This window comes from Roseixanthobacter pseudopolyaromaticivorans (genome assembly GCF_043195145.2).
GTDB lineage: Bacteria > Pseudomonadota > Alphaproteobacteria > Rhizobiales > Xanthobacteraceae > NCEH01.
The window spans coordinates 3,744,577-3,799,577 of the sequence record NZ_CM195539.1 but is presented as its reverse complement, the minus strand read 5'-3'; the positions used below and the strand labels follow the sequence as shown (position 1 = coordinate 3,799,577).

The window sequence follows — 55,001 nt, the reverse complement described above, 5'->3', positions numbered from 1 at the left end:
TCGCCTCGCTCCAGGATGTGGTCGCGCTCGCCAGCGCCAAGCGTGATCTGCTGCTGAAGCACGCGGTCGAGACCCAGGTGCGCCTCGTGCACCTCGAAGAGGGGCGCATCGAGTTCGCCTTGGTGCCGGACGGCAACCCGAATCTCGTCCAGGATCTGTCGCGCAAGCTCACGGAATGGACCGGCCGCCGCTGGCTGGTGTCGCTGACGTCCCGCGCGCCCGGCGCGCCGACCCTGGCGGAGACCGCCCATGCGGTGCGCCAGGAGCGCGAGGAGGGCATCCGGGCGGACCCGCTGGTCTCCGCCGTGCTGTCGCGGTTTCCCGGCGCGCAGATCGTTGACGTGCGCACCCGCGAGGAGAGTGCGGAGATCGGCCTCGCGCCGGCGGACGAGGACGCTTATATGGGCCCTGGGTTCGACGACGACGGCGAGCCCTGATCCCGACCCCGGCACGGAGAGACCTGATGCGCGACCTCATGGGCATGATGAAGCAGGCAAAAGAGCTTCAGGAGCGCATGCAGCAGATGCAGCAGGAGATGGAGAACACGGAGGTGGAGGGCGCTTCCGGCGGCGGCCTTGTCACCGTGCGCATGACGGTTAAGGGCGACACCAAGGCGGTGCGGATCGATCCCAGCCTGCTCAAGGCCGATGAAGGCGAGATCCTGGAGGATCTCATGGTCGCCGCGCTCGCCGACGCCCGCCACAAGGCGGAGCGAATCATGCAGGAAAAGATGAAGTCCATGACCGGCGGCCTTGCCCTGCCGCCGGGCCTCAACCTGTTCTGAGCGATCCCCGCGCGGCACGGTGCGCCGCGCGAACCGGTTTCAGGCCGGCACGCCGCTGCTCGGCGCGAGGCGGCCGGCGAGATTGCCGTAGAACAGCGCGGCGATCAGGTCGGTCTGGGTGACGATGCCCACCAGCTGGAGGTGGCCGTCCATCACCGGCAAATGGTGCAGGCCGGCATCGAGCATCATGGGAATGAGATTGGCGATCGGCGTGTCCGGGCGCGCCGATTTGACCGGCGCCGTCATGATGTCGGCAACGCTGGCATCCGGGGCGCGTCCGGCGTTCAGGCCCTGCTTCAGGCGTTGCGCAAGGCCGATGTGCGGGCCGTTGCGGCCCCAGTCCGCCTTGTCGAGCAGATCGGTCTGGGTGACGATTCCCACCACGTGCGCTTTCTCGTCCGTCACCGGCAAAGCCTTGATGTGATGCCCGCGCAACAGGTCCAAGGCCTCGCGCAGAGGGGTTTCCGGCGCCACCGCGAGGACATTGCGGGTCATGATGTCGCCGCAGGTGATCTCCCCCGTGCGGCGCAGATAGCCGCGCGTCTGCGCCTGCCGCAGGATCGCTTCGAGGGCGTTGCGGTCGATGTCCATAACCTCGCCATACTGCTTCAACACGGCATCGAGGTCGGCGGCGGAGAAGCCGACGCGATCCTTGGCGCGTCCGGGGTCGCCGGGCGCCGCCGCGATCGGGGCGAGCTGGGGATAGCGGCGGCCGGTGAGATTGTTGTAGGCGAGCGCGCAGCCGAGCAGCAGCAGCGAATTGATCCCCACCGGCCAGAGCACGAACTGATAGCCGAGCGCATGGATCGCCGGGCCGCCGAGCACGGCGGTGAGCGCCACCGCGCCGCTCGGCGGATGCAGGCAGCGCAGCACCAGCATCAGGCCGATGGCGACGCCGCCCGCCACCCCCGCCGCCACATAGGGATGGGGAATGAGAAGGCCGGCGGTCACGCCCACCAGCGCCGCCACCAGATTGCCGCCGAGGATCGACCAAGGCTGAGCCAGCGGGCTCGACGGCACGGCGAACAGCAGCACCGATGATGCCCCCATGGGCGCGATCAGCAGCGCCAGATTGTCCACCGGCCCGAGCGCGAGTTGGGTGATGAAGCCGGTGAGGAATAGGCCCAGCCCGGCGCCGCAGGCCGCGCGCAGGCGTTCCACATTGCTCACGGGCGTCAGCGCGGGCAGCAGGCGCTTCAGGAAGGCGAGGATTGGAAGCATGGGCGCCATCCTTGGCGGTCCGACAGGTGCGGCGCGGGCGGGGAACGGCCGAGAGGCCGGAATGCCCAAAGTTTTAGCAATTTGAACGCATCCTAGGCAATCTCTGGCATGCAGTATTTTCGCGGGTGAAAGCGGCGTTTCCAGAGGGCAAGATCCGCAACTTTTTGGTTGCCTATTTTCGAGATTTCGAGATGATCAGGCAACCAGGAGGTTGCCTATGTCCAATTCCATCGAAAAGACCATCGATCTGAAGGCACCCGTCGAAAAGGTGTGGCACGCGCTCACCGACCACGAGGCGTTCGGCACCTGGTTCCGCGTGAAGCTGGACGGGCCGTTCATGCCCGGCACCCGCTCCACGGGGCGGATGACGGTGCCCGGCTATGAGCATGTGACATGGAACGCCACGGTGAAACAGATGGAGCCGCCGCGCCTGTTCTCCTTCACCTGGCATCCCTATGCCATCGAGGCCGGGGTGGACTATTCCGGCGAGACGCCGACGCTGGTCGAGTTTCGCCTCTTCCCCATTGCGGCCGGCACCCGCCTGACCGTGACCGAAACCGGCTTCGACGCCCTGCCGCCCCACCGCATGCCCGACGCCCTGCGCATGAACGACCGAGGCTGGGCCGCGCAAATAGGCAATATCCAAGCCTATGTCGAGCGCTAGCCCTTCCGCCGCCGGGGCCGACCCGGTCCCGGTGTTCGCAGCCCTCGGCGATCACACGCGCCTTGCCCTCTTGACCCGGCTCAGCGACGGGCAGGAGGCCTCCATCGCGGGCCTGTCCGCCGGCACGGCTCTGACCCGGCAGGCGGTGACCAAGCATCTGCGCGTGCTGGAGGAGGCGGGCCTCGTGCGCAGCGTGCGGGTGGGGCGGGAAAGCCGGTTCGCCTTCCGCCCCGATGCGGTGGATGCCGCCCGTGCCTATCTCGATGCCGTCTCCCGCCAGTGGGACGACGCGCTGGCGCGGCTCAGCGCGTTCGTCGAGCGGTGAGGCCGGCGCTCAGGCCGCGCGCTTGGTCACGGCCGGGGGATAGCGCAGCGGCGCGCCGAAGCGGTTGTACATATTGATCAACCCCACCGCGGCGGTGAGGTTGACGATCTCGGCCTCCGAGAAGTGTGCGCTCACTTCGGCATAAAGCGCCTCCGAAGCGGGACCGGAGGAGAGGCGGGTGAGGGCCTCGGTCCAGGCCAGCGCCGCGCGCTCGCGGGCGGTGAAGACCGGCGCTTCCTGCCAGACCGCGAGCAATTGCAGGCGGTCTTCGGTTTCGCCCTCCTTGCGGGCGTCGTCCGCATGCATCTGCACGCAATAGGCGCAGCCGTTGATCTGCGAGGCACGCAGCTTCACCAGTTCCAGCAGGGAATTCTCAAGCCCGCTCGCCTTCACCGCGGCGCTGAGGTCGGCGAGCGCGGCGAACACCGGCTTGGCGAGGCCATAGGCCTTGGCGGGCGAGATGTGGGCGGAATGTGCGGTCGTGTCGGACATGGACGTCTCAGGCTCCATCGTGCATATCAGAGGTCTGATAGGGGTCTATATAAGAGGTCTGATATGGAGGGCAAGAGCCTCCCGTCCGCCTTGCCGCGCCCGGGCGAGCGCAAGCGCGGCGTGGATGGATACCTCGGGTATCTTCTGCGTCAGGCGAACGCGGCGTCCAGCCATGCCCTGCAGGAGGCCTTGGCGGATCTTGGCCTGACGGCCCCGCAATTCCTCGTCCTCACTCTGGTGAAGGCCTATCCCGGACAGCCGGCGGCGCAGATCGCCCGGCTGGCCCTGCTGACGCCGCAGACCCTGACCGTGATCGTCCGCAATCTCGAGCGCGACGGCGCGCTGACGCGGACCGCGCCCGCCGCCGGCCGCGCCATCAGCCTCCATGTCACGCCGGCGGGGGAGGCTTTGCTTGCCCAGTGCCGGGGCCGCACCGCGCCCCTTGAAGCGCGCATGGCCGCCGGCCTCTCGCCGGAGGAGGAAAGCGTGGTGCGGCGCTGGCTGGTGCGGGTCGCAACCGATTTCGCGGTCGACGGCGATGGCCCGCCGGAGCCGTCATAGCCCCGCCCGGTGAGGCGCGGGCCTGCGGCCGGTTTGCGGGACCCTTGGCGGAAGGCCGATGGCGGGGCTACATGGCAGGCTGAAGTTCGTGTCGAGAAAGCCCGCCATGCCCCGCGCCGTCGCCGGCCCCGAGATTGAACGCCTGATCCAGCTGCTGGCCCGCCTGCCGGGCCTCGGCCCGCGTTCGGCGCGCCGGGCCGCCCTGCATCTGATCAAGAAGCGCGAGACCTTGCTGGCCCCGCTCACGCTCGCCATGCAGGACGCATTGGGCAAGATCGTCGAATGCCGCGTGTGCGGGAATCTCGATGTGCGTGATCCCTGCACGGTCTGTGCGGACCATGAGCGCGACCCGACCGTGCTGGTGGTGGTGGCGGACGTCTCCGATCTATGGGCGCTGGAGCGGGCCTCGGCCATCCACGCCAAATATCATGTGCTCGGCGGCGTGCTCTCGCCGCTCGACGGGGTGGGGCCGGAGGATCTCTCCATCGCCAAGCTGATCGGCCGGGTGGAGGCCGAGGGCTTCAAGGAAGTGATCCTGGCGCTCGGCGCCACCGTGGATGGTCAGACCACCGCCCATTACATCACCGACCTGTTGCGCGACCTGCCGGTGAAGGTGACGCGCCTCGCCCATGGCGTGCCGGTGGGCGGGGACCTCGCCTATCTCGACGAAGGCACCCTCTCCGCCGCCATGCGGGCGCGGACCAGCGTCGGGTAAGCCCCCTCCGGGCGCTCGGGCTCCTCCCACGTCAGCGTCCTCCCACGCCCTGGCTTAAGCCTTTCATGCAGGCCATGATTGTGTATTCTAGAGCTTGCAATCCGCATTAATGCGCGCGGGTGGTGGGGGATGCCATGAAGGGCTTCGGCATTTTGGTTCTGGGGATAGCTCTGCTCAGTAATCCGGCGGCGGCGTCGCAACTGAAAGAGATCAACGGCGAAACGTTGAGCAACACGATAAAGTGCGAGGCGGGGAGCTTCGCCAAGTCGATACCTCATGTTGCATCTCTTCCCGGCAATAAGATGAAGGTAAAAATCTCATTCTCTGAAAGTTCGACCAATTCCCAGTCTGGCGGGTTTGATTTTAAATTTCCGTGGGTTGTGCCCGTCGGCGGGGGAGGGAATTTGAGTCGCGAACAATTGGACAAAGTTTCAGTCGATGGAATATCCTACAATATAAATCCGTCCAACCTTATCAATTGCAACAAGAAAAATATCATCAGGGAAGGCGTCGGCATCTTTGAATGCCTGAGCAAAAACAAGGCGCTGTTCATGGACGCCGTTGAAGGCGGAGAAGGCAGCGTCTCGTGCTCGTCCCAGATTACGGCTACGAAATCGGGCTCGCTCAACGCCAATCTCGTGATTTGGACCATCAGTGTGGGGCCTTCCGGATCCGCCTCGGATTCGAAGACGTATACCTTCCTTGTGGCCGCGCCTCCGCCGTCCAAGAACTGATCGCCGGGCGACACACGGACGGGGCGGAGCCCGCTCCGCCCCGTCCCGCCCCAGGGAGCATAGGGCCGCTATTCACCCCACCAGATCGAACCAATCATCCTCGGTGATCACCTGGACACCGAGCGCGCGGGCCTTTTCCAGCTTCGATCCTGCGCCGGGGCCCGCCACCACGAGGTCGGTCTTGGCGGAAACCGAGCCCGCCACCTTGGCGCCGAGCCGCTCGGCCATGGCTTTCGCCTCCTCGCGGGTCATCTTCTCCAGGGAGCCGGTGAACACCACGGTCTTGCCGGAGACCGGCGAGCCGGTGGAGACGGCTTCGAGCGGCTGGGGCGTAACCTCGCGCAGCAGCGCTTCGACCACCTCCTGATTGTGGGGCTCGCGGAAGAAGTCGACCACCGCCTCGGCGACCACCGCGCCGATGCCGTCGATATTGATCATTTCCGCCCAGGCCTCGTTGCCCTGGGGCTTGCGCCGCCGTGCCTTTGCGGGCCCCGGCTCGTCCTGTGCGGGTTCCCCCTGCGGCGCCCCGGGGGCGGCGGCCTCCTCCATCTCCTCGGGCATTTCCGCAGCACCGGCGGCGTCCCGCAGCGCCTCCATCGTGCCGTAATGGCGGGCGAGGCGCTTGGCATTGGTTTCGCCCACGTGGCGGATGCCGAGGGCGAAGATGAAGCGGTCCAGCGCGATGGTGCGCCGTTCCTCGATGGCGGCGAACAGCTTTTGCGCGGAGGTCTTGCCCCAGCCCTCGCGATTCTCCAGCCGGGTCAGGGACTGTTCGTTGCGCGTCTTCAGGCGGAAGATGTCGGCCGGCTCGGCGATCATCTTCCATTCGTAGAAGGCATGCGCCTGCTTCTCCCCCAGGCCCTCAATGTCGAACGCGTTGCGGGACACGAAATGGCGCAGCCGCTCCACCGCCTGGGCCGGGCAGATCAGGCCGCCGGTGCAGCGGCGCACGGCATCCTGCTTGCCGGTCTTCGGGTCCACCTCGCGCACGGCAAGGCTGCCGCAGACCGGGCAATGGTGCGGAAATTCATAGGCCTTCGTCCCCTCCGGCCGCTTCTCCAGCACCACGGAGACCACTTGCGGGATCACGTCGCCGGCGCGCTGCACCACCACCGTGTCGCCGATGCGGATATCAACGCCACCGCGGATCGGCTCGCCGTCGCCGCCGATGCCGCGGATATAGTCTTCGTTGTGCAGCGTGGCGTTGGAGACCACGACGCCGCCCACCGTGACCGGGGTGAGCTTCGCCACCGGGGTCAGCGCGCCGGTGCGGCCGACCTGGATCTCGATCTCCTCCAGAACCGTGGTCGCCTGCTCCGCCGGGAATTTGTGCGCCAGCGCCCAGCGCGGCGAGCGCGAGACGAAGCCCAGCCGGCGTTGCAGATCCAGGCGATCCACCTTGTAGACCACGCCGTCGATATCATAGCCGAGCTGCGCGCGCGCCGCGCCGATCTTGCGGAAATGCGCCAGCAGGCCGGCCGCGTCGTCGGCGAGAATGGTCAACGGGTTGGTGGGCAGGCCCCAGCGCGCGAACGCATGCACCACGCCGAGCTGCGTATCGGCGGGCAGGCTCGACGCCTCGCCCCACGCATAGGCGAAGAAGCGCAGCGGGCGGGCGGCGGTGATCGCCGAATCGAGCTGGCGCAGGGAGCCGGCGGCGGCATTGCGCGGATTGGCGAAGAGCGGCTTGCCCGCCTGTTCCTGGCGCGCGTTGAGGGCGAGGAAATCGCCCTTGTCCATATAGACCTCGCCGCGCACGTCGATCAGCTCGGGCACCCCTTCGCCCTTCAGCACATGGGGAATTTCCGCGATGGTGCGCACATTGGCGGTCACATCCTCGCCCTGGCTGCCGTCGCCGCGCGTGGCGGCGGAGACGAGGTGGCCGCGCTCATAGCGCAGCGAGCAGGAGAGGCCGTCGATCTTCGGCTCGGCGGTGAAATTCAGGGTCTCTCCCGCCGGCAGGTTCAGGAACCGCCGCACGCGCGCCACGAATTCCTCCACCTCCTCGTCGGAGAAGGCGTTGCCGAGCGAGAGCATGGGCACGGCGTGGAAGATCTTCGCGAATTTCGCAGCCGGCGCGGCGCCCACCTTTTCCGAGAGGCTTTCAGTGCCGCGCAGGTCCGGAAAGCGGGCCTCGATCGCCTCGTAGCGGCGGCGCAGCGCGTCATATTCCGCATCCGTGACGGTCGGCGCATCCTCCTGGTAATAGCGCGCATCGTGGGCGGCGATCTCGTCCGCGAGTCGCGCATGCTCGGCCGCGGCGTCATCGGGCGTCAGGCTTTCCACGATCTGGTCGCGGAGCGGGCGGTCGGAGGCGGACTTTGAGCGCGACATGCGACGTTTCTTCTCGCTGCGGGCCCTCGCAGGGGCGGGCAAACGGGCGGGGCGAACGGAAACGGCGCGACGCGCCGGGGCCCCGCTCTTTTCGCCCAACCCCGCGCCCGCGGCAACTGAGCGCGAGGGGGCTGTCTTCCCGTCTCTAAAATGTAAGATGTCCAAAGTAGGGATGGGACGATCAAAAAAAGGGGGCGGGTTCATGCGTAGGCTTCGCAAAGCGGCTTTGTGGGCAGCCTGTGCCGCAACGGCAGTATTCTCGGGCGCCGCATCCGCGCAGACCCAGGCCGATGATTCGGCCTTGGTGGAGCGCGGGGCCTATCTCGCCAAGGCCGGCGATTGCATGCCCTGCCATTCCGGCGATCCGAAGAAGCCGTTCGCCGGCAATTTGCCGTTCAACACCCCGTTCGGCACCATGTTCTCGGTGAACATCACGTCCGATCCCGCCTATGGCATCGGCAATTGGACCTATGAGCAGTTCAAGGCCGCGCTGCACGACGGCATTCGCGCCGACGGCGCCTATCTCTATCCCGCCATGCCGTTCGATGCTTATACCGGCATCGAGGAAAGCGACCTGAAGGCCCTTTGGGCATTCGTGAGGCGCATTCCCGCGATCGCCGAGCCGCGCAAGGAAAACCAGCTCAACTTCCCGTTCAATGTCCGCCTCGGCCTGCTGGCGTGGCGCGAACTGTTCTTCGAGCCCGCCTATTTCAAGCCCACCACCGGCAAGAGCGACGCGTGGAATCGCGGCGCCTATCTCGCCCAGACCCTGGCCCATTGCGCCGACTGCCATACCCCGCGCAACCTGATGGGCGCGGTGAAGCAGAAGCAGAATTTCCTCGGCACCGAGGTGGACGGCTATTGGGCGCCGGACATTTCCACCGAAGGCCTGAAGAAGTCCGGCTGGACCGCCGACAAGCTCACCACCTTCCTGAAGAGCGGCTCCTCCACCGGCAAGACCTCTGTGTTCGGGCCGATGGCGGAAGTGGTGCATGACAGCCTCGGCTTCCTCACCCCCACCGACCTCACGGCCCTCGTCACTTATCTGATGGACGCGCCGCCGCCGAGCGACGTGCCCGCGCCGCAGGCCGCCTCGCCGCTTCCGGCCGACGTGTTCCAACGCGCCGCCAAGAGCTATGTGGACAATTGCGCGCCCTGCCACATGTCCAAGGGCGCCGGCTCCACCGACATCATTCCCCCGCTCGCCGGCAATCCGGCGGTGGTGGCGAGCGAGCCCTATAACGTCATCATGGCGATCCTCGGCGGCCTGCCTTCCGGCGGCACCTATGGACCCATGCCCTCGTTCGCCGGCCGGCTCAGCGACCAGCAGGTGGCTGACCTCGTGAACTACGTGCGCACCTCCTGGGGCAACAAGGCCGACCCGAGCGCGACGCCGGCCATGGTCGCGGCCTGGCGCGCGACCGCCAACGTGCCGGATTTCGGCACCCAACAGGCTTCCGCCTTCGATTGCCCGAAGGTGGGTGGCGGGCCGGGCTCGACCGGGCCGGATCCGAAGGCGGTCGCCGCCATCACCCAGATGATGCAGGGCGGCAACCGGCAGATCCATGTGCTGACCGCCGCCTATTCCGCCGCCGATTCGGGCGCCACGCCCGATACGGTGGTGGATGCGCTGACCGCCGCTTATTGCCCGGTGGTGGCCACCAGCAGCCTTCCCGACTGGCAGAAGAGCGCGGAGCTGCGCCGCTTCACGCTCCAGGTCGCGGCGGATGTCTCGCCCGCGGTCGCCGCCGTGCCTATGCCCGACGTTTCGATCGTGTGGGCAACGCCGGTCGGCACGTCGCTGGTGGCGCGCCAGCCCACCGCCATCGCCGCGAAGCTGACCTGCCCGGCCAATGACGGCAAGCTGGTGCCGAAGGATCTGGCCGACAAGGCGGTATCCCTGCTCGGCACGCCGACCCCCCCGGTCGCCGGCGCGGCCGTGGTGCAACTGGCCACGACCCTGTCGCAGCAAAACCCCAAGGCCCGCCTCTCGGATGTGGCCAATGCGCTGATCTCCGCTTATTGCCCGCTGGTGGTGGCGCAGGGCGGCAACAGCGTGGCGGAGCAATACAATCTGCTCACCGGCTTCGGGCAGCAGGTGGTTCAGACCCTGCAGCTCAGCGCACCGACGGTGAAAGCCTCGACCAAATGAGCGGGACGCGCGCTTGTTCTTGCACGTGAACGCATAAACTGCCTCCCCCCACTCGGGGGGAGGCATCCGGCCGCCGCGGGTGGCCGGATGCAAGGCCGTTCAGGCCGCGCGGGACGCCGCGATCCCATAGCGCGGCCCCGGCGTCGCATGCATGAGCTGCTTCGACAGCGCCTGGCGCGACGCCTCATAGGCGGTCCATTCGGCGCCATCCTGGAGCGGCGGGATCGTCACCACCTCGCCCAGGTCGAAGCCGGCAAGCGCGGCATCGACCATATCCTCGGCGTGCATCACCCAGCTTTCCGGCACATTGGAAATGTGCGCGCCCGCGACATCCCAGAATTCCGTAGCGGTGGCGCCGGGCAGGACAGCCTGGACGCGCACGCCCTTGTCCGCCAGCTCGTGCTGGAGCGATTGCGTCAGCGCCAGCACATAAGCCTTCGAGGCACCATAGACGCCGTTCAGCACCTCCGGCGCGATGGCCACGATGGAAGAGATGTTGATGACGGCGCCGCGCCCGCGCACCACGAAGCCCGGCACCGCCGCATAGGTGAGGCGGGTGAGCGCGGTGACATTGATGTCGATCATCGCTTCCATCCGGTCCACGTCGGACTGGAGCAAAGGCGTCACGCCGCCGAAGCCGGCATTGTTGACCAGCAGCGTAATGGCCGGATTCTCCCGCAGCACCTGTTCCACCCGTTGAAGGCCCGGGGCCGTACCGAGGTCGGCGGTGATCACCGACACCGCGCGTCCGGTGTCCTTGGCCAGCTTGGCCGCAACGGCGTTCAACCGCGCCGTGTTGCGCGCCACCAGGATCAGGTCGAACCCGCGCCGCGCCAGCCGGTCCGCATAGATCGCGCCGATGCCCGTGGATGCGCCGGTGATCAGGGCCGTGCCCTTCGTGTCATATCCGCTCATCTTCTGTCTCCGTGCGGCAAGCCCTGCCGCGATGGAGGCAAGTTAGGCTTGATCGGCCGCGTCTCAAATGTCATATAAACGGCAAATCAGGACATCGCGCATGATCAGCATCGGCTTTCTTCTCTATCCCGGCTTCTCGCCGATCGCGCTTGCGGTGGCGACGGCGTTTGAACTGGCCAATATCCAGGCGGGCGAACCGCACTACGACATGCGGATGCTCTCGCGCTCCGGGGGGGCGGTGCGCGCGTCGGCGGGTTTCGCGGTCGAGACCGAGGCGTTCGGGGAGCGTGCGCTCGATCTGCTCATCGTCGCCGGATCGATGCAGGGCGACGCGCCCGCCGAACAGGTGGCGCTGGTGCGCGCCGTGGCCGGGCGCTGCCGGCGCATCGCCTCCATCTGCACCGGGGCGATGGTGCTCGCCGAAGCGGGCCTGCTGGACGGCCGGCGCGCCACCACCCATTGGTTCCAGGCCCGCGAGATGCAGGCCCGCTTTCCCAAGATCAAGGTGGAGGAGGACCGGATCTTCGTCGAGGACGGCCCGATCTGGACCTCCGCCGGCATGACGGCTGGCCTCGACCTCGCGCTCGCCTTCATCGAGGAGGATTGCGGCGCCGTCCTCGCCCGCGCGGTGGCGCGCAAGCTGGTCCTGTATCACCGGCGCGCTGGTGGGCAGTCGCAATTCTCCACCCTGCTGGAGCTGGAGCCGAAATCCGACCGCATCCAGAAGGCGCTCACCTATGCGCGCGCCCATCTCGACAGCCGGCTGAGCGTGGAAGACCTGGCCGGGGTCGCAAATCTCAGCCCGCGCCAGTTCAGCCGGACGTTCCAGGCGGAGACGCGGCAATCGCCCGCGAAGGCGGTGGAGCATCTGCGCCTCGAGGCCGCGCGCCAGCTCATGGAGGACACCGGCCATTCCATCGACGAGGTGGCCCGGCAGACCGGCTTTGCGGATCGCGACCGCATGCGCCGTGCGTTCCTGCGCGCCTTCGGCCAGCCGCCCCAGACCATCCGGCGCGCCGCCCGCGCCGCGCGTGGCGACGTGGAGGCCCAGATCGCCGCCTGAGCGGCGCGGGCCGGTCGCGGTGGGGAGGGTGAATACCAGCCGGCCTGTAAGCCGGGTTCTGTACGGCGGGCTTGCGCCCGCGTGGCGACCATTCATCTGGGACGCCGATTGCTCGGTGCCTCTAGCAGTCAACCCGGACGGCGGCCCGAAGACGAGGCCTGGATGCAGCGAGCCGCGCTCCTGCCGTCCCTATTCGACTTTGCTCCCGGTGGGGTTTGCCGTGCCGCTTCCGTTGCCGGTCGCGCGGTGGGCTCTTACCCCACCGTTTCACCCTGGCCCGCGCACGCGCGGGTGGTTTGATTTCTGTGGCACTTTCCCTAGGGTCGCCCCCGCCGGACGTTATCCGGCACCGTGTCTCCGTGGAGCCCGGACTTTCCTCGGCACCCGAAGGTGACGCGGCCGCCCGGCCGGCTGGTCGCCCTGCAATGGGGGTTCGCGCGCCGCGCGTCAAGGGCGGATGCGGTTCGGCACGCCGCCGGCCGCTCTTCATCCGGGGCGCGCAAATGCCCGTTGTGGACAAAGTCTCCTCAAGCGCTCACGCGTCCGCCTCGCCCGGACGGGTCTGGATCAGGTCGCGCAAGGTCATGATGGTGGAGGCGTCGGCCACGCCGTCCACCTTGGAGCGCCGGAAATGGCGCTGGAAGGCGGTGACGACGGCGCGCGTCTGCTCGTCGAACACGCCCGTCACATCGATTCCGTAGCCATAGAGCGCCAGCATGGCCTGGAGCGCGGCGACCGGCTCGCCGCCATCGCCGATCATGAAGAAGCGCCCGCCCCGTAGGGGCGCCTCGTGCACATAATGGCCGATGCCGGCGTGGTGCAGCACCTCCCACGGGAATTTCTCGCCCGGATCGTCCTTGCGCATCGGCGCCACGTCGGAATGGGCGAGCACCCGGTCGGCGCGGATGGCGTGGCGGGCCACGATGTCGGCGACGAGCGCCCCCACCGCGGTGACCTGGACTTCAGGAAAATCCGGATAGCCGAGGCCGTGGCCCCGATTGACGATCTCGATGCCGATGGAGCGCGAATTGGTGTCCGTGACGCCTTCCCAGGAGGAGACGCCGGCATGCCAGGCCCGCAGCGCTTCCGGCACCATCTGCACGATGGTCCCGTCCTCCAGCACCACATAATGACAAGAGACTTCGGCGGCGGGAGAGCGCAGCAGGGCGATGGCCGCTTCCGCGCTCTCCATGCCGGTATAGTGCAGCAGCACCATGTCGATGGCCGCTTTGCGCGCCCCATAATTGGGCGAGGGCGCGAGCGCGCCGACGAGGCCGCTGTCCGGCGGGAAGGGCAGGGCGGTTTCGCTCATGGGCGGGATGCTCGCCGCGGGGGGGCGGCGCCGGGAGTCTGCGGCCGCATCCCTTTCCCCCTCCCCAACCCTCCCCCACACGCGGGCGAGGGAGGCGCCACGGATTGGGCACCGGCAGAGATGCCACGCGCAGGCTGAGCCCTCTCCCGCTTGCTGGGGAGGGTTGGGAGAGGGTACGCCGCCCCAGGCGCCAGAGGGGCGCTTCTCACTTCAGCCCCCGCATCTTCTCGATCCGATCATAGGCTTCGTTCACCGCTGCGACCCGGTCGTTGGCCAGCTTGATGGCGGCGGGCGGCAGGCCGCGCGCGGAGAGGCGGTCGGGATGATGCTCGCCCACCAAGGCGCGCCACCGGGCCTTCACCTCGGCGTCGCTGGCGTCGGCGGCAAGATCGAGCACCGCATAGGGATCGCCCGGCCGGCGCACATGGCGCGCCTCGATGCGCTCATAGGCGGCACCTTCGAAACCCAGCAGCCGCGCGACCTCGGCGAGGAATATCAGTTCGTCCTCGTGCAAGGCGTGGTCGGCCTTGGCCACATGGAACAGCGCGTCGAGCAGGTCCTCGCGGGTGTCCGGCTCGTCGGCGAACAGGGTGCCGATTTGCCGGGCATAGGATTCGAAGCCGGCGGTGTCCTGCTTGGCGAGGTTGAACACCCGCGCCACGCCTTCAAGTTCCTCATCGGGAATGGCGAACACCTCGCGGAAGGCGGCGACCTCGGCCGGAACGACCACGCCGTCGGCCTTCGCCATCTTGGCGGACAGCGCGATCAGCCCCACCGAGAAGGCCGCGGGACGGGGCGCGGGGGCGAGAAAGCGATCGACCGCATGGCCCGCAAGGGCTCCCACCAAGGCGCCGAGGGGGCCGCCGAGCGCGAGACCCACGCCCGCGCCGCCGATCAGACCCACATGCTCCAGAACCGCCACGCTGCTTTCCTTCTGCCCCAAGCCATCCCACGTCCCGGTGGGAACGCGGCATTCGCGCCACCGGATGCCTGCGGTAGCCCGCGTCCGCGCCCGTTTCAACGTTTCTTAAGGTGTACGGAGCGTAAATGCTCTGTGTCTGTCCCATGTGGATTCGTTGACGGCCCATCTGATCCCATGATACCCCATAAACACCCATATGAATGGTTCGGCGCTTCGGGCGCCTCTTCCGTTCACGCCGGTTCGCCCGGCGGGGCCGTGTCGGGTTTTGGGATCGAGCGCGGAAAGGCTCACGGGCGCCATGGACCGCTTCGTGTCCACCTACACCATGCGCTTGGACGCCAAGGGGCGGGTTTCCATCCCGGCGCCCTATCGCGCGGTGCTGGCCAAGGACGGGGCGGAATTTCTCTATTGCCATCCGAGCCTGGCGGAGCCGGCGCTCGATGCGGGCGGCAACCGCCTGCTGAGCGAAATCGACACGCTGATCGCGCGCTATCCGCCCTATTCGGAAGCGCGCGAGGAACTGGCGGCCGCCCTGTATGGCACCAGCGAGACCTTGAAGATCGATCCGGAAGGCCGGGTCATGCTGACCGAGACCCTGAAGGCACACGCCTCAATCACCGATTCGGTGTCGTTCGTGGGCCTCGGGCACAAGTTTCGAATCTGGGAACCGGAGCGTTTTCGCACCCATCTCGCGGAGGCCACGGAGAAGGTGCGTCAGCTTCGGCGCGCGCTCGGTTCCAGAGCGGAGAACGAAGGGAGCAATCTGGGATGAAAACGGGCCGCGGGGTCGGGCCCACCGACGCCGCAGGCGGACCGGCCCGTCATCTTCCTGTGATGCTGCCTCAAGTTCTCGCGCACCTCGCGCCGAAGGACGCCGGCACTTATGTGGACGGCACCTTCGGCGCGGGAGGCTATACCCGCGCCATACTCTCGGCCGCCGATTGCCGGGTCCTGGCGATCGACCGCGACCGCTCCGCCATCGCGGGCGGCGCCGGGCTGGTGCTCGAATCCGATGGCCGCCTGGTGCTGGCGGAGGATCGCTTCTCCCAGCTCGACGTGCTGGCGCAGACCATGGGCTTTGCCCCGCTGGACGGGGTGGTGCTGGATATCGGCGTGTCCTCCATGCAGCTGGACGAGGCGGACCGGGGCTTCTCCTTCCGCCGCGATGGCCCGCTCGACATGCGCATGGGATCGGATGGGCCCTCGGCCGCCGACCTCGTCGCCTCGCTGCCGGAAGCCGATCTCGCCCACGTCATCTGGACGCTCGGCGAGGAGCGGCTCTCGCGCCAGATCGCCAAGGCGATCGTGAAGGCGCGGGCGGAAGCGCCCATCACCCGCACCTCTCAACTTGCCGACATCGTTTCCAAGGTGGTGTGGGCCAAGCCCGGCGAGATGCATCCCGCGACCCGCACGTTTCAGGCCCTGCGCATCGCCGTGAACGAGGAGCTGGACGAACTCGCCACCGCGCTCGCCGCCGCCGAACGGGCGCTGAAGCCGGGCGGGCGGCTGGTGGTTGTGACGTTTCATTCCCTGGAAGACAGGATCGTTAAGACTTTTCTGTCACACCGGAGCAAGGCACCGTCCGCCTCGCGTCATCTGCCGCAAGCGGAGGGGCCGGCGCCCTCCTTCCGCCTCCAGTCCAGGGGGATGGTGGAGCCCGACCCCGACGAAGTGGCAGAAAATCCGCGTGCCAGGTCCGCGAAGCTTCGCGCGGCCGAACGCACGCAAGCCCCGGCGCATGAGGAGGGCGATCTCGCAGGGGTGCTCCCTGCCGAGCTGTCGCAACGCCGTGGTCGGAGACGGACTTGATGTTTCGCGTCGCCAACCTCGTCATGGTCCTGGCTTTGCTCGCGACCGCCGGGGTGGTCTATCAGGTGAAGTACGCCTCCATGGCGGAGGCGGAACGCCTTGCCCATCTGCGCCAGGCGATTCGCGGCGAGCGCGACGCGATTGCCGTCATGCGCGCGGAATGGGCGCGCCGCACCTCGCCGCTCTATGTGCAGGGGCTGGTGCAGCGCCATCTCGACCTGCAGCCGCTGTCGGTAGACGCGATCTCCATGCTTGATGACCTGCCGGAGAAGCCCGCCACCAATTCGGATTCCATCGGCGGCATGCTCGAAGCCCTGGTGGACGCGCCCTTGACCACCTCTTCCACCGGCAAAGCCGGCGCCGCGAAAGCGGAGGTGGCCGCGCCCGCGAGCGCCGCGTCTTCCGCCAACGCCCTGCCCACCGGGGGCGGCGCGGCCGTCCTGCCATCAAGCTCCGCCTTGCGGCCGGCCAATGCCCCGGTGCGCCCCAAGCCGGTGGCGCCGGTCGCCTCCGCCGCGCCGCGCCAGCAGAGCGCGCCCAACCTGCCGTTCTGGGCGCCGAAGCCGGTCGCGCCCGCGCCGTCCTATGCTGCGCCGACCTATGCGGCGCCCTCCTATGCGCCGCACCCCGCGGCCGCGCCGGCCGAAAACGCCCTTGCCCCCATGCTTCCGCCGGGCTCGCTCCCGGCCAATCGCTGAGGAGGCCGCCCCATGGTCGCGCCCACCGAATTGCTGAACCGCATCGATCTGTCGAAGGTGCCCGCGCCCGTGCGCGGCGCCGGCGCCTTCCTCGGCCGCCTCCTGCGCCGCGTGCTGGGCGGGATCTTCCTGTTCTTTTTCAATCTTCAGTGCCGCCTCAGCCATCGCGTGGCGCGCATCATCTTCGGCGTCGGCATGGGCCTCGTGCGGTTCGCCGTGGGCTCGGTGCGGTTCTGCTTCGCCTTCGCGCGCGGCACCGTGCGCGCCCTGTTCGGGCTCGACCGGGTGGATGCGCAGACCGTGACCCGTGCCCGCCTGCAATTGCTGGTGGCGGCTTTTTCCCTGGTCTTCGTCGTGATCGCCGGCCGGCTGGTGTTCATGGCCATCACCTCCGATCCGCAAGGCACGCGCGGCGGCGGCTCGGAAGCGGTGGCGTCGGCGCGTCCCGACATCATCGACCGCAACGGCGACATCCTCGCCGTGGACGTCAAATCGCCCTCCCTGTTCGCCGAGCCGAAGCGGCTGATCGACCCGGACGAGGCGCTGGAGGGCCTGCTCAAGGTGCTGCCGGACCTCGATGTCGCGGAAGTGCGGTCGCGGCTCAATTCCGGTCGCGGCTTCGCCTGGCTGAAGCGCGAGATCACGCCGGCGCAGCAGCGCGCGATCTATCGCCTGGGCCTGCCGGGCATCGGCTTCGTGCGCGAAAACCGCCGCATCTATCCCGACGGGCCGACCTTCTCCCACGTGATCGGCGCGGTGAACGTGGACAACCAGGGCATCGCGGGCCTGGAGAAATATATCGACGGGCGCGGCCTCGCCGAACTGCATCTCGCGGGCTTCGCCACCGACCGCCAGCAGGAACCGGTGAGACTGTCCATGGACGCCCGGGTCCAGCACGCCATGCGCGACGAACTGATGCGCGCCAAGGAAAAGTTCAAGGCCAAGGCGGCCATGGGGGTCGTCACCGACGTGCGCACCGGCGAGATCCTCTCCATGGTCTCGCTGCCGGACTTCGACCCCAATATCGGCGGCAATCCGAAAGACGACGCCTATCTGAACCGCCTCACCACCGGCGTGTTCGAGATGGGGTCCACCTTCAAGGCGCTGTCGTTCGCCATGGCGCTCGACAGCGGCAAGATCGGCCTGAACAATTCGTTCGATGCGCGCGGCGCATTGCATTTCGGCCGGTTCGCGATCCACGATTATCATGCGGAAAACCGCGTGCTCTCGGTGCCCGAGATCTTCCTCGTGTCGTCGAACGTCGGCACGGCGAAAATGGTGCTGTCGCTCGGAGTGGATGCGCATAAGGCGTTCTTGCGGAAAATGGGTCAGCTCGACCGCTTGCGCACCGAGCTGCCGGAAAGCGCCGAACCCATCGTGCCGAAGCGCTGGGGCGAGTTGAACTCGGCCACCATCGCCTTCGGTCACGGCCTCTCCGTCGCCCCGCTGCAGGCGGTGATGGCGGTGAATTCCATGATGAACGGCGGCTATCTCATTCCGCCCACCTTCCTGAAACGCTCTCAGGAAGAGGCCCAGCAGGTGGCGGTGCGGGTGCTGAAGCCGGAAACCTCCGACAAGATGCGCTACCTGCTGCGCCTCAATGCGGAAAAGGGCACCGCCACCAAGGCCGAAGTGCCGGGCTATTATGTCGGCGGCAAAACCGGCACGGCCGAAAAGGTGGTGGGTGGCCGCTATGCCAAGAACAAGCTGCTGACCTCCTTTACCGCGGTCTTCCCCATGGATAAGCCGCAATATCTGGTTCTTGTCATGATCGACGAGCCGCAGCCTCTGCCGGAAACCCATGGCTATGCCACCGCCGGCTGGAATGCGGCGCCCACCGCGGGCAAGATCGTGGAGCGCATTGCCCCCATGCTGGGCGTGATGCCGCGCCAGAATCTGCCCACGGCGGACCAGATGCTCGGCATGGCGCGCCAGAAGGTGGCAGACCGCCAGTGAACCAGCCGGGTGGGCTGCGGGCGAGGAGAGACGAGACGGCATGAGCGAGCCCGCGCCCGCCCCGGCGGAGCAGACATCTCCCACAGGGGCCTTCGACCTCGCGCAGGTCCTGTCCGGGCACGCGCGGATCGTCGCGGGGCGCATGCAGGTGCCGCTGACCGGCCTCACGGCGGACAGCCGCAAGGTTGAGCCCGGCTTTCTGTTCGTCGCCATTCCCGGCACGAAGGTGGACGGAGGACGGTTCGTCGCCGACGCCTTGGCCAGGGGCGCGGCGGCGGTGCTCATGGAACCGCAGGGCGAGATGCCGCCGGTCGGCGCGGCCAGCCTCGCCTTCTCGCTCGACGTGCGGCGCTCACTGGCGCTGGCGGCCGCCCGCATCCACCCGCGCGCGCCCGGCACGATCGCGGCCGTCACGGGAACGGCGGGCAAGACCTCGGTCGCCTATTTCCTGCGGCAGGTGTGGGAGCATCTCGGCTTCAAGGCCGCCTATCTCGGCACGCTCGGGCTGATCGCGCCGGGCAGCGCCACCTATGGCGGGCTCACCTCGCCGGATCCGGTGGAACTGCACCAGACCCTCGACCGGCTGGCGCGGCAGGGCGTCACCCATATGGCGCTGGAGGCCTCCTCGCACGGGCTGGACCAGCGCCGCCTCGACGGCGTGCAACTGGCCGCCGGCGGGTTCACCAATCTCGGCCGCGACCATCTCGACTATCATCCGAGCGTGGAGGCCTATTACCACGCCAAGCTCCGCCTGTTCACCGAGCTGCTGCCCGACGGGGCACCGGCGGTGGCGGGGCTGGACGCCCCCTACGGGCGCACCACCCTGGCCTGGGCGCGCACGCGCGGCCTGCCGCTGCTCTCCATCGGCCCCGGCGGGGATTTCGACGTCCGCTCCATCGTCGCGGAAGGGGTGTCGCAGCGCATCACCTTCAACGGCGGCGACGAGGTGGTGGTGCCCCTGATGGGGCGGTTCCAGGCCGATAATGCCTTGCTCGCCGCCGGGCTCGCCTGGGCGTGCGGCGTGCCGCCGGAGGAGGCGCTGGACGCGCTCACCGGCCTCACGGGCGTCCCCGGCCGGCTCGAGCGGGTGGGCGAGGATGCCGCGCGGCCCGTGTTCGTGGACTATGCCCACAAGCCCGAGGCGCTCGCGACCGTGCTCGACACCCTGCGCCCGGCCGTGACGGGACGCCTGATCGTGGTGTTCGGCTGCGGCGGCGACCGCGACCGGGGCAAGCGCCCGCTGATGGGCGCCATCGCGGCGGAAAAGGCGGATATCGTCATCGTCACGGACGACAACCCGCGCAGCGAGGTGCCCGCCGCCATCCGCGCGGAAATCCGCGCCGCCGCGCCCGACGCTGTGGACATCGGCGATCGCGCGGAAGCCATTCGCACCGCAGTCATGATGCTTCAACCTGGGGATGCTTTGGTTGTCGCGGGCAAGGGTCACGAAACCGGCCAGATCGTGGGCGATCGAACCTTGCCGTTCTCGGACAAGGCGGCGGTCCTGGCCGCAATGGGGGAGGTGGGTGCATGAGCGTGTCGCAGCTGTACAGCCTGGACGAACTGGGCGCGGCCACCAGCGGCACCGTGCGCGGCGCCGCTGCGGGTGTGACCGGCATCTCCATCGACACGCGCACGCTGGCGCCCGGCGATGCCTTCTTCGCCATCACCGGCGACAATAGCGACGGCCATGCCTATGTGGGCCGGGCCTTGGAGAACGGGGCCGCCCTCGCCGTGGTCGCCCGCGACAAGGCCGACGCCTTCGCCGCCGGCGCGCCGCTGCTGCTGGTGGACGATGTGCTGGAGGCGCTGCGCGCCACCGCCGTTTCGGCCCGTGCCCGCTCCCAGGCCGGCATCGCCGCGGTCACCGGCTCGGTGGGCAAGACCACCACCAAGGAAGCCCTGCGCCTCGCCTTGTCGGCCGAGGCGCAGACCCACGCTTCCGCCGCGTCCTACAACAATCATTGGGGCGTGCCGCTCTCGCTTGCGCGTTTGCCGCGCGAGGCGCGCTATGGCGTGTTCGAGATCGGCATGAACCATCCCGGCGAGATCACGCCGCTGGTCCGCCTGGTGCGCCCGCAGGTGGCGATCATCACCACGGTCGAGCCGGTGCACATCGCCCAGTTCGCCAATATCGAGGAGATCGCCGACGCCAAGGCGGAGATCTTCGACGGGCTGGAGCCGGGCGGCGCGGCGGTGCTGAACATCGACAATCCCCAGTTCGCACGGCTGAAGGCGGCGGCGCAGGCCAAGGGCGTCGGGCGCATCGTCACCTTCGGCGCGGACGGGGCGGCCGATGTGCGCCTGCTCGACGTCAGCCTGCAGGCCGGCTGCTCCACGCTGGTGGCGGACGTGCTTGGCACCCGGCTGACGCTGAAGGTGGGGATGCCCGGCCGCCACATCATCCAGAACGTCCTGGCCGTGCTCGCGGCGGTGAAGCTTCTGGATGGCGACCTGGCCTTGGCCGCGCTCGCCCTCTCCGCCCTGAAGCCGCCGCCGGGACGCGGCGTGCCCATCGAGCTGGCGATCGCCGGCGGCACGGCGACGCTGCTGGACGAAAGCTATAACGCCAATCCCGCCTCCATGCGCGCCGCCATCGATGTGCTGAGCCGCACGCCGGTCGGCCCGCGCGGCCGGCGCATCGCCGTGCTCGGCGACATGCTGGAACTGGGAACCGACGGCCCGCTCCATCACCGCGAGCTGGCCGCGCCCCTGCGCGCGGGCGGCATCGACCTCGTCTTCGCCGCCGGCCCGCTGATGCACGAATTGTGGGCCGCACTCCCCTCGGATATGCGGGGCGGCTATGCACCGAATGCCGAGGCCTTGACCAAGCTCCTGTCTTCCGCCATCCGCTCCGGCGACACGTTGATGGTCAAGGGTTCCAACGGCAGCCGCATGGGGCCGCTGGTGAAAGCCTTGGCCGAACGCTTCCGCACGCCCGACGAGGCGCTGCTCGAAGGATAGTTAAATGCTCCAATGGCTCTCGCAGCTGCACGACTATTTTCCCGGCCTGAACGTCTTCCGCTACATCACCTTCCGCACCGGCGGAGCGATCGTGACGGCGCTGCTGTTCGTCTTCCTGTTCGGACCCTCGATCATCTCCACCTTGCGCCTCAAGCAGGGCAAGGGGCAGCCGATCCGCACGGATGGGCCGCAATCCCACCTGTTGAAGAAGGGCACGCCCACCATGGGCGGGCTGATGATCCTCTCCGGCCTGCTGGTCGCGGTGCTGCTGTGGGCGAACCTTTCCAACCCTTATGTCTGGGCGGTGCTGGCCGTGACGGCGGGCTTCGGGGTGATCGGCTTCTATGACGATTATCTCAAGGTCACCAAGCAGACCCATGCCGGCTTTTCCGGCAAGGCGCGGCTCGCGGCCGAGGCGCTGATCGGCGGGCTGGCGGTAATCGCCATCGTGCATGCCGGAAAATCGGGGCTTTCCACCTCGGTCGCCTTTCCCTTCTTCAAGGACCTGCTGCTCGACCTCGGCTGGTTCTTCGTCCTGTTCGGCGGGTTCGTGATCGTCGCGGCCGGCAATGCGGTGAACCTCACCGACGGGCTCGATGGCCTTGCCATCGTGCCGGTGATGATCGCCGCCGGCTCGTTCGGCGTGATCGCCTATCTCTCCGGCAACGTGCTGTTCGCGGATTATCTGCAGATCCATTATGTCGCCGGCGTCGGCGAGCTGGCGGTGATCTGCGGGGCGATCATCGGGGCGGGGCTGGGCTTCCTGTGGTTCAACGCGCCGCCGGCGCAGATCTTCATGGGCGATACCGGTTCGCTGGCGCTGGGCGGCTTGCTCGGCACGGTGGCGGTCGCGACCAAGCACGAGATCGTCCTTGCGGTGATCGGCGGGCTGTTCGTGCTGGAGGCGATTTCGGTGATCGTGCAGGTGATCTCGTTTCGCCTCACGGGCAAGCGGGTGTTCCGCATGGCGCCCATCCACCACCATTTCGAGCAATTGGGCTGGACCGAATCCCAGGTGGTGATCCGCTTCTGGATCGTCGCCGTGGTGCTCGCCCTGCTCGGCCTCGCCACCCTCAAGCTGCGCTGAGGCGACGCGGTCTCAGCGATTGCAAGGCCCGGCGACCAAGCCGGGCCTTATTTTGTGCGCTAGCGCACCGAGCCGTCTTCCGCGAGCCTTGGGCGGCGGGCGGCGATGCCGTTGGCCAGCAGCATGCCCGCCGCCATCGGCACCAGGAAGGCGAGGATGTGCGGATTGGCCAGCGCCAGAGAGGCGATGGCCGGCCCCGGGCAGATGCCGGCCAGCCCCCAGCCGAGACCGAAGATCGCCGCGCCGCCGATCAGCCGCGAATCGATCGCCGTCGCGGTCGGCCAATGGAAGGCGGGCGCGATCAGCGGTGCTGCGCGGCGCCGCACGAGCCGGAAGCCGAGGAAAGCGACGATCACCGCCGCCCCCATGGTGAAGGCGAGGCTCGGATCGAATGTGCCTGCCACATCCAGGAAGTTCAGCACCTTCGCGGGGTCCATCATGCCGGCCAGGGCGAGCCCGGCGCCAAACAGCATTCCGCAGAACAGAGCCGCAATCCGCGTCATCTCACCCTCCCACATGGCGCATGAGGAAGACGGTGAGCACGGCCACCGCCATGAACACCAGCGTCGCGACAAGGGAGCGTGGCGACAGGCGCGCAAGCCCGCAGACGCCATGGCCGCTGGTGCATCCCTGCCCGAGGGCGGAGCCGAAGCCCACAAGCAGGCCTGCCGCGGCGAGGAGAAGGTCGCTCGTCGGCAGATGCTGGGGAATGCCCCCCGTCACAAGAGCCACCACCAGCGGGCCGAGCACCAGCCCGGCGAGGAACAGCAGGCGCTCGGCGCCGGGATCGCGGCGCGCCAGCACCTGCCCGAGAATGCCGCTGATGCCGGCGATCCGGCCGTTCAGCGCCATGAGCAGCACGGCGGAAAGGCCGATGAGCGCACCGCCCAGGGCGGAGAGCAGGGGGGTGAATTCAGTTGCCGGAAGCATCTTTCACCTTGCAGGTGCGAATGCCAAACAGGGTGTAGGCGGGGCAGAAGCCCATGAAGGCCGAGCCCAAGAGACCGGCGCCGATGGCCGGGATCACATAGACCCAGATCCCTGTAGCGTTCAGCACGAGGGGTGAGAGAATGAGGAGAGCGCCGAGAATGGCCCGCAGGGTGCGGTCGAGGGTGCCGAGATTGGTCATCGCGATGATCCCTTGCTGCTGTCCGCGACGGCGGATGCGCGCGGTTGAATTTTAGTAATTAATGAAATACTAAATCGTCAAGTCCGGAAAGTCCCCATGCCGTCTGCCCCATTGCTCGCCATGGCGCCCCCCGCTGCCGCGCCGTCCGAAGCGCCGCCCCGCGCGGCGGAGGATTTGCTTCGCCGCAACGCCCCGATTGCCGCCGCCTTGCTGGCCGCCATGGCCCATCCCAAGCGCCTGCTGGTGCTCTGCCGCCTGGTAGACGGGGAATGCGCGGCCGGCGACCTCGCCGCGCAAGTGGGCCTCAGCCCGTCGGCGCTCTCGCAGCATCTCGCCAAGATGCGCGCGGCGGGCATCGTCGACAGCCGGCGCGAGGGGCAGGCGATCTATTATTTTCTCGCGGGGCGGGAAGCGCGGGCCGTGCTGGAAACCCTCCACCGCCTCTATTGCGAGCCCGATCCAAGCTGATGAGCCGGCGCGTCATATCGGCGGCTTCCCTCGGGGGCTGCCGGGGTCTAGTGCTGACGGTACGTTTTCGTCAGGTTGCCTGTCCATGATTCCCGTCACCTGTTTCAAGGATCGCAGCGTCGCCGTGTTCGGGCTCGGCGGCTCCGGTCTCGCCACCGCCCTCGCGCTGATGGAGGGCGGGGCCCATGTCGTCGCCTGGGACGATGGCGCGGCGGGGCGTGCCAAGGCCGAGGCGCAGAGCGTGCCGCTGCAGGATCTGCGCACCATCGATTGGTCTGGCATCGCCGCGCTCGTGCTCTCCCCCGGCGTGCCGCTGACCCACCCCGTGCCCCATTGGTCGGTGGATCTGGCCAAGGCGGCGGGCGTCGAGGTGATCGGCGACATCGAATTGTTCTGCCGCGAGCGGCGGGCGACCGCCCGCCATTCCCCGTTCGTCGCCATCACCGGCACCAACGGCAAATCCACCACCACGGCGCTGATTTCCCATCTGCTTGCGGTGGGCGGGCGCGACGTGCAGATGGGCGGCAATATCGGCACCGCAATCCTCTCGCTCGCCCCGCCCAAGGGCGTGGGACGGGTGCATGTGGTGGAGTGCTCCTCCTACCAGATCGACCTTTCCCCCTCGCTCGACCCGTCTGTCGGCGTGCATCTGAACGTGACGCCGGATCATCTGGACCGGCACGGCAGCCTTGAGCATTACGCGGCGGTGAAAGAGCGGCTGATTGCCGGGGTGGAAAGGGGCGGCACCGCTGTGGTCGGCGTGGATGATGATTTCTCCACCGCCATGGCTGAGCGGGCCGAGCAGGCCGGCATCCACGTGGTGCGCATCTCGGTGGAGCGGCCGCTCGCCGACGGCATCTGGCGCGACGGCACCGATATCGTCTGGAGCCAGGGCGGGGTCGAGCGCGAGCGGCTTTCGCTTGCCGGCATCGGCTCGCTGCGCGGCGCGCACAATGCGCAGAATGCGGCGGCGGCCTATGCCTCGGCGCGCGCCATCGGCCTCGCGCCGGAAGTGATCGCCATCGGCATGCGGCGGTTTCCGGGCCTTGCCCATCGCATGGAAGAGGTGGGCCATCTCGGGCCGGTGCTGTTCGTGAACGATAGCAAGGCCACCAATGCGGACGCGGCGGAGCGGGCGCTGCTGAGCTTTCACAACGTGTTCTGGATTGCCGGAGGCAAGGCCAAGGCGGGCGGCATCGAGCCGCTTGCGCCCTTCTTCAACCGGGTGCGCAAGGCCTATCTGATCGGCGAGGCGGCGCCCGCCTTCGCCGAGACGCTGGGCGAACAGGTGCCGCACGACGAGGTCGGAACCCTGGACGCGGCGGTGTCGGCGGCGGCGCGGGACGCGGCGGCCTCGGGGCTGGAGGATGCGGTGGTGCTGCTGTCTCCGGCATGCGCCAGCTTCGACCAATATCCCAATTTCGAGGTGCGCGGCGACGCCTTCCGCGCCCTGGTGCATGCCTTGCCGGGCATCGCCGCCAAGGGCTAAAGCACGGCCCCATGCCCCGGCCGCGCTAGAAATGTTTCACGTGAAACAATGGCTTAGAGCGGACGAACAGCGGTTTCGTGACGGCGTTCCGCGCCTTTTCGGCGGATGAAACCGCCATTTCGCCCGAACGTTCGGCGCACATGAATCCGAACCGGGCAACGGCTGCCGAAAAACGCGCGGCGTCCGGCAGCGCAGCCTGATGAACCGCAATCAGGTTAATCCGAGCGGACGGGCGCGGACAAAGCGCGCCCGTGCTACCCCCCGCGGGGATCAGGCGGCGGCGAGTTCCACCTCGATATTGCCGCGCACCGCCTTGGAATAGGGGCACACCTTGTGCGCGGCCTCGAGAAGGTCCAGCACCTCGGAGGCGCTCTTGCCGGGGATCATGCCGGTGATCCTGGCGGCGAGGCCGAAGCCGCCTTCCACCTTGCCGAAGCTCACCGCGATGGTGACTTCCGCGCCGCTCGCATCCACGCCCTTGGCCTTGGAGACGGCTTCCAGCGCACCGCCGAAACAGGCCGCATAGCCGGCGGCGAACAGATGCTCCGGCGTGGTCTTGCCGGGTTCCAGCACGCCATCCTTGGGCATGGCGAGGTCGGCCTTCACCGAGCCGTCGGTGGTTTCGCTGTGGCCGCGGCGGCCGCCGTGGGAAACGGCGACGGCGGTGAAGACGGTTTCAAAAGACATGGGACTTCCTCTCTGGTGACTGACAGCCGCATCGGCGGCACGGGCGCGCCCCGCGTGTGCCGCAGGGCGGAAATGCGTAGGGCGCGCGGGCATTTCCCGCGGTGCGGCACGGTTTTCCTTGTGGCGCCGGCTCCGCCGTGGCACCTCCCTGGCCAACCCGCCTGCCGCAGTGAGCAAGGAGACAGGCCATGATCGATGGCGCCAAGGATAAGCTCGTCGCCCCCCGTTTGGTTTCCGGCCTTTCGGAAATTGCCGGCGAATACGACCTCATCCTGTGCGACGTCTGGGGCGTGATGCACAACGGCGTTGCCGCGTTTCCCGCCGCCGGCGCGGCGCTGGAGCGCGCCCGCGCGGGCGGCGCCCGCGTGCTGATGGTGTCCAACGCCCCGCGCCCGAATGAATTCGTCATCGCCATGCTGGACGGTTTCGGCGTGCCGCGCAGCGCCTATGACGGCATCGTCACCTCCGGCGACGTCACGCGCGACGTGCTGGCGGCGCGGCCGGGCGTGAAGCTGTTCCATCTCGGCCCCCCGCGCGACCTCGGCACGTTCGATGGTCTCGACGTGACGCCGACCGGCCTCGACGCCGCCGAGCTGGTGGTCTGCACCGGCCTGCTGAACGACGATGTGGAGACGCCGAAGGATTATGCCGAGCAGCTCGCCGCCATGCAGGCGCGCGACCTGCTGTTCGTGTGCGCCAATCCCGACCTGGTGGTGGAGCGCGGCGACACGCTGATCTATTGCGCCGGCGCGCTGGCGCAGCTCTATGAGGAGATCGGCGGGCGGGCGATCTATTGCGGCAAGCCGCACAAGCCGATCTACGACGTCGCGCTGCGCCGGGCCGCCGCGCTCGGCGGCGTGCCGATCCGCCCGGAACGGGTGCTGGCCATCGGCGATGCGCTGCGCACCGACATCATCGGCGCCACGGCGGCCGGCTTCGACAGCCTGTTCATATCGAGCGGCATCCACGCCGAGGAATTGCACGGGGAAAACGGCAGCGAGCCCGATGCCGAGGCGCTGGCGAATCTGTTTTCCGATCACGCCCATCCGCGCGGCGTCATGCCCCGCCTCGCATGGTGACGGGCCCGGCGCGCGCCTGAAGCCGGCTCGGCGGCGCGCGCGGCGGGCTTCCGCAAAATCCCGTGCTTGACGCTGGCTGGCCCGCGCGCGAAGGGTTTCCTCCCCTCCATTGTGCCGGCCGCCCCTGCCGATGTCCGTTCCTTTCGACCCATCCTTTCCCGTCGTTGAGGGCATCGCGCCGATTCCCGCGCAGATCGCGCGGCCGGTGTTGGCCATCGGCAATTTCGACGGCGTGCATCGCGGCCATCGCGCGGTGGTCGACGCCGCGCTCTACATGGCGCAGACGCTGGGCCGGCCGGCGGCGGCGCTGACGTTCGAGCCGCATCCGCGCAGCTTCTTCCAGCCCGACGCGAACCTGTTCCGCCTCACCCCCGGCCGCCAGAAGCTGGATTGCCTCGCCCGCACCGGGCTCGCTGGCGCCATCGTGCTGCCGTTCGACGCCGCGCTGGCGCGGGTGACGGCGGAGGATTTCGTCGATGAGATCCTGGTGCGGCGGTTCGCGGTCTCCGGCGTGGTGGTGGGCTTCGATTTCCATTTCGGCCGCGCGCGCGCTGGCTCGCCCGCCTTTTTGCGCAAGGCCGGGGCGCGCCACGGCTTCCCGGTCGAGGTGGTGGAGCCCGCTTTGGACGAGGGCGATCCCATTTCCTCCAGCGCCATCCGCAACGCGCTGGCCGCCGGCCAGGTGGGCCATGCCGCCCACATGCTGGGCCGGCCCTGGAGCGTGCGCGCCACCGTGATTCACGGGGACAAGCGCGGCCGCGACCTCGGCTATCCCACCGCCAATCTCGCCATGCCGCAGGGCACGCAGCTCGCCTTCGGCATCTATGCGGTGCGTGCGCGGTTCGACGGGCAAGTGGTGGACGGGGTGGCGAGCTACGGTCGGCGGCCGACGTTCGACAACGGCCGGCCCCTGCTGGAAGTGCATCTGTTCGATTTTTCCGGCGATCTCTACGGCCGCGAACTGGACGTGGCGTTCCACGGCTATCTGCGGCCGGAGCTGAAGTTCGACGGCATCGACGCGCTGATCGCGCAGATGAACAAGGACAGCGCCGCCGCCCGCCTCGTGCTCGCCCGCCCGCAAATCTGGCCGGTGTGAGGGGGAAGCCGGCCGGGTGCGACCCCGGCCGGACGCGCGCTCAGTCCACGGTCGCGCCGTAGAGCAGGTTCTTGAACAGCATGCGGGTGGCGACCCGCGGGGTCGGCGCGGCGGACATGAACACGCCGACAATCTCCTCCTTCGGATCGATGGTGAAGGAGGTGCCGCCGGCGCCCGCCCACATGGCGTCGCCCTTGGAACCGGGCACCACGGCGAAGCCCTCCTGGCGGCGAATCGCAAACCCCAGCCCGAAGCCATAGCCCGGCCCGGTGCTCGCCGCCGTGGATCCGCCGAGGCCGATCAGATGGTCGGACAGCATGAAGTCCACGGTCTTGGGCGAGAGGATGCGCACGCCATCCAGCACCCCGCCGTTCAGCATCATCTGGGAGAAGCGGAAATAATCCTCCGCCGTGGTGACGGTGCCGGCGCCGCCGAGCCGGTAGCGCTTGCCGGGGTCCTGGTCCACCCGCACCCATTTCCAGCCCGCTTCCTTCTGCGGATCGGCATCGAGCGCATCGGCAAGCCGAGGCGCCTGGGCGGGCGTGAGCTGGAACGCGGTGTCCTTCATCTTCAGCGGCTTGAACAGGTTCTCGTCGAGGAACACGTCCAGCCTTTTGCCGCTCACGCGCTCCACCACCACGCCGAGCACGTCCACGGAGAGGCCGTATTCGAACCGCGTGCCCGGCTCGTAGGCGAGCGGGATCTTGGCGAGGCCGCTGACGAAGGCTTCCGGCGACAGGTCGGAATTGCGGCTCTCGATGTCGGCCTTCTCATAGGCCTCCTTCACCTCCGGGAACGGCGCGCTGCCGGAATAGGTGAGGCCCGAGGTATGGCGCAGCAGGTCCTGGATGGTGATGGGGTTCTTCGCCGGCACCACCTCGCGCACGGTCTTGCCGCTCTCGTCCTTCTTCTCGGCGATCACATTCATCGCCTTCATCTCGGGAATATATTGCCCCACCGGGTCACGCAGGCTCAGCTGGCCGCGCTCCACCAGCATCATCGCCGCCACCGAGACGAACGGCTTGGTCATGGAGAAGGCGCGGAACACCGCGTCCTTGGTCATGGGCTTGGTCTTGGCGGCATCGAGGAAGCCGTGGGCCTCGAAATGCACGATCTTGCCGTCATGGGCGATCAGCGTGACCGCGCCGGGGAAGGTGCCCTTGTCGATCTCCCGCTGCATGGCCACGGGGATGCGCTTGAGCGCCTCCTGGGAAAAGCTGAGGTCGTCGGCCCGGGCGGCCGGCGCGTGGAACAGGCTGAGCGCGAGCAAGGCCGGCGCAAGGGGTCGCATGATGCTCCCTGCCATGGATGGTTTCTCCCGATGGTTTTAATCGTTTCAGGCCGAAGGCGGAATTGGCGTTCCTGAACCCTTGGTCCGGCCGCGGCGGCGCTTGGGGCGCCCGATACTCCGCGACGCGGCGCAGAATGCCGTTGCGGAAAGGGTGTGTCGATAGGTGCCGATGGGGCTTAGGCGGTTCTTAACCGAGTTTCGGCATTCTCGCCGTAACCCCCCATCGTGCGAGACGATACCCCGAACCGTGCCTGCTCCCTCCGCCCCCCAGGATCGCCGCTCCCCCTTCATCCGCCTCGCCGAGCTGCTGGCCGGGACGGAGCCCGGCCGTGCGCCCCTGAGCGCGGCGGTGGGCGAGCCGCAGCATGCCATGCCGGATTTCGTCGGCCCGGTGCTGTCGGGCGCGCTGCCGGGCTTCGGCCGCTATCCGCGCGCGGAAGGCACCCCGGCGTTCCGCGCCGCCGCCGCCCAATGGCTCGGCACGCGCTATGATCTCGCCCGCCCGGTGGATGCGGACCGCGAAGTGCTGGTGCTGAACGGCTCGCGCGAGGGCCTCGTCTCCGCCGCCATCGTCGCGCGGCGCCTCACCGGGGATCGCGGCGGGCGGCCGGTGATGCTGCTGCCCAATCCCTTCTATGCCGCCTATGCGGCGGGCGCCGAGGCCGCCGGCTGCGAGGCTGTTCCCCTGCCTACCACCCGCGAAAGCGGCTGGCTGCCGGATCTCGACGCCCTCGACGACGAATTGATGGCGCGGGCGGTGGCCGTGTTCATCGCCTCGCCCGCCAATCCGCAGGGCGCCATCGCCTCGCGCGCCTATCTGGAGCGGCTGCTCGCCATCACCCGCGCCCACGGCACCTATCTGTTCTCCGACGAATGCTATTCGGAGATCTATCTCGGCGCCGAGAAGCCAACTGGCATCCTCGAAGTGTGCGGCACCGATTTCTCCGGCGTGGTCGCGTTCAACTCGCTCTCCAAGCGCTCGTCCCTGCCGGGCCTGCGCTGCGGTTTCTGCGCCGGGGATGCGGATTTCCAGAAGGCGTTCCTCGCGTTTCGCTGGGTCGCCGCGCCCCAGGTGCCCGAGCCGCTCCAGGCGGTGGGCATCGCCGCCTATGGGGACGAGGCCCATGTGGAGGCCTCCCGCGCGCTGTATGTGGCGAAGTTCGACCTCGCCGACCAGGTGATCGGCGGCCGCTTCGGCTATGAGCGGCCCGGCGGCGGCTTCTTCCTGTGGCTCGACGCCTCGGCGGCGGGCGGCGGGGAGGCGGCCACCCTGCGCCTGTGGAAGGAACAAGGCCTTCGCGTCGTGCCGGGCGGCTATCTCGCCCGCCCCGACGCGAGCGGCATCAATGCCGGCGATCCCTATCTGCGGGTCGCCCTGGTCCAGGATCTCGCCACGTGCGGGGAGGTGCTCCAGCGCCTCGTCGCCGGGCTGAGCTGAGGGAGCGCTCGCGCATGGCACAGGCTCGCCGTCGTCCTGCCCCCGCCATGGCGCTGCGCCACGGGCTCGGGATGGATCTCATCCCCGAAAGCGTGCGCGGCGCGGTGCGCCGGCGCTCCAGCCAGATCTGCGGGGCGGCGCTGCTGACGGCGAGCCTGTTCGCGCTCACCTCCATGGTCACCTGGACCGCGAGCGACCCGAGCCTGTCCAACGCCAGCGGCGCCGAGGTGAAGAATTTGCTCGGCCGGCCCGGCGCCATCGTCGCCGATCTGCTGATGCAGGGCCTCGGGCTCGCCAGCCTGTTTCTGCTGCTGCCGCTCGCCTATTGGGGCTGGCGGCTGCTGACCTATCGCCCGCTGCGGGGCGAGCAATTGCGCGCCGGCGCGCTCACCCTCGGGGTGCTCGGCATGAGCGCCCTGCTCAGCGCCCTGCCCACTTTCGGCGCCTGGCCGGTGCCGACCGGCCTCGGCGGGGTGATCGGCGACCTGTTTCCGCGCCTGATCACGGTGTTCCGTGGCGGCTGGGGGGACGGCCTCGACGCGTTTCTCGTGGGCGGCGTGGGCGCGGTCGGCGGCCTGGCGGGGCTCTATTTCGCCTGTCGGGGCAGCACAGCGAAGCGCCGTGCGGCCGAGGCCGACGCCGGGGACGACGAGGATGAGGAGTTCGACGAAACCGATCGCCGGCTGGTTTCCCTCGGTGCGCTGACCCACACCTTCCTTTCCGCTAAGGCGCGCCTGTTCGGCCGCCGGCGCGGCCGGGCGGCGGGGGGCGCCAAGGGGGCGCCGGTGCGCGCGGCGGCCATCGGTGCCTTCGCCCGCGAGGTTTTCGCGTCCGAGCGCCGCGCGGTGGACGATCAGGGCCGCGTGGAACCCCGCCTTAATGCCGGCCCGGCCCATGAGGCCCCGGCGCTCGGCGGCGTGCGGCGCGCGGTTGTGGACGAAATGGACGAGGACGCTGACATGGTGCCCGCCGAGCCCGCGCCGCGTGCTGCGGCAGCCGCGCGCGCCGCGCCGGCCCGGGGGCGCCAGAGCGGACGCGAAGGGCGGGTGCCGGAAGGCCGCCGTCCGCACGCCTATCGCCTGCCCGACCTGCAATTGCTGGGCGCGCCGCCGCCCTCCAAGGGGCCGGCCATGAGCCCCGAGGCGCTCCAGGACACCGCCAAGCTGCTGGAAGGCACGCTGGACGATTTCGGCGTGCGCGGCGAGATCGGCCAGGTGCGGCCGGGCCCCGTGGTGACGCTCTATGAACTGGAGCCGGCGCCGGGCATCAAGTCCTCCCGCGTGATCGGCCTTGCCGACGATATCGCCCGCTCCATGAGCGCGATTTCCGCCCGCGTCGCCGTGGTGCCGGGGCGCAACGCTATCGGCATCGAGCTGCCCAACGCCAAGCGCGAGAAGGTTCTGCTGCGCGAGCTTCTCTCCACCAAGGATTTCGGCGACAGCGGGCAGAAGCTCGCGATCGCGCTGGGCAAAACCATCGGCGGCGAGCCGGTGATCGTCGATCTCGCCCGCATGCCGCATTTGCTGGTGGCCGGCACCACCGGTTCCGGCAAGTCGGTGGCCATCAACACCATGATCCTCTCGCTGCTCTACCGGCTGAAGCCGGAACAGTGCCGGCTCATCATGGTCGATCCCAAGATGCTGGAACTCTCCGTCTATGACGGCATCCCCCATCTGCTCGCCCCCGTGGTGACCGACCCGAAGAAGGCGGTAATCGCGCTCAAATGGGCGGTGCGCGAGATGGAGGACCGCTACAAGAAAATGTCCAAGCTCGGCGTGCGCAACATCGACGGCTTCAACGCCCGCGTCGCCGAAGCGGAGAAGAAGGGCGAGAGCATCGCCCGCACGGTGCAGACCGGCTTCGACCACGAGACCGGCGAAGCCATCTACGAACGCGAGGAGATGGATCTCGGCCCGCTGCCCTACATCGTCGTGATCGTGGACGAGATGGCGGACCTGATGCTGACCGCCGGCAAGGAAATCGAAGGCGCCATCCAGCGCCTTGCCCAGATGGCCCGCGCGGCCGGCATCCATCTGGTCATGGCCACCCAGCGCCCCTCGGTGGATGTCATCACCGGCACCATCAAGGCGAATTTCCCGACCCGGATCTCGTTCCAGGTCACCAGCAAGATCGACAGCCGCACGATCCTCGGCGAGATGGGGGCCGAGCAGCTGCTGGGTCAGGGCGACATGCTCTACATGGCCGGCGGCGGCCGCATCAGCCGCGTGCACGGCCCGTTCGTCTCGGACGACGAGGTGGAGCGCGTGGTGAAGCACCTCAAGGCCCAGGGCGCGCCCGATTATCTCGAAGCCGTGACCGCCGACCTCGCCGAGGACGGGGCGGACGGCGAGGACGGGGCGGTGTTCGACAAGGGATCGTTCGGGGAGGAGGGGCAGGACCTCTATTCCCAGGCCGTGGCCGTGGTGCTCCGCGACAAGAAGTGTTCCACCTCCTATATCCAGCGCCGGCTCCAGATCGGCTATAACAGGGCCGCGTCCTTGGTGGAGCGCATGGAGAAGGAAGGCGTCGTCGGCGCGCCCAACCATGCCGGCAAGCGCGAAATCCTCCTGTCCGACGAGGCCGCGGAATAGGCCGGGGCTGGTTTTGGGGTTGCCGCCGGGCCACAGGTTCGCCATAGGCAAGATTTAAGGGGGAGTGTGACCCGTGAAGATTCGTCCACACGCCCCGTTTGCCCATCGAGACCCCCTGATGCCCCATCGCCGGCCTTCGCCCTTCGCCTTCGTTCTTGCCTTCGGCGTCGCGGCCCTCGCCGGCGCATGGCAAAGCGGCGGCGCGGCCGCGCAGGGTGTGCTTCTGCCGCCCGGTGAAGTGCTGCGGCCCGGGGGCACCGTGCCGGGCACGGCCTCCCAGCCGAGCCCCTCGCAGATCTTCGCGCCCCAGGTGGCGGTGCCCAAGCCGAGCGCCCCCGCCGCGCAGAACCTCGCCCCGCAGACAAGCGCGCCCGCCGCGCCGCAGGCTTCCGCCGCGCCCGCCAACGTGCCCCTGCCGCTGCAGCGCCCGGCGAGCGCCAATGCCGCCCCCGGCGCGCCCCTGCAGATCGGCCCCGGCCAGACCGCCGCCCGCGCCACCGGCCCGCGCGCGCCGCAGGGCCCGGTCGCCGCGCCCGCCCAGACCAATCTCGACCGCGCCGACCCCGCCACCGCCGACAAGATCAGCGCCTATTGGAATTCCGTGCAGACCCTCACCGGTACGTTCGTGCAGGTTGATCCCGACGGCACCCGCAAGACCGGCGACTTCTACATGCAGAAGCCCGGCCGCGTGCGCTTCGAATATAACGCGCCGGTGCCCATCGAGCTGATCTCGAACGGCCAGTCGGTGGCGGTGCGCGACCGCAAGCTGAACACCCAGGACATCACGCCGCTTTCGCAGACACCGCTGCGCTTCCTGCTCTCCGAGCGCACCGACCTGGCCCGCGACCCCCATGTGAAGGGCGTCTACCAGGACGATCTCTATATCAGCGTGGTGATGGAAGAGACCATTCCGATGATCGGCACCTACCGCCTGCTGATCCTGTTCGACGCCAAGGACTACAGCCTGAAGCAATGGATCGTCACCGATCCGCAGGGCTATGACACTTCGGTCGCGCTCTACAAGCTCGACTATACCCGGCGGCCCGATCCCAAGCTGTTCGTCATCAATTTCGAACGCATGCTGCAATAAGGCGCCGGCGCCCGCCGACGCTGTCTTTCCGCCGTTCCAGCCCTTGCCAGTCTGCCCGCCGAGGGTCTAGGTCTCGCGCTCCCGCCGAACGAGCGCCGAGACCTCCGTGTCCCTCACCGTCTGCACCTGGAACATCAATTCGATCCGCATCCGCCTCGATCTGGTCAAGGCAATGGTGGAGCGCCTGAAGCCGGACGTCCTGTGCCTGCAGGAAACCAAGTGCCAGGACGATAAATTCCCGCTCGCGGCGGTGCGCGACCTCGGCTTTCCCCATATCGCGCTCAACGGGCAGAAGGGCTGGCATGGGGTCGCGACCCTCTCGCGGCTACCGTTCGAGGCCATCGAGCGCCAGGAATTCTGCGCCAAGGGCGATGCCCGGCACATCGCCGTGACGCTCGGCGCCTCCGCCGGGCTTTCCGCGCCGGTCACGGTGCATAATTTCTACGTGCCGGCGGGCGGGGATATTCCCGACCCGGAGCTGAACGAGAAATTCGCCCACAAGCTGGCGTTTCTCGACGAGCTCACCGCCTGGGAGCGCCTGCCGCAGCAGGTGAATGCGCGCGAGAGCCACGCGGTTCTGGTGGGCGACCTCAACATCGCCCCGCTGGAAACCGACGTGTGGAACCACAAGCAATTGCTCGGCGTGGTCAGCCATACCCCGGTGGAGGTGGAGCGGTTCGCGAAGCTCCAGGCCTCCGGCCCGTGGGTGGACGTGATGCGCCGCTTCGTGCCGCCGCAGGACAAGTTGTTCACCTGGTGGAGCTATCGCTCGCCCGACTGGACCGTGAACGATCGCGGCCGGCGGCTCGATCACGTGTGGACCAGCCCCGGCCTTGCACCCCACGCCAGCGCCATGACCGTGCTGCGCGAGGCGCGCAGCTGGGAGCGGCCCTCCGACCATGTGCCGGTGGCGGTGACGTTCGACATCTAAGTCCGGTTTTCCTCACCTCTCCGCGTGGGCAGCGGGGGGAAGGGTCGGCGGCGGGCCCGCGCCAGAAATCCACGGCGCCGGGCGGAAGGGTTTCCAGAACCGCATCGAAGGCTGAGGGATCGCAGGCGCGGCGCATGGCGGCGGCCACGTCCGCGATGCAGGTTTTCGGCGCGAAATTGTGATGCTGGCGCAGGCCCTGGACCTCGCGGGTGAGACTGGCGCGGTCCCCGAAGGGCAGAGGCGCCAGGGCGAGGTCCCAGTCCGAGACGAAGATCGCCCGCAGCACGGGCGGGAGCACCTGGGCGAAGCGGATCGCCTCGGCGGGCGAGAGGCGGCGGCGAAAAGTGCGCAGCACGCCTTCCACCATGGTGTAGGTCTGGTTGCGGGTCGCAAGGCCCGCGCCGTCGCGCGCATCGGCGAGGAAACGCTCGAAATCCTCCGAGGTGTGCTGCAACTCCAGGGGAATGGGCACGGGACGGTCCCGCCTCTCCTACCGGCGCCGCACCGGACGCATGGGCGGCTCCAGCTTTTCCCGGCGCAGGGTGTCGAGCGCGCCCAGCGTCGCTTCCAGCCGGCCGGCGAATAACGCGCGCAATTGCACGGCCGCGTCCGGGAAGCCCTCCAGCACACGCAGGAAGGTGGCGCGGGGAATGCGCAGCAGGGTCGAGGCTTCGAGCGCCCGCGCCGTGGCCGGGCGGGGCAGGGCGATGATGAGGGCGCTCTCGCCCACCAGCGCGCCGGCCAGCACCTCGCACAGCACGCGGGCGCGCGGCGCCTTTTCTTCCACCATCTCCAGGCGGCCGGAGGTCAGCACATAGCCGGCATCCGCCGTATCGCCTTGCCGGAACAGGATGTCGCCGGCGGAAAGGCGCAACTGGTCGGCGCTGATGGCGAGCGTGCGCAGGGCATCGGGCGTGAGCATGTCGAAGGTGGGGACGTCCTGAAGGAGGGCGACGTCCTGTTCGAGGCTCACTTTCGGCACCCCGCGACGGCCATGGCTCAGGGCACCAGCTTGTAGCCGCCGGCCTGGGTCGCCAGCAGGGTGGGGGCGGAGGGATCGGGCTCGATCTTCTGGCGCAGGCGGTAGATGTGGGTTTCCAGCGTGTGGGTGGTGACGCCGGAATTATAGCCCCACACTTCCTGCAGCAGCGTCTCGCGCGCCACCGGCGATTTTCCGGCGCGGTAGAGATAGCGCAGGATCGCGGTTTCCTTCTCCGTCAGGCGGATCTTGGAGCCGCGGTCGGTCACCAGCATCTTCGCGCCCGGGCGGAAGCTGTAGGGGCCGATGGCGAACACCGCGTCCTCGCTCGCCTCGTGGCTGCGCATCTGGGCGCGCAGGCGGGCGAGCAGCACCGCGAAGCGGAACGGCTTGGCGATATAGTCGTTGGCGCCGGCTTCCAGGCCGAGAATGGTGTCGCTGTCCGTATCATGCCCGGTGAGCATGATGACGGGCGCCTTGAACCCATTCTTGCGCATTTGCCGTACGGCGTCGCGCCCGTCCATGTCGGGCAGGCCCACGTCCATGATGACGAGATCGACAGCACCGTTCCGGGCCGCCTCAATGGCGTCCTGGGCGGTCTCCGCCGGCACGGGTTCGAACTCGTCCTGAAGCGCGAGCTGCTCGATCAGGGCTTCGCGCAGCTCCGGGTCGTCCTCGACCACCAGGATTTTCCACGCATTGGCCATCAAAACCTCCGTTACCCTTGCGGGAACGCGAATCGCGCAAGTACATCATGCTGCGGCGATCCTGCAAATTTGCCCGCGAAAGAATGTTGAAAACTGGTATTATGGTGAGGTGTATTCGTGCAAGTTCCTGTGGGGATCGGGAAAATCACCGTGCGTCACCTGCCCGGCACCCGTCATCGGGGCATCCTGCAGGTGGCGGGACGGGCGATTCCCGTGGCCTTGGGGCGCGGCGGAATCGGCTTCGACAAGCGCGAGGGCGACGGGCGAACCCCGGCCGGCCGCTGGCGTATCGAGCGCGTGCTCTACCGTCCCGACCGCGGGCCGCGCCCGGTTACCCGCCTTCCAGCCAAGCCCATCGCCGCATCCGACGGCTGGTGTGACGATCCGCAAGACCGCCGCTACAATCGCCCCGTGCACCTCCCGATTCCCGTCTCGCACGAACGCATGGCGCGCGAGGATGCGCTCTATGACCTTGTGCTGGTGCTGGACCACAATACACGTCCGCGTGTGAAGGGGCGGGGATCGGCGGTTTTCATCCATGCGGCGCGCCCCGGCTTCACGCCGACGGAGGGGTGCGTCGCCCTTGCGCCGCGCGATCTGCGCCGGCTCGCGGCGCGTCTGAGGCCGGGGGCGCGGCTGATCGTGCGCTGACGAACAGGCGGGAAAGACGCGTGCATGCTTGAGGAAGTCCCGGCGCCGGAGGGCGTCGCCGACCGCGCGGCGGTCGAGGCGGTGTTGCGTGCGCATGGCGCGCCGGTGCGCTTCGCCGGCTGGATTTTCGCCGGCGCGGACCTGCGCGGACTCGATCTCGGCGGATGCGAATTCGCCCGCTGCCGGGGCGGGCGCGCCGATTTCTCCGCCGCCGACCTCACGGAAGCGCGCTTTTCCGGCTGCGATCTCAACAATGCCCTCTGCCGCGGCACCACCTTGTCGGCGACCGTGTTCGCCGATTGCAAGATGACCGGGGTTCAGATCCACGGCGCGCGGACCCTTGGCCTTGCCTTCGAGCGCTGCCTTCTGGTGAGCGCGGCGCTGCACGGCCTGTCGTTCCGCCGCGCCCGGCTCGACCAGCTGGATTTCGCCGGTGCCGACCTGACCGAGGCGGATTTCCGCGAGGCGGTCTTCCAGGACTGCAATCTGCGCGACGCGAACGTGACCGACGCGCGCTTCGAGGGGGCGGATCTGCGCGGCGCCGACCTCGGCGCGCTGCGGCTCGTGGATGCGACGCGCTTCAAGGGGGCGATCATCTCCCGCCAGCAGGCGGCGGCGTTGCTCAGCGGGCTCGGGCTGAGGGTCGCCTGAACCGTCGCGGCGCCCCATCGCGTCCCCCTTCGCGCAGATTGCGATATTATGGCGCCCGTCGCATGGGTTGCGCTGCTTTTGTTTCATGAGGGTCCGGTGTTATGACAATGCGGCGCGGGCGCTCTCCCCACAGCGGCCGAAGCAGATAGAAGCAAGTATCGGTTCCATCGCCGGTTCCCACTCGTCGGTCCCCATGTGTGACGCTTGCGCCGGTCTTCGGCGGGTGCGCCGCGCACGCCACCTGGAATGATCTCAGGGCAAATGACTGCATCCTCTCAGAAGCGTCCCGTCTCGGTCGGGCTGTTCGCCACCTGCCTGGTGGATACGATCCGCCCGTCCGTGGGGTTCGCGGCCGCGCAGCTGATCGAACAGGCCGGCTGCGATGTCAGCGTGCCGCGCCAGACCTGCTGCGGCCAGCCCGCGTTCAATTCCGGCGACCGCGTCACCACCCGCGCCTTGGCCGAGCAGATGGTGGCGGCGTTCGAGACCTTCGATTTCGTGGTGGTGCCCTCCGGCTCCTGCGCTGGCATGATCAAGACCCATTATCCCGAGCTGTTCGTCGGCGAGCCGGACTGGATGCCCCGCATCGCGCGCTTCTGCGACAAGGTTTACGAGCTGGTCTCGTTCCTCGTGGACGTACGCGGCATGACGCACGTCGCCGCCGCCTATGACGGCACCGTCACCTATCACGACAGTTGCTCGGGGCTGCGGGAATTGGGCATCCAGGCCCAGCCGCGCACCCTTCTCGCGTCCGTGGAGGGGCTGGAACTGACCGAGATGGCCGATAGCGATGTGTGCTGCGGCTTCGGCGGGACGTTCTGCGTGAAATATCCCGACGTTTCCAACGCGATCGTCGAGAAAAAAGCCGCCAACATCGTCGCCAGCCACGCGGATACGCTGCTGGCGGGCGATCTCGGCTGCCTCATGAACATGGCCGGAAAGCTCCAGCGCATGGGCCGCGACATCAAGGTGCGCCATGTGGCGGAAGTGCTGGCCGGGCAGGGCGGGGAACCCGCCATCGGCGAGCCCGCGCGCAAGGATGACGCGCGCCAGCAAGGCCTCGGCAAGCAGGGGGCGGGAGCATGAGCGTCCAGATCACCTCGCCCCAGTTCAAGGCCAACGCCCGCGCGGCGCTCGCCGATGCGCCCTTGCAGCAGGCGCTCGCCAAGGTCGGGCCGAGCTTCATCGGCCGGCGCTCCGCCGCCGCCGCGAAGCTCCCGGAATTCGAGGCGCTGCGCGACAGCGCGCGCGACATCAAGAACCACACGCTCGCCCATCTCGATCTGTATCTGGAGCGCTACGAGCAGCAGGTGATCGCCGCCGGCGGGCACGTGCATTTCGCCGTGGATGCCGCCGAGGCGCGGGACATCGTGACCCGCATCTGCCGCGATGCCGGCGCCAGGACGGTCACCAAAGGCAAGAGCATGGTCTCCGAGGAGATCGGCCTCAACGCCCATCTGGAGGCGGCGGGCATCCAGCCGGTGGAGACCGACCTCGGGGAATATCTGATCCAGATCCGCGGCGAGGCGCCCTCCCACATCATCGCGCCGGCCATCCACCTCAACAAGGATCAGATCGAGGCGGACTTCCGCCGCGTCCACACCGAGCTGCCGCCCGAGCGCAATCTCTCCGAGCCCACCTCGCTGCTCGCCGAGGCGCGCACCGCTTTGCGGCAGAAATTCCTGGTGGCCGACGTCGGCATCACCGGCGCCAATTTTCTGGTGGCGGAGACCGGCACTTCGATCATCGTCACCAACGAGGGCAATGGCGACCTCACCCAGACCCTGCCGAAGACCCACATCGTGCTGGCCTCGCTGGAAAAGCTGGTGCCGACGCTGGAGGACGTGAGCCAGCTGCTGCGCGTGCTCGCGCGCTCGGCCACCGGGCAGGAGATGAGCGTCTACACCACCTTTTCCACCGGACCACGCCGTCCCGGCGACGTGGACGGGCCGCAGGCCTATCATGTCGTGATCGTCGACAACGGCCGCTCGGGCATGCTGGCGGGCCAGTTTCGCGAGATGCTCCGCTGCATCCGCTGCGGCGCCTGCATGAATCATTGCCCGGTCTATCAGGCCGTCGGCGGCCATTCGTATGGGTGGGTCTATCCCGGCCCCATGGGCGCGGTGCTCACGCCGTCGCTGGTCGGCATCGAGAAGGGCGCGAACCTGCCCAATGCCTCCACCTTCTGCGGACGCTGCGAACAGGTGTGCCCGGTGCGCATCCCGCTGCCGAAGCTGATGCGCAATTGGCGCGAGAAGGAGTTCGAACGCCACCTGACCCCGGCGCCGCAGCGCTACGGCCTTGCGGCCTGGGCCTTCTTCGCCCGGCGCGGCTGGCTCTACCGGCCGGCGACGCGGCTCGCCATGGGCGCGCTCTCGCTGCTCGGCCGGGCCAAGGGGCGGTTCGCCGCCCTGCCGCTCGCCGGTGGCTGGACCAAATATCGCGATTTCCCCACCCCCCAGGGCGATACCTTCCAGGCCCAGTGGCAGGCACGCCGGCAGGCTCAAGCCCAGGCACAAACTCAGACCCAGCGCGGAGGCGGCCGCTGATGACATCCTCGCGCGACACCGTCTTCGCCTCCGTGCGGCGCGCCCTCGGCACCACCGGCAAGGAAGCGCCCCGCCTGCGGGAAGTGGCCGACCGCATCGCCGGGCACCCGCGCGGCGTCATCCCCGCCCGCGCCGACCTGCCCCCGGCGCAGCAGATCGACCTGTTCAAGGACATGGTCCGCGCCGCCGACGGGACGCTCGACCACCTGCCGAGCGCCGCCGACGTGCCGGAGGCGGTGGCGCGCTATCTGCGTGAACGCAACCTGCCGCCCACCATCCTGCGCGGCGCCGACCCGCGGCTCGCGAACCTGCCATGGGACAGCGCCCCCAATCTCGACGTCTGGATCGGCCCGTCCGACGGGCGCCAGCTGGCCGGGCTGTCCCACGCCTTCGCCGGGATCGCCGAATCGGGCACGGTGGTCATGCTCTCCGGGCCGGAAAATCCGAGCACACTGAACCTGCTGCCCGATCACCACCTGGTGGTGGTCGACGCCGCCGATGTGGCGGGCGATTACGAGACCGTGTGGTCACGCATCCGCGCCGCCTACGGGGCGGGCGTCATGCCGCGCACGGTCAATTGGATCACCGGCCCCTCGCGCTCGGCGGATATCGAGCAGACCTTGCTGCTGGGCGCCCACGGGCCGCGCAGCCTGCATGTGCTTCTGGTGGGCGCCGCGCTTTGACATTTCGTGCCGCGCCGGTGCAAAGCTGGCATCTCGGACAGCGGGCGAACGCGTGACGCGGGGGAAGAGTGCGACCATGCAAGGGCTTGACGCAACGCAGGATTATCCCGAAGGCCCTCGCTGGTGGCTGGCGCTTCTGGCCTGCGTGCTGGTCATCATGGGCGCCAAGCTGACGCTGATCCACTTCTATGGTTCGCCGGTGCCCTTCTGGGACCAGTGGGATGCGGAAGGCGGGCAAATCTACCAGCCCTATCTTCAGGGCCATGTGCCGCTGACCAATCTCATCGCGGCCCATAACGAGCACCGCATCCTGATGACGCGCCTGCTCGGCCTCGTCCTCCTGGAATTCTCAGGGCGGTGGGACCCGATCCTGCAAATGTGCGTCAATGTGGTTCTCCACGTCGCCTGCGTGGTGACCTTGATGGTGCTCCTGCGGCGCATGGTCAGTTGCACCGCCGCCTTCGCGCTGACGGGGTTTGTCGCGCTGCTGATCTCGATCCCGTTCGCCTGGGAAAACGTGCTGGCCGGCTTTCAATCCCAATTCTATTTCGTCCTGCTGTTCTCGATCATCAGCCTTGCCTTGTTTTGCGTGGCGCAGGCCTTCGACCTGCGCTGGGGTCTCGGCATGCTGTTCTCGATCCTCGCGTATTTCTCGATGAGCGCCGGCGGCTGCACACTGGTGATCGCGGCCATCATCACGGCGGCGCAGGCCGCGACCGGCAGCCGCAAAGGCGTGCGCGAATGGGGCGGGGCGGCGGTTCTGTTCGTGTCCGGCGCCGTGCTGCTCGCGCTGGTGCCGCAGCTTCCCTACCACGAGCCGCTGAAAGCCCATTCGATCGGGCAATTTTTCCGTGCCCTCCAGGAGATCACCAGCTGGCCCCTGCCGTCGGTGCCGCTGGCTCCGTTCCTGGTCCACGCGCCGATGGTGTGGTTCACGGTGCGCGTGGTGCAGGAGCGCCGCCCGCTGAGCGATCCGGCGTGGCTGTGCATCGGCGTCGCCGGCTGGATCGGCATGCAGGAGCTCTCGCTGGCCTATGGACGGGCCCCGGCGGTCTTGGGGTCGCGCTATTTCGACCTCATCAACATCCTCTTGATGACCAATTTCATCGCCTTGGCCACTTTGCTGAAGGAGCGCGCGAACGCCGCGGTCCGGCGTCCGCCGGGGCTGGCCTTTGCTGCCGCCTGGTTGCTCGTCATTGCCATGGGCGTCGGCTATCAGGCCATGACCGCGATGCCGGCCGGTCTCATGATCCGGGCGCAGACCGGCAAGATCCAGGTCGAGAATGTGCGCCAGTATCTCGCCACCGGCGACATCGCCCATCTCAAGGACAAGCCCTTCCTTCAGGTGCCGTACCCGAACGCGGATCGGCTGGCGGCCATCCTCAACATGCCGGAGATCCGCGGCATTCTTGCACCAGAGCTGCTGGATGACCCCGCAGGCCGGGCCGCTATGCAGGCGCGCCTGAGTTCCGGCGGCATGTTCGCGCCGGTGGCGTGGGAGTTGCGCACCTGGCTGCCCGTGGCCGGGCCCTATATCGGCTTTGCGGGCGTCGCCCTCTATTTCCTCGGCGGCCTCTCGGTCGGCCTCCTGAGGCGCGGGCCGAAACGGGCGGAGGCGCCCTCCGACGCGGTGGTTGCACCCGCCCCGATCTCCACGCCGACGTAGCGTCACGGGGCGCCGGCCGCCGCCAGACTGATGCAATCGCGCAACGCAGCCGGGGAAACCGCCTCGATCGTGACAAAATTGTGCCACCCGGCGACACCTGCTCCGTTGCTCGCGCCGGGAATGTTGGGCAGAACACGATAGAAAATTGACGGTGACCCCATGACGTCTCGCTCGCGGTTTGTGCTGTCGCTCCTCGCTGCGTTCTGCGTGCTGATCTCCACCGCCCTCGTTCCGGCGCACGCGCAAAACGACAATGTTCGCGTCTACCTGATGCGCGGCCTCGCCAACGTCTTCTCCTATGGCATGGACGATCTGGCCGGGAAGCTGCAGGCCAAGGGCATTTCCGCCACGGTGTATGAATACGGCCAGTGGCCGCAGCTCGCCGAAGATGCGGTGGCCTGGTCGAAGGCCCACCGCAAGGGCCCGGTGGTCATCATCGGTCACTCGCTCGGCGCCGATGCCGCCATCGAGATGGCGGAACGCATGACCCAGCTCGGCGTGCCGCCGCGTCTCGTGGTCACCTTCGACCCGGTGGGCGTGACGGCGGTGGCCAATACCGGCGGGCGCTTCGTCAATTATTTCCAGACCAACAACGGTTTCGGTAAGAGCCTGGCCATCGGCCCCGGCTTCAAAGGCGCGCTCGCCAATCGCAATCTCGACGGCGCCGCGACCCTCGACCATTTCAACATCGAGAAGTCGCCGACCCTGCATGCCGAGGTCATCAAGATGATCCAGGCGCTGGCCGTGCGGCCCAAGCCCAAGCCGGCCGCGCCCAGCCAGCCGGCGCCGAGCGTGGTTCCCGCCCCGTCCATCGCCGCGCCGGTGACATCCGACCGGGCCGAATCGGCCGTGGCGACCGCGCCCCAGCTTGCGCACTGAAGGCCTTCGCGCGCATACGATGGCGCAATGAACTTGCCGCAGTGAACGTGCCGCATGGCATCGCCTCCGGCGGCAGCGCGTGTCGCGACGGAGCATGAGGCACCCCCATGGAGCTTGCCGGCCGGCTTCTCGCCTATTTGCTCTCGGTGGGCGTGCTGTGCGGGCTCGTGTTCGCCATCGTCGCGTTCGGCGCCCGGAGCAAGGCGCTCAAGGCCACCGACTGGCGTATCGTTCCCGGCATCATCACCCGCCCGCCCGCGCCGTTGCGGGCCTTTGGCACGCTCGGTTCCGGCCTGCGCTACCAATATGAGATCGACGGGCGCACGCTGATCGGCAGCCGTGTCCGCCTTCTGGATTGGCCGGTGTTGCTGTTCGCCGATGCCGCGGTGCTGCACGCGCGCCTCTCGAAGGCCGGCATCGTCGAGGTGAGCGTCAATCCCAAGCTCGCCGACGACAGCGTCCTCGACCTGACCCCGCCGCCTGCCGCGCTCGGCTGGGCGGGCCTGGGCTTTTCCTGCGCCTGCGGGCTGGCGATGGTGCTGCGGCGCCTGTTCTAGAGCCCGAAATAACGCACCGCCGCCCCCACCACCACGGCGGCAAGCACGGCGAAGAAGTCGCTGTGGGTCAGCTTGGTGACGATGAAGGCGACGACGAGGCCGGCGGCCATGGCCGCGTCGCCATGGACGGCGGCGGGCGCGACGATCGCCACCAGCACCGCGCCGGGCAGCGAATCGAGGATCTTGCGCACGCGCGGCGTCACCGGCACCAGCCGCATCAGGAAGAAGCCGGCGGTGCGGTTGAACATGGTGGTGGCCGCCATCACGCAGATGGCGAGCACGGTGCCGGGATCGAGCAGGCTATTCATCGGCGAAGCCGCCCGCGAGCGCGCCGGCCACCGCGCCGATGACGATGAACCACCACCCCGGCACCAGATAGGACGCGCCCACCGATACCAAAGCGGCGACCCCCCAGCTGATCGCTTCCCGGCGTCCCTTCCAGTTCGGCACCAGCATGGCGATGAAGAAGGCGGGCACCACGAGATCGATGGCGAACGCCTTGGGATCGGGAATGCCGCCGCCGATCATCTGCCCCGCTACCGTGGAGGCGAGCCACACCACCCAGGTGATCAGCCCCGAGCCGACGAAATAGCCCACGTCGTTGCCGCCGTGGGCGTGATAGCGCATGGCCGCGGCCCAATTGTTGTCGGCCAGGAACAGCAGCGAGCCATAGGCCTGCCATCCGGGAAGCTGCCCCAGCCAGGGGCGCATGGATGCAGCCATGAGGAAATGGCGCATGTTAACGGTGAAGGTGAGCATCGCCAGCGCCAGCAGGCTCGCCGGGGTCCAGCTGTGGGTCCAGCCTTCCAGGGCGACCATCTGCGCGAGGCCCGCGAAGACGAGACCGCTAGAAAGCGCGGTTTCGGCGGCGGAAAATCCCTTCTGGGCCGCCGCCGCGCCGAAGGCGGCGCCGAACACGGCGATGCCCGGCATCAGCGGCCACATGGCATCGATGCCCATGTGCACGCCGGCCGAGGTGATGCGAACCGGGGAAGGGCGGGGATCAGTCATGAATCGCGGCGGCGTGGAGCATGAATCTCTTATGCCGAACGCCAGGGAACGCACCAACCCGATTTCGGCATGCGCGTTGCGTCAGCTATGCAGGCGCCCGAGAGCCTCCGGCGCGCAGCGGCTGCGATCGCTCACGCCGCCTGCGAGGGCGCGAGCACCTGCTCCAGCCCTTCGTCCCACGGGGGGACGGAGCCGTAGAGCCCGGCGAGATGGTCGATGAATACCCGCACCTTCTGCGGCAGGAACCGGCGGCTCGGATAGACCGCGAACACGCCGACGCGGTGGGAGGCGTGGAAATCGCGCAGCACCACCTGCAATGCGCCGCTGCGCAGCTCCGGCCCCACGTCCCAGGTCGAGCGCAGCGCGATGCCCACTCCGGCCAGCACGGCCTCGCGCACCACCTCGTTGGAATTGGTGCGCAGGGGCGAATAGACGCGCTGCGTCACCGGCCCGTCCGGCCCCTCCAGCCGCCAGGGATCCTGCCCATGAGTGGCGAGCAGCGTGTGATCGGCAAGGTCGGCAAAGCTTTCCGGCACGCCGGCGCTCGCCAGATAGGCCGGGCTCGCGCACAGCACCCGGTGCACCGGCGCGAGGCGGCGGGCGACCAGGCTGGAATCGTTGAGATCGGCAATGCGCACCGCGATGTCGAAGCCGTCGCCCACAATGTCCACGAAGGCATCGGAGAGTTCGAGATCGATGGTGAGATCGGGATTGGCGGACAGCAGCGGGCCGAGATGGGGGGCGATGTGCAGGCGGCCGAACGAGGTGGGCGCCGACACCCGCAGCAGGCCGCGCGCCTCGGTGGAGCGGCGGGACAATTGCGTCTCCGCCTCCTCGATGGAGGCGAGGATCGCCACCACCCGTTCATAGAAGCCCTGGCCGGCCTCGGTCAGCGTCACCTTGCGCGTGGTGCGCTGGAACAGGCGCGCGCCCAGCCTATCCTCCAGGCGCTGCACGCGCTTGGAGACCACGGGCGGGGAGAGGCCAAGCTCCCGCCCGGCGGCGGAGAGGCTGCCCGCGGTGACGATGCGGGCGAAGATCTCCAGATCCCCGAGATTGCCAATCATGGGCCGGGATTCGGCCGTGGGTCGGCGGGTCTGACCGAGGCGGCTGGAGGGGCGGCGTATTGTTTCCATTGCTGATTTCATTTTAGCCGCAACGGAAATAATCCGCGACCGCTTTTCTCTGCAAACCGATTATAGTGGTAAAAAAAGGAAACGGTTCAAGGATGCCGCAATGACGAGCCTCAGGCTTCCGGCAGCGGATGAGACGACCCTCGCCAATCGCGAGAAGATCATCGCCGATCTGCGGGCCATCGTGCCCGGCGAAGGCGTGATCGCGCACGAAAAGGAAATGCGCCCCTACGAATCCGACGGGGTGACCGCCTATAAGCAATTGCCCCTGGTTGTGGTGCTGCCCAGCACGACCGAGCAGGTGGCGCGCGTGCTGAAATATTGCCACGAGAACAATGTCCGCGTGGTGCCGCGCGGGGCGGGCACCTCGCTGTCCGGCGGCGCGCTGCCGCTTCAGGATGGCGTTCTGCTCGCCATGGGCAAGTTCAACAAGGTGCTGGAGATTGATTTTCCCAACCGCTGCGCCGTGGTGCAGCCGGGCGTGACCAATCTCGGCATCACCCGCGCCGTGGAACACGAGGGCTTCTATTACGCGCCCGACCCGTCCTCGCAGATCGCCTGCACCATCGGCGGCAATGTGGGCGAGAATTCCGGCGGCGTGCATTGCCTGAAATACGGCCTCACCACCAACAATGTGCTGGGCGTCGAGCTGGTGCTCATCACCGGCGAGATCGTGCGGCTGGGCGGCAAGCATCTCGATCCCGGCGCGCTGGACCTGCTCGGCGTCATCGTCGGCTCCGAGGGGTTGCTCGGCGTCGTCACCGAGGTCACGGTGCGGCTGCTGAAGAAGCCGGATACGGCGCGCGCGGTGCTGGTGGGCTTTCCCACCTCCGAGGACGCGGGCGAGTGCGTGGCGCGCATCATAAGCGCCGGCATCATTCCCGGCGGCATCGAGATGATGGACCGCGACGCCATCGCCGCTGCGGAAGCCTTCGTGAACGTGGGCTATCCCCTGGATGTGGAAGCCCTGCTGATCGTCGAGCTGGACGGGCCGGAGGCGGAGTGCGCGCATCTGCTGGAGGAGGTCGCCGCCATCGCCAAGGGCTGCAACGCCTCCACCCTGCGCGTCTCGCAAACCGAGGACGAGCGGCTCGGCTTCTGGGCCGGGCGTAAGGCGGCGTTCCCGGCGGTGGGGCGGCTCTCGCCGGACTATCTGTGCATGGACGGCACCATTCCGCGCCGGCAATTGCCCCTCGTGCTCTCGCGCATGCGGGAGATGTCGGCGCAATACGGCCTGCGGGTGGCGAACGTGTTCCACGCCGGCGACGGCAATCTGCACCCGCTCATCCTTTATGATGCGAACAAGCCGGGCGAATTGGATGCGGCGGAAGCCTTTGGGTCCGACATCCTGCGCCTGTGCGTGGAGGTGGGCGGCGTGCTCACCGGCGAGCATGGCGTGGGCGTGGAAAAGCGCGATCTCATGCCCACCATGTTCAACGAGGTGGACCTCGCCCATCAGCAGCGCCTGAAATGCGCCTTCGACGACCAGAACCTGCTCAATCCCGGAAAGGTGTTCCCCACGCTCCAGCGCTGCGCCGAGCTCGGCCGCATGCATGTGAGCCAGGGCCAGGTGCCGTTCCCCGACATTCCCCGTTTCTGAGCGGCCGTTAAGGCCAGGAATCCGCATGTCCGATATCGTGAAAGTCCAGGACGAGGCGCAGATCGCCGAGGCGGTGGTCGCGGCGCTCGGCGAGAACAAGACGCTGGAGGTGGTTGGCCACGGCTCAAAGCGCGGGCTCGGCCGGGCGAGCCAGACCGACCGCACGCTTGACGTGTCCGAGGTGCGGGGCGTCACCCTCTATGAGCCGGGCGAACTGGTGCTCTCCGCCCGCGCCGGCACGCCGGTGGCGCAGATCGAGGCCATGCTGTCCGAGAACGGGCAGATGATGGCGTTCGAGCCCATCGATTACGGCCCGCTGCTCGGCGGCCCCGCCGGCGCGGGAAGCATCGGCGGCGTGTTCGCCTGCAACCTCTCCGGCCCCCGGCGCATCAGCCACGGCGCGGCGCGCGACCATGCGCTCGGCGCGCGCGCGGTCTCCGGGCGGGGTGAGGTGTTCAAATCCGGCGGCCGGGTGGTGAAGAACGTCACCGGCTACGACCTGCCGCGCCTGCTCGCCGGCTCCTACGGCACGCTCGGCGTACTCAGCGAAGTGACACTGAAGGTCATTCCCCGCCCGCCGACGCAGGAAACGCTGATCGTGTTCGGCCTCGACGCGGATTCGAGCGCGCGCGCCATGAGCGCCGCCATGGGCTCGTCCTGCGAGGTTTCGGCGGCGGCCGCCATTCCCGCCGCCCTGGCGCCCCGCCTGCCGCAGCTTGAAACCGACCGCTCCGTGGTGGCCCTGCGGCTGGAAGGGTTCGAACCCTCGGTGAAGGCGCGCCGCGCGATGCTGATCCGCGTGCTGATGCCGTTCGGCGGGGTGGAAGTGCTCGAGGCCGACGCGTCTGCCGCGCTCTGGGCCGGCGTGCGCGACGTGCTGCCGTTCGCGCAGACGCGGGAGCGGGCGGTGTGGCGCATTTCCACAACCCCCATGGCCGGGCCGCATCTCGCCGCCGAGCTCGCGACAGCGCTGAACGCCGAGGCGTTCTGCGATTGGGCGGGCGGGCTCGTCTGGGTGCAGATGCCCGACGCGCTGCCCCAGGCGGATGCCGTGCGCGCGCGCCTCGCGCCTCACGGCGGTCATGCGACCCTGGTGCGGGCCGATGCGGCGCAGCGCGCGGGCGCCGTCTTCCAGCCGCTGGAAACCGCCCACGCCGCGCTCAGCCAACGGGTGAAGGCGAGCTTCGATCCCAAGGGCCTGCTCAATCCCGGCCGCATGTATGCGGGGGCATGAGATGCGTCCCCTTTCGATGACCGGCCTCTGTCCTTTCCATAGCGCGGGCGATTGCTGACCCATGCAGACCAATTTCTCCCTCGCGCAGCTCGCCGATCCGCACATCGTGGAAGCGGACAAGATCCTGCGGACCTGCGTCCATTGCGGTTTCTGCACCGCCACGTGCCCCACCTACGTGCTGCTGGGCGATGAGCTCGACAGCCCGCGCGGGCGCATCTACCTCATCAAGGAGATGCTGGAGAACGAGCGGCCAGCGACCGAGGAAGTGGTCCGGCACGTGGACCGCTGCCTCTCCTGCCTCTCCTGCATGACCACCTGTCCCTCGGGCGTGCACTACATGCACCTGGTGGATCACGCCCGCGACCATATCGAGCAGACCTACAAGCGCCCGTTCTTCGACCGGGTGAACCGCGCCCTGCTGGCGGCGGTGCTGCCCTATCGCAACCGCTTCCGCCTGGCACTGCTCGGCGCGGCCATCGCCAAGCCGCTGGCGCCCCTGTTTCATGCCGTGAAGCCGCTGCGGCCGTTGGCGGCCATGCTGCGCCTCGCGCCGGGATTGCCGCACGGGCCCACCCACAGCGAGATGCCCGGCGTGTTCCCGGCCCTAGGTCCGCGCCGTGCGCGTGTGGCACTGCTCGGCGGCTGCGCCCAGCCGGTGCTGCGGCCTGACATCGACGAAGCGGCCATGCGCTTGCTCAACCGCTTCGGGGTCGAGGTGGTGCGCACGAAGGGCGAGGGCTGCTGCGGCTCGCTGGTGCATCACATGGGCCGAGAGGAGCAGGCGCTGGCGCTGGCCCGCGCCAATGTGGACGCCTGGACCGCAGAGATCGAGGGCGAGGGGCTGGATGCCATTCTGATGACCGTCTCCGGCTGCGGCACCACCATCAAGGATTATGGCTACATGCTGCGCCTCGACCCGGCCTATGCGGAGAAGGCAGCGCGGGTCTCGACGCTGGCCATGGATATTTCCCAGTTCGCCGCGACGCTGCATCTGCCAGCCGCCATGGCGCCGATGGAACATCGGGTGGCTTATCATGCCGCCTGCTCGCTCCAGCATGGGCAGAAGATCAAGGGGCCGCCGGTGCAGATGCTGCGCCACGTCGGCTTCGAGGTGGCCGAGCCGTTCGAAAGCCACATCTGCTGCGGCTCGGCGGGCACGTACAACATGCTCCAGAGCCAACTGGCGGGACAGCTGCGCGACCGCAAGGTGGCCAATCTGGAGAAGCTGGCGCCGCAGATCATCGCCACCGGCAATATCGGCTGCATGACGCAGATCGGCAGCGGCACCGAGGTTCCGGTGGTGCACACGGTGGAATTGCTGGACTGGGCGACCGGCGGCCCGGTACCCGGGCCGCTGGCGCGGGCGGGCATCGGCGCGGCGAAAGCGGCCTGATCCGCGCCCCGCGCGCCACTCTTGCCGCCCCAGCGAAGCACTCTTGCCCTGCCGGCGCTTAGACTTCCGTATCGCCCGGCATATGTGCGCACGGCGCGATGGGCTACACCCGGGACGCCGGCGCGGATGCCTCAAGCCGAGAGAGACCTCATGTCCTCCATGTTCGACCTCTCCCTCTATCTCGTCACAGATCCCGCCCAGACCGCCGCGCGCGGGCTGCTCGCCACCGTCGAACAGGCGGTGCAGGGGGGCGTGACGCTGGTGCAATTGCGCGACCCGCAGGCGAAGGGCCGGGCGCTTGTGGAGCAGGCGCGCGCCCTGAAGGCGCTGTTGGCGCCCCACGGCATTCCCCTCATCATCAACGACCGGGTGGATGTGGCGCTCGCAGCGGACGCCGACGGCGTGCATCTCGGGCAGGACGATATCGACCCCGCCGCCGCGCGCGCCGTACTCGGGGCGGGGCGCATCCTCGGCCTCTCCGTCGGCTCGCCGGAGGAACTCGCGGTCTCCGACCTGTCGGGCGTGGATTATGTCGGCGTCGGGCCGGTAAAGGCCACCGGCACCAAGAGCGATGCCGGCGGGGCCATCGGCGTCGCGGGCCTCGCGGCCTTGCGCAAGCTCATCTCCTTGCCGCTGGTGGGGATCGGCGGCATCGATGCGGCGATCGCGCCCGATATCATCCGCGCCGGGGCCGACGGAATCGCCGTCGTCTCCGCACTCTGCCGCGCGCCCGACGTCACGGCGGCCGCTCGCGATTTGCGGGCGGTGATCGCCGCCGCCCGCGCCTGAGGATTTTTCCCGCCGGACCGCGCTTCAAGCGCCCCGGCGGTGTTCCCGTCACGGGAAAGCTGTTTGTTTCGTTCCCATAGGAGACCGACATCATGTCGACCCCCACCTTGCCCACCGGACTTGTCATCACCGGCAAGCTCGCCCCGCGTTACGACGAGATCCTTACCCCCGAAGCGCTCGCCTTCGTCGCCGAGCTGCAGCGCAATTTCAACGCCACGCGCCTCGCTTTGCTGGAGGCCCGCGCCACCCGCCAGGCCCGCTTCGATGCCGGCGAACTGCCGGACTTCTTAGCTGAGACCCAGGGCATCCGCGATGCCGAATGGAGCATCGCGCCGCTGCCGCAGGACCTGCTGGACCGGCGCGTGGAAATCACCGGGCCGGTGGACCGCAAGATGATCGTCAATGCGCTGAATTCCGGCGCCAAGGTGTTCATGGCGGATTTCGAGGATGCCTCCTCGCCCTTCTGGTCCAACATGATCGAGGGCCAGATCAATCTGAAGGACCGCTGGGCGGGTGCGATCGACTTCCACGATCCCTCCAACGGCAAGGACTATAAGCTCGGCGAGACCCCGGCGGTGCTGATCATCCGCCCGCGCGGCTGGCATCTGCCGGAGGCCCATGTGGAGGTGGACGGCGCGCCGGTCTCCGGCGCCCTGTTCGATTTCGGCCTCTACGCCTTCCATAATGCCAAGGCGGCGCTGGCGCAGGGCTCCGGCCCCTATTTCTATCTGCCCAAGACCGAGAGCCACCTGGAAGCGCGGCTGTGGAACGAGGTGTTCTCGTTCGCCGAAGCGCGCATCGGCCTGCCGGCCAATTGCATCAAGGCCACGGTGCTGATCGAGACCCTGCCGGCGGTATTCGAGATGGACGAGATCCTCTACGAGCTGCGCGACCATGTGGCCGGGCTGAACATTGGCCGCTGGGACTACATCTTCTCCTTCATCAAGCGGCTCGGAAAGAATGCCCGCTTCCTGACCCCGGATCGCGGCCGCATGGTGATGAGCGAGGCCTTCCTCAAAGCCTATGGCGCGCTGCTGGTGAAGACCTGCCATCGGCGCGGCGCGTTCGCCATGGGCGGCATGGCGGCGCAGATTCCGGTCAAGGGCGATGCCGCCGCCAACACCGCCGCCTTCGCCAAGGTGCAGGCGGACAAGGAGCGCGAGGCCGGCGAGGGCTGCGACGGCACCTGGGTCGCCCATCCCGACCTGGTGAAGGTGGCGCAGGAGGTGTTCGACCGCCTGATGCCCACCCCCAACCAGCTCCAGCGCAAGCGGCAGGATGTGAGCGTCGCCCGCGACGACCTGCTGGTGATGCACCAGGGCGCGCGCACGGAAGCCGGGCTGCGGGAGAACATCCGCGTCGGCGTGCAATATATCGAAGCCTGGCTGCGGGGACGCGGGGCGGTGCCGCTCTACAACCTGATGGAGGATGCCGCGACCGCCGAAATCAGCCGCGCGCAGATCTGGCAATGGATCTACCTCGGCGCAACGCTGGAGGACGGCCGCACGGTGACGGGCGATTTGTTCACCGCGCTGCTGGACGATGAAATGGCCAAGCTGCGCGAAACCCTCGGTCCCGACGTCTATGACAAGGGTCGTTTCCCCGAGGCGATCAAGCTGTTCTCGGATATGACGCTGGCGCCGCAGTTCGAGGAGTTTCTCACTTTGCCGGCTTATAAGCTGATCGCCTGAGGCGATGCGCCGGCCGCCCCGTTGCCTTAGCGCGCGGGGCGGCTGGCTCTACCTTACGTAACGTTACAAAAAATTCATGGGCTGCGGCCCTTCTTCCGCCGCGTGCGCCGCCTCATATGCAAGTCGGTCAACAACCGGAGGCGGAGATGACTCCCGAGGAACGTGCGCTTATTGACGGGCTGTTCGATCGCATGCGCGGCCTGGAAGGCCAGCCGCGCGATCGCGAGGCCGAAGCGCTGATCGCCCAGCGCCTGGCCGAACTGCCCCACGCGACCTACGCCCTGGCGCAGACCGTGCTGGTGCAGGAGCATGCCCTGACCCAGGCCTCCGCCCGCATTCAGGAGCTGGAGCAGCAGGTCCGCGAGGCCGCAGCTCCCCCGCAGCAGGAAAGCACCAGCTTCCTCGGCGGCCTGTTCGGCGGCGGCCGCACCTCGGTGCCCACCGCAGGCGCGCGTCCCGCCGCCGGGGCGCCTCCGTCCGCATTCCCCTCCGCCCCCATGGGCCTGCCCCCGCAGGTGAATGGCGCGGGCCAGCCCAATTCCGGGGCGTGGGGCCAACAGAATACCGCCCAGCAGGGCTATGGCCAGCCGGGCGGCTATCCCCAGCAGGGCGGTCCTTGGGGCGGCCAGCAGCGCGGCTTCGGCGGTGGCGGTGGTGGTTTCGGCGGTGGCGGCTTCCTCCAGGGGGCGCTTGCAACCGCAGCCGGCGTTGCCGGTGGCGCGCTTCTTTTTGATGGCATCAAGGGCCTGATGTCCGGTGGCACCGGTCCCGTCGCCCAGCAGGCGGCGGCGCTGGAAACGCCGAAGGAAACGCCGGCGGCTGATACCGGCA

The 55,001-nt window shown here is 68.4% G+C and carries 54 protein-coding genes, 1 other RNA gene and 1 pseudogene (2 of these 56 only partly in view); 38 read left to right on the top strand and 18 right to left on the bottom strand.

What is annotated here, in order from left to right; all coding sequences use genetic code 11:
- On the top strand, nt 1-437 hold the 3' end of the coding sequence (locus V5F68_RS17890) for a DNA polymerase III subunit gamma/tau (RefSeq protein ID WP_394014348.1). Its footprint begins 1,375 nt before the window's first position; 437 of the gene's 1,812 nt are visible here — the last part of the coding sequence; its start codon lies beyond the left edge, outside the window; it ends in the stop codon at nt 435-437.
- Between the two features lie 26 nt (nt 438-463).
- The gene (locus tag V5F68_RS17885; RefSeq protein WP_394014347.1) at nt 464-784 is read left to right on the top strand and encodes a YbaB/EbfC family nucleoid-associated protein; all 321 of its coding nucleotides are present in this window, start codon (nt 464-466) and stop codon (nt 782-784) included.
- Between the two features lie 39 nt (nt 785-823).
- Here V5F68_RS17885 and V5F68_RS17880 read toward each other — a convergent pair whose 3' ends face one another.
- Entirely contained in the window at nt 824-2,005 is a 1,182-nt protein-coding gene (locus V5F68_RS17880; RefSeq protein ID WP_394014346.1) for an HPP family protein, read from the bottom strand.
- 217 nt (nt 2,006-2,222) lie between these two features.
- Here V5F68_RS17880 and V5F68_RS17875 point away from each other — a divergent pair, with 217 nt between their 5' ends.
- Entirely contained in the window at nt 2,223-2,669 is a 447-nt protein-coding gene (locus V5F68_RS17875; protein ID WP_394014345.1) for an SRPBCC family protein, read from the top strand.
- The gene (locus V5F68_RS17870; protein ID WP_394014344.1) at nt 2,656-2,994 is read left to right on the top strand and encodes an ArsR/SmtB family transcription factor; all 339 of its coding nucleotides are present in this window, start codon (nt 2,656-2,658) and stop codon (nt 2,992-2,994) included. The genes V5F68_RS17875 and V5F68_RS17870 overlap by 14 nt, the downstream gene beginning before the upstream one ends.
- Nucleotides 2,995-3,003: 9 nt before the next feature.
- Here the strand turns inward: V5F68_RS17870 and V5F68_RS17865 are convergent, their stop codons facing one another.
- Complete coding sequence (locus tag V5F68_RS17865) at nt 3,004-3,486, bottom strand: carboxymuconolactone decarboxylase family protein (RefSeq protein ID WP_394014343.1); 483 nt, start codon at nt 3,484-3,486, stop codon at nt 3,004-3,006.
- A 63-nt stretch (nt 3,487-3,549) separates the two neighbouring features.
- On the opposite strand from V5F68_RS17865, the gene V5F68_RS17860 reads away from it, so the two are divergent.
- From V5F68_RS17860 to V5F68_RS17850, 3 genes are all read left to right on the top strand, one after another.
- Complete coding sequence (locus tag V5F68_RS17860; RefSeq protein WP_394014342.1) at nt 3,550-4,047, top strand: MarR family winged helix-turn-helix transcriptional regulator; 498 nt, start codon at nt 3,550-3,552, stop codon at nt 4,045-4,047.
- Nucleotides 4,048-4,153: 106 nt separating this feature from the next.
- Nucleotides 4,154-4,762, top strand: coding sequence for a recombination mediator RecR (gene recR, locus V5F68_RS17855; RefSeq protein ID WP_394014341.1), 609 nt, complete (start codon nt 4,154-4,156; stop codon nt 4,760-4,762).
- Between the two features lie 134 nt (nt 4,763-4,896).
- Nucleotides 4,897-5,496 carry a hypothetical protein gene (locus V5F68_RS17850; RefSeq protein WP_394014340.1) on the top strand — a complete coding sequence of 200 codons (600 nt, stop codon included), beginning with the start codon at nt 4,897-4,899 and terminating at the stop codon, nt 5,494-5,496.
- A gap of 72 nt (nt 5,497-5,568) precedes the next feature.
- On the opposite strand, the gene ligA is transcribed toward V5F68_RS17850, so the two are convergent.
- On the bottom strand, nt 5,569-7,830 hold the full coding sequence (ligA, locus tag V5F68_RS17845; RefSeq protein ID WP_394014339.1) for an NAD-dependent DNA ligase LigA: 2,262 nt from the start codon (nt 7,828-7,830) through the stop codon (nt 5,569-5,571).
- A gap of 202 nt (nt 7,831-8,032) precedes the next feature.
- On the opposite strand from ligA, the gene V5F68_RS17840 reads away from it, so the two are divergent.
- Nucleotides 8,033-9,982: a cytochrome c gene (locus V5F68_RS17840; protein ID WP_394014338.1), complete on the top strand. Its 1,950-nt coding sequence runs from the start codon at nt 8,033-8,035 to the stop codon at nt 9,980-9,982.
- A 99-nt stretch (nt 9,983-10,081) separates the two neighbouring features.
- On the opposite strand, the gene V5F68_RS17835 is transcribed toward V5F68_RS17840, so the two are convergent.
- Entirely contained in the window at nt 10,082-10,897 is an 816-nt protein-coding gene (locus tag V5F68_RS17835) for an SDR family NAD(P)-dependent oxidoreductase (RefSeq protein ID WP_394014337.1), read from the bottom strand.
- A 100-nt stretch (nt 10,898-10,997) separates the two neighbouring features.
- Here V5F68_RS17835 and V5F68_RS17830 point away from each other — a divergent pair, with 100 nt between their 5' ends.
- The gene (locus V5F68_RS17830) at nt 10,998-11,960 is read left to right on the top strand and encodes a GlxA family transcriptional regulator (protein ID WP_394014336.1); all 963 of its coding nucleotides are present in this window, start codon (nt 10,998-11,000) and stop codon (nt 11,958-11,960) included.
- 31 nt (nt 11,961-11,991) lie between these two features.
- Here the strand turns inward: V5F68_RS17830 and rnpB are convergent.
- From rnpB to V5F68_RS17815, 3 genes are all read right to left on the bottom strand, one after another.
- Nucleotides 11,992-12,375, bottom strand: an RNA gene (rnpB, locus tag V5F68_RS17825) — RNase P RNA component class A.
- Between the two features lie 120 nt (nt 12,376-12,495).
- Nucleotides 12,496-13,272, bottom strand: coding sequence for an N-acetylmuramoyl-L-alanine amidase (locus V5F68_RS17820; RefSeq protein WP_394014335.1), 777 nt, complete (start codon nt 13,270-13,272; stop codon nt 12,496-12,498).
- Between the two features lie 205 nt (nt 13,273-13,477).
- Nucleotides 13,478-14,194 (bottom strand): TerB family tellurite resistance protein, encoded by a 717-nt coding sequence (locus V5F68_RS17815; protein ID WP_348844102.1) that lies wholly within the window; start codon nt 14,192-14,194, stop codon nt 13,478-13,480.
- A 298-nt stretch (nt 14,195-14,492) separates the two neighbouring features.
- Here V5F68_RS17815 and V5F68_RS17810 point away from each other — a divergent pair, with 298 nt between their 5' ends.
- From V5F68_RS17810 to mraY, 7 genes are all read left to right on the top strand, one after another.
- Complete coding sequence (locus V5F68_RS17810) at nt 14,493-14,966, top strand: division/cell wall cluster transcriptional repressor MraZ (protein ID WP_394014334.1); 474 nt, start codon at nt 14,493-14,495, stop codon at nt 14,964-14,966.
- Nucleotides 14,963-16,003 carry a 16S rRNA (cytosine(1402)-N(4))-methyltransferase RsmH gene (rsmH, locus tag V5F68_RS17805; RefSeq protein ID WP_394014333.1) on the top strand — a complete coding sequence of 347 codons (1,041 nt, stop codon included), beginning with the start codon at nt 14,963-14,965 and terminating at the stop codon, nt 16,001-16,003. Before V5F68_RS17810 ends, rsmH begins: the two co-directional genes overlap by 4 nt.
- Nucleotides 16,003-16,701, top strand: a complete 699-nt coding sequence (gene ftsL, locus V5F68_RS17800; RefSeq protein ID WP_445322313.1) for a cell division protein FtsL — start codon at nt 16,003-16,005, stop codon at nt 16,699-16,701. The genes rsmH and ftsL overlap by 1 nt, the downstream gene beginning before the upstream one ends.
- A 195-nt stretch (nt 16,702-16,896) precedes the next feature.
- Nucleotides 16,897-18,657 (top strand): peptidoglycan D,D-transpeptidase FtsI family protein, encoded by a 1,761-nt coding sequence (locus tag V5F68_RS17795; protein ID WP_394014386.1) that lies wholly within the window; start codon nt 16,897-16,899, stop codon nt 18,655-18,657.
- A 40-nt stretch (nt 18,658-18,697) separates the two neighbouring features.
- A complete protein-coding gene (locus V5F68_RS17790; RefSeq protein ID WP_394014331.1) occupies nt 18,698-20,191 on the top strand; it encodes a UDP-N-acetylmuramoyl-L-alanyl-D-glutamate--2,6-diaminopimelate ligase in 1,494 nt (497 codons plus the stop codon).
- Nucleotides 20,188-21,621: a UDP-N-acetylmuramoylalanyl-D-glutamyl-2,6-diaminopimelate--D-alanyl-D-alanine ligase gene (locus tag V5F68_RS17785; protein ID WP_394014330.1), complete on the top strand. Its 1,434-nt coding sequence runs from the start codon at nt 20,188-20,190 to the stop codon at nt 21,619-21,621. Before V5F68_RS17790 ends, V5F68_RS17785 begins: the two co-directional genes overlap by 4 nt.
- A gap of 4 nt (nt 21,622-21,625) precedes the next feature.
- On the top strand, nt 21,626-22,708 hold the full coding sequence (gene mraY, locus V5F68_RS17780; RefSeq protein ID WP_394014329.1) for a phospho-N-acetylmuramoyl-pentapeptide-transferase: 1,083 nt from the start codon (nt 21,626-21,628) through the stop codon (nt 22,706-22,708).
- 59 nt (nt 22,709-22,767) lie between these two features.
- Here mraY and V5F68_RS17775 read toward each other — a convergent pair whose 3' ends face one another.
- Genes V5F68_RS17775 through V5F68_RS17765 form a run of 3 tightly spaced genes read right to left on the bottom strand, consistent with a single transcriptional unit; the run spans nt 22,768 to nt 23,837 of the window.
- Nucleotides 22,768-23,211 (bottom strand): DUF6691 family protein, encoded by a 444-nt coding sequence (locus V5F68_RS17775; protein WP_394014328.1) that lies wholly within the window; start codon nt 23,209-23,211, stop codon nt 22,768-22,770.
- 1 nt (nt 23,212) lies between these two features.
- Nucleotides 23,213-23,638 (bottom strand): YeeE/YedE family protein, encoded by a 426-nt coding sequence (locus tag V5F68_RS17770; RefSeq protein ID WP_394014327.1) that lies wholly within the window; start codon nt 23,636-23,638, stop codon nt 23,213-23,215.
- Nucleotides 23,622-23,837, bottom strand: a complete 216-nt coding sequence (locus tag V5F68_RS17765) for a YgaP family membrane protein (protein ID WP_394014326.1) — start codon at nt 23,835-23,837, stop codon at nt 23,622-23,624. Before V5F68_RS17765 ends, V5F68_RS17770 begins: the two co-directional genes overlap by 17 nt.
- Nucleotides 23,838-24,056: 219 nt before the next feature.
- Here V5F68_RS17765 and V5F68_RS17760 point away from each other — a divergent pair, with 219 nt between their 5' ends.
- Nucleotides 24,057-24,305, top strand: coding sequence for a metalloregulator ArsR/SmtB family transcription factor (locus V5F68_RS17760; protein WP_509274714.1), 249 nt, complete (start codon nt 24,057-24,059; stop codon nt 24,303-24,305).
- A gap of 85 nt (nt 24,306-24,390) precedes the next feature.
- Nucleotides 24,391-25,794 (top strand): UDP-N-acetylmuramoyl-L-alanine--D-glutamate ligase, encoded by a 1,404-nt coding sequence (gene murD, locus V5F68_RS17755; protein ID WP_394014324.1) that lies wholly within the window; start codon nt 24,391-24,393, stop codon nt 25,792-25,794.
- A 270-nt stretch (nt 25,795-26,064) separates the two neighbouring features.
- Here the strand turns inward: murD and V5F68_RS17750 are convergent, their stop codons facing one another.
- Complete coding sequence (locus V5F68_RS17750; protein ID WP_394014323.1) at nt 26,065-26,481, bottom strand: Ohr family peroxiredoxin; 417 nt, start codon at nt 26,479-26,481, stop codon at nt 26,065-26,067.
- Between the two features lie 188 nt (nt 26,482-26,669).
- Between V5F68_RS17750 and V5F68_RS17745 the strand changes: the two genes are divergently transcribed.
- Nucleotides 26,670-27,560: a TIGR01459 family HAD-type hydrolase gene (locus tag V5F68_RS17745; RefSeq protein WP_394014322.1), complete on the top strand. Its 891-nt coding sequence runs from the start codon at nt 26,670-26,672 to the stop codon at nt 27,558-27,560.
- Between the two features lie 130 nt (nt 27,561-27,690).
- Nucleotides 27,691-28,656, top strand: coding sequence for a bifunctional riboflavin kinase/FAD synthetase (locus V5F68_RS17740; protein ID WP_394014321.1), 966 nt, complete (start codon nt 27,691-27,693; stop codon nt 28,654-28,656).
- Nucleotides 28,657-28,696: 40 nt separating this feature from the next.
- Here V5F68_RS17740 and V5F68_RS17735 read toward each other — a convergent pair whose 3' ends face one another.
- Nucleotides 28,697-29,962, bottom strand: coding sequence for a serine hydrolase domain-containing protein (locus tag V5F68_RS17735; RefSeq protein WP_394014320.1), 1,266 nt, complete (start codon nt 29,960-29,962; stop codon nt 28,697-28,699).
- A 232-nt stretch (nt 29,963-30,194) separates the two neighbouring features.
- Here V5F68_RS17735 and V5F68_RS17730 point away from each other — a divergent pair, with 232 nt between their 5' ends.
- From V5F68_RS17730 to V5F68_RS17715, 4 genes are all read left to right on the top strand, one after another.
- Nucleotides 30,195-31,385: an aminotransferase class I/II-fold pyridoxal phosphate-dependent enzyme gene (locus tag V5F68_RS17730; RefSeq protein ID WP_394014319.1), complete on the top strand. Its 1,191-nt coding sequence runs from the start codon at nt 30,195-30,197 to the stop codon at nt 31,383-31,385.
- Between the two features lie 47 nt (nt 31,386-31,432).
- Complete coding sequence (locus V5F68_RS17725) at nt 31,433-33,976, top strand: FtsK/SpoIIIE family DNA translocase (protein WP_445322312.1); 2,544 nt, start codon at nt 31,433-31,435, stop codon at nt 33,974-33,976.
- A gap of 73 nt (nt 33,977-34,049) precedes the next feature.
- A complete protein-coding gene (locus V5F68_RS17720) occupies nt 34,050-35,066 on the top strand; it encodes an outer-membrane lipoprotein carrier protein LolA (RefSeq protein WP_394014318.1) in 1,017 nt (338 codons plus the stop codon).
- 106 nt (nt 35,067-35,172) lie between these two features.
- The gene (locus V5F68_RS17715; RefSeq protein ID WP_394014317.1) at nt 35,173-35,997 is read left to right on the top strand and encodes an exodeoxyribonuclease III; all 825 of its coding nucleotides are present in this window, start codon (nt 35,173-35,175) and stop codon (nt 35,995-35,997) included.
- A gap of 58 nt (nt 35,998-36,055) precedes the next feature.
- On the opposite strand, the pseudogene V5F68_RS17710 reads toward V5F68_RS17715, so the two are convergent.
- The 3 genes and pseudogenes from V5F68_RS17710 to V5F68_RS17700 all read right to left on the bottom strand — a co-directional run.
- Nucleotides 36,056-36,469: pseudogene (locus V5F68_RS17710) on the bottom strand (DUF2267 domain-containing protein); the annotation flags it as partial.
- Nucleotides 36,470-36,487: 18 nt separating this feature from the next.
- Entirely contained in the window at nt 36,488-36,970 is a 483-nt protein-coding gene (locus V5F68_RS17705; protein WP_394014316.1) for a cyclic nucleotide-binding domain-containing protein, read from the bottom strand.
- A 26-nt stretch (nt 36,971-36,996) separates the two neighbouring features.
- The gene (locus V5F68_RS17700; RefSeq protein ID WP_348844125.1) at nt 36,997-37,683 is read right to left on the bottom strand and encodes a response regulator transcription factor; all 687 of its coding nucleotides are present in this window, start codon (nt 37,681-37,683) and stop codon (nt 36,997-36,999) included.
- 150 nt (nt 37,684-37,833) lie between these two features.
- Here V5F68_RS17700 and V5F68_RS17695 point away from each other — a divergent pair, with 150 nt between their 5' ends.
- From V5F68_RS17695 to V5F68_RS17660, 8 genes are all read left to right on the top strand, one after another.
- Nucleotides 37,834-38,334 (top strand): L,D-transpeptidase family protein, encoded by a 501-nt coding sequence (locus V5F68_RS17695; protein ID WP_394014315.1) that lies wholly within the window; start codon nt 37,834-37,836, stop codon nt 38,332-38,334.
- 24 nt (nt 38,335-38,358) lie between these two features.
- The gene (locus tag V5F68_RS17690; RefSeq protein ID WP_394014314.1) at nt 38,359-38,985 is read left to right on the top strand and encodes a pentapeptide repeat-containing protein; all 627 of its coding nucleotides are present in this window, start codon (nt 38,359-38,361) and stop codon (nt 38,983-38,985) included.
- A gap of 261 nt (nt 38,986-39,246) precedes the next feature.
- Complete coding sequence (locus V5F68_RS17685; protein WP_394014313.1) at nt 39,247-40,071, top strand: (Fe-S)-binding protein; 825 nt, start codon at nt 39,247-39,249, stop codon at nt 40,069-40,071.
- Nucleotides 40,068-41,534, top strand: a complete 1,467-nt coding sequence (locus tag V5F68_RS17680) for a LutB/LldF family L-lactate oxidation iron-sulfur protein (RefSeq protein WP_394014312.1) — start codon at nt 40,068-40,070, stop codon at nt 41,532-41,534. Before V5F68_RS17685 ends, V5F68_RS17680 begins: the two co-directional genes overlap by 4 nt.
- Complete coding sequence (locus tag V5F68_RS17675) at nt 41,534-42,217, top strand: LutC/YkgG family protein (protein ID WP_394014311.1); 684 nt, start codon at nt 41,534-41,536, stop codon at nt 42,215-42,217. Before V5F68_RS17680 ends, V5F68_RS17675 begins: the two co-directional genes overlap by 1 nt.
- A 76-nt stretch (nt 42,218-42,293) precedes the next feature.
- Entirely contained in the window at nt 42,294-43,883 is a 1,590-nt protein-coding gene (locus V5F68_RS17670; RefSeq protein ID WP_394014310.1) for a hypothetical protein, read from the top strand.
- A 159-nt stretch (nt 43,884-44,042) separates the two neighbouring features.
- Entirely contained in the window at nt 44,043-44,762 is a 720-nt protein-coding gene (locus V5F68_RS17665) for a thioesterase domain-containing protein (RefSeq protein ID WP_394014309.1), read from the top strand.
- A 107-nt stretch (nt 44,763-44,869) separates the two neighbouring features.
- Nucleotides 44,870-45,319 carry a hypothetical protein gene (locus tag V5F68_RS17660; RefSeq protein WP_394014308.1) on the top strand — a complete coding sequence of 150 codons (450 nt, stop codon included), beginning with the start codon at nt 44,870-44,872 and terminating at the stop codon, nt 45,317-45,319.
- Here V5F68_RS17660 and V5F68_RS17655 read toward each other — a convergent pair.
- The 3 genes from V5F68_RS17655 to V5F68_RS17645 form a co-directional block, all read right to left on the bottom strand.
- Nucleotides 45,316-45,627: a branched-chain amino acid transport AzlD family protein gene (locus V5F68_RS17655; RefSeq protein ID WP_348844134.1), complete on the bottom strand. Its 312-nt coding sequence runs from the start codon at nt 45,625-45,627 to the stop codon at nt 45,316-45,318. The genes V5F68_RS17660 and V5F68_RS17655 overlap by 4 nt on opposite strands.
- A complete protein-coding gene (locus tag V5F68_RS17650; RefSeq protein WP_394014307.1) occupies nt 45,620-46,330 on the bottom strand; it encodes an AzlC family ABC transporter permease in 711 nt (236 codons plus the stop codon). The genes V5F68_RS17655 and V5F68_RS17650 overlap by 8 nt, the downstream gene beginning before the upstream one ends.
- A gap of 131 nt (nt 46,331-46,461) precedes the next feature.
- Nucleotides 46,462-47,397, bottom strand: coding sequence for a LysR family transcriptional regulator (locus tag V5F68_RS17645; RefSeq protein WP_348844575.1), 936 nt, complete (start codon nt 47,395-47,397; stop codon nt 46,462-46,464).
- Nucleotides 47,398-47,566: 169 nt separating this feature from the next.
- Here V5F68_RS17645 and V5F68_RS17640 point away from each other — a divergent pair, with 169 nt between their 5' ends.
- From V5F68_RS17640 to V5F68_RS17615, 6 genes are all read left to right on the top strand, one after another.
- Nucleotides 47,567-49,063 (top strand): FAD-linked oxidase C-terminal domain-containing protein, encoded by a 1,497-nt coding sequence (locus tag V5F68_RS17640; RefSeq protein ID WP_394014306.1) that lies wholly within the window; start codon nt 47,567-47,569, stop codon nt 49,061-49,063.
- Nucleotides 49,064-49,088: 25 nt separating this feature from the next.
- The gene (gene glcE, locus V5F68_RS17635) at nt 49,089-50,297 is read left to right on the top strand and encodes a glycolate oxidase subunit GlcE (protein ID WP_394014305.1); all 1,209 of its coding nucleotides are present in this window, start codon (nt 49,089-49,091) and stop codon (nt 50,295-50,297) included.
- Between the two features lie 61 nt (nt 50,298-50,358).
- Nucleotides 50,359-51,690, top strand: a complete 1,332-nt coding sequence (glcF, locus tag V5F68_RS17630; RefSeq protein ID WP_394014304.1) for a glycolate oxidase subunit GlcF — start codon at nt 50,359-50,361, stop codon at nt 51,688-51,690.
- A 150-nt stretch (nt 51,691-51,840) separates the two neighbouring features.
- Nucleotides 51,841-52,479: a thiamine phosphate synthase gene (gene thiE / locus V5F68_RS17625; protein ID WP_394014303.1), complete on the top strand. Its 639-nt coding sequence runs from the start codon at nt 51,841-51,843 to the stop codon at nt 52,477-52,479.
- Nucleotides 52,480-52,571: 92 nt separating this feature from the next.
- Entirely contained in the window at nt 52,572-54,170 is a 1,599-nt protein-coding gene (gene aceB / locus V5F68_RS17620; RefSeq protein WP_394014302.1) for a malate synthase A, read from the top strand.
- A 146-nt stretch (nt 54,171-54,316) separates the two neighbouring features.
- Nucleotides 54,317-55,001: the 5' portion of a DUF2076 domain-containing protein gene (locus V5F68_RS17615; RefSeq protein WP_394014301.1), read on the top strand. It continues 152 nt past the right edge of the window; only the first 685 of its 837 coding nucleotides appear in the window; the start codon lies at nt 54,317-54,319; the stop codon falls past the right edge of the window.

Coding starts and splice junctions, on each gene's coding strand:
- V5F68_RS17885 (WP_394014347.1), top strand. CDS start 464: ATGCGCGACCTCATGGGCATGATGAAGCAGGCAAAAGAGCTTCAGGAG.
- V5F68_RS17880 (WP_394014346.1), bottom strand. CDS start 2,005: ATGCTTCCAATCCTCGCCTTCCTGAAGCGCCTGCTGCCCGCGCTGACG.
- V5F68_RS17875 (WP_394014345.1), top strand. CDS start 2,223: ATGTCCAATTCCATCGAAAAGACCATCGATCTGAAGGCACCCGTCGAA.
- V5F68_RS17870 (WP_394014344.1), top strand. CDS start 2,656: ATGTCGAGCGCTAGCCCTTCCGCCGCCGGGGCCGACCCGGTCCCGGTG.
- V5F68_RS17865 (WP_394014343.1), bottom strand. CDS start 3,486: ATGTCCGACACGACCGCACATTCCGCCCACATCTCGCCCGCCAAGGCC.
- V5F68_RS17860 (WP_394014342.1), top strand. CDS start 3,550: ATGGAGGGCAAGAGCCTCCCGTCCGCCTTGCCGCGCCCGGGCGAGCGC.
- recR (WP_394014341.1), top strand. CDS start 4,154: ATGCCCCGCGCCGTCGCCGGCCCCGAGATTGAACGCCTGATCCAGCTG.
- V5F68_RS17850 (WP_394014340.1), top strand. CDS start 4,897: ATGAAGGGCTTCGGCATTTTGGTTCTGGGGATAGCTCTGCTCAGTAAT.
- ligA (WP_394014339.1), bottom strand. CDS start 7,830: ATGTCGCGCTCAAAGTCCGCCTCCGACCGCCCGCTCCGCGACCAGATC.
- V5F68_RS17840 (WP_394014338.1), top strand. CDS start 8,033: ATGCGTAGGCTTCGCAAAGCGGCTTTGTGGGCAGCCTGTGCCGCAACG.
- V5F68_RS17835 (WP_394014337.1), bottom strand. CDS start 10,897: ATGAGCGGATATGACACGAAGGGCACGGCCCTGATCACCGGCGCATCC.
- V5F68_RS17830 (WP_394014336.1), top strand. CDS start 10,998: ATGATCAGCATCGGCTTTCTTCTCTATCCCGGCTTCTCGCCGATCGCG.
- V5F68_RS17820 (WP_394014335.1), bottom strand. CDS start 13,272: ATGAGCGAAACCGCCCTGCCCTTCCCGCCGGACAGCGGCCTCGTCGGC.
- V5F68_RS17810 (WP_394014334.1), top strand. CDS start 14,493: ATGGACCGCTTCGTGTCCACCTACACCATGCGCTTGGACGCCAAGGGG.
- rsmH (WP_394014333.1), top strand. CDS start 14,963: ATGAAAACGGGCCGCGGGGTCGGGCCCACCGACGCCGCAGGCGGACCG.
- ftsL (WP_445322313.1), top strand. CDS start 16,003: ATGTTTCGCGTCGCCAACCTCGTCATGGTCCTGGCTTTGCTCGCGACC.
- V5F68_RS17795 (WP_394014386.1), top strand. CDS start 16,897: ATGGGCCTCGTGCGGTTCGCCGTGGGCTCGGTGCGGTTCTGCTTCGCC.
- V5F68_RS17790 (WP_394014331.1), top strand. CDS start 18,698: ATGAGCGAGCCCGCGCCCGCCCCGGCGGAGCAGACATCTCCCACAGGG.
- V5F68_RS17785 (WP_394014330.1), top strand. CDS start 20,188: ATGAGCGTGTCGCAGCTGTACAGCCTGGACGAACTGGGCGCGGCCACC.
- mraY (WP_394014329.1), top strand. CDS start 21,626: ATGCTCCAATGGCTCTCGCAGCTGCACGACTATTTTCCCGGCCTGAAC.
- V5F68_RS17775 (WP_394014328.1), bottom strand. CDS start 23,211: ATGACGCGGATTGCGGCTCTGTTCTGCGGAATGCTGTTTGGCGCCGGG.
- V5F68_RS17770 (WP_394014327.1), bottom strand. CDS start 23,638: ATGCTTCCGGCAACTGAATTCACCCCCCTGCTCTCCGCCCTGGGCGGT.
- V5F68_RS17765 (WP_394014326.1), bottom strand. CDS start 23,837: ATGACCAATCTCGGCACCCTCGACCGCACCCTGCGGGCCATTCTCGGC.
- V5F68_RS17760 (WP_509274714.1), top strand. CDS start 24,057: ATGGCCCATCCCAAGCGCCTGCTGGTGCTCTGCCGCCTGGTAGACGGG.
- murD (WP_394014324.1), top strand. CDS start 24,391: ATGATTCCCGTCACCTGTTTCAAGGATCGCAGCGTCGCCGTGTTCGGG.
- V5F68_RS17750 (WP_394014323.1), bottom strand. CDS start 26,481: ATGTCTTTTGAAACCGTCTTCACCGCCGTCGCCGTTTCCCACGGCGGC.
- V5F68_RS17745 (WP_394014322.1), top strand. CDS start 26,670: ATGATCGATGGCGCCAAGGATAAGCTCGTCGCCCCCCGTTTGGTTTCC.
- V5F68_RS17740 (WP_394014321.1), top strand. CDS start 27,691: ATGTCCGTTCCTTTCGACCCATCCTTTCCCGTCGTTGAGGGCATCGCG.
- V5F68_RS17735 (WP_394014320.1), bottom strand. CDS start 29,962: ATGGCAGGGAGCATCATGCGACCCCTTGCGCCGGCCTTGCTCGCGCTC.
- V5F68_RS17725 (WP_445322312.1), top strand. CDS start 31,433: ATGGCGCTGCGCCACGGGCTCGGGATGGATCTCATCCCCGAAAGCGTG.
- V5F68_RS17700 (WP_348844125.1), bottom strand. CDS start 37,683: ATGGCCAATGCGTGGAAAATCCTGGTGGTCGAGGACGACCCGGAGCTG.
- V5F68_RS17690 (WP_394014314.1), top strand. CDS start 38,359: ATGCTTGAGGAAGTCCCGGCGCCGGAGGGCGTCGCCGACCGCGCGGCG.
- V5F68_RS17685 (WP_394014313.1), top strand. CDS start 39,247: ATGACTGCATCCTCTCAGAAGCGTCCCGTCTCGGTCGGGCTGTTCGCC.
- V5F68_RS17680 (WP_394014312.1), top strand. CDS start 40,068: ATGAGCGTCCAGATCACCTCGCCCCAGTTCAAGGCCAACGCCCGCGCG.
- V5F68_RS17675 (WP_394014311.1), top strand. CDS start 41,534: ATGACATCCTCGCGCGACACCGTCTTCGCCTCCGTGCGGCGCGCCCTC.
- V5F68_RS17670 (WP_394014310.1), top strand. CDS start 42,294: ATGCAAGGGCTTGACGCAACGCAGGATTATCCCGAAGGCCCTCGCTGG.
- V5F68_RS17665 (WP_394014309.1), top strand. CDS start 44,043: ATGACGTCTCGCTCGCGGTTTGTGCTGTCGCTCCTCGCTGCGTTCTGC.
- V5F68_RS17660 (WP_394014308.1), top strand. CDS start 44,870: ATGGAGCTTGCCGGCCGGCTTCTCGCCTATTTGCTCTCGGTGGGCGTG.
- V5F68_RS17655 (WP_348844134.1), bottom strand. CDS start 45,627: ATGAATAGCCTGCTCGATCCCGGCACCGTGCTCGCCATCTGCGTGATG.
- V5F68_RS17650 (WP_394014307.1), bottom strand. CDS start 46,330: ATGACTGATCCCCGCCCTTCCCCGGTTCGCATCACCTCGGCCGGCGTG.
- V5F68_RS17645 (WP_348844575.1), bottom strand. CDS start 47,397: ATGATTGGCAATCTCGGGGATCTGGAGATCTTCGCCCGCATCGTCACC.
- V5F68_RS17640 (WP_394014306.1), top strand. CDS start 47,567: ATGACGAGCCTCAGGCTTCCGGCAGCGGATGAGACGACCCTCGCCAAT.
- glcE (WP_394014305.1), top strand. CDS start 49,089: ATGTCCGATATCGTGAAAGTCCAGGACGAGGCGCAGATCGCCGAGGCG.
- glcF (WP_394014304.1), top strand. CDS start 50,359: ATGCAGACCAATTTCTCCCTCGCGCAGCTCGCCGATCCGCACATCGTG.
- thiE (WP_394014303.1), top strand. CDS start 51,841: ATGTCCTCCATGTTCGACCTCTCCCTCTATCTCGTCACAGATCCCGCC.
- aceB (WP_394014302.1), top strand. CDS start 52,572: ATGTCGACCCCCACCTTGCCCACCGGACTTGTCATCACCGGCAAGCTC.